This is a genomic window from Paenibacillus sp. PAMC21692, assembly GCF_014303795.1.
Lineage (GTDB): Bacteria > Bacillota > Bacilli > Paenibacillales > Paenibacillaceae > Pristimantibacillus > Pristimantibacillus agaridevorans.
Genome location: NZ_CP060293.1, coordinates 1,852,672 through 1,910,342 on the forward strand (window position 1 = coordinate 1,852,672; position 57,671 = coordinate 1,910,342).

General features: G+C 52.7%; 38 protein-coding genes (2 of these 38 only partly in view). 29 read left to right on the plus strand and 9 right to left on the minus strand.

Annotated features, from left to right (window positions below):
• Window positions 1–751, minus strand: partial view of an AraC family transcriptional regulator gene (locus tag H7F31_RS07505; protein ID WP_187103620.1) — the 5' portion only. The gene continues 146 nt to the left of window position 1, outside the view; the window shows 751 of its 897 coding nt (coding positions 1–751); it begins with the start codon at window positions 749–751; its stop codon lies beyond the left edge, outside the window.
• A gap of 37 nt (window positions 752–788) precedes the next feature.
• On the minus strand, window positions 789–1,655 hold the full coding sequence (locus H7F31_RS07510; protein WP_187103621.1) for an AraC family transcriptional regulator: 867 nt from the start codon (window positions 1,653–1,655) through the stop codon (window positions 789–791).
• A 128-nt stretch (window positions 1,656–1,783) separates the two neighbouring features.
• Between H7F31_RS07510 and H7F31_RS07515 the strand changes: the two genes are divergently transcribed.
• From H7F31_RS07515 to H7F31_RS07530, 4 genes are all read left to right on the plus strand, one after another.
• Window positions 1,784–2,635 carry an amidohydrolase family protein gene (locus tag H7F31_RS07515; RefSeq protein ID WP_187103622.1) on the plus strand — a complete coding sequence of 284 codons (852 nt, stop codon included), beginning with the start codon at window positions 1,784–1,786 and terminating at the stop codon, window positions 2,633–2,635.
• Window positions 2,632–3,579, plus strand: coding sequence for an aldo/keto reductase (locus H7F31_RS07520; RefSeq protein WP_187103623.1), 948 nt, complete (start codon window positions 2,632–2,634; stop codon window positions 3,577–3,579). The genes H7F31_RS07515 and H7F31_RS07520 overlap by 4 nt, the downstream gene beginning before the upstream one ends.
• A 22-nt stretch (window positions 3,580–3,601) precedes the next feature.
• Window positions 3,602–4,624, plus strand: coding sequence for a zinc-binding alcohol dehydrogenase family protein (locus tag H7F31_RS07525; RefSeq protein WP_187103624.1), 1,023 nt, complete (start codon window positions 3,602–3,604; stop codon window positions 4,622–4,624).
• Between the two features lie 61 nt (window positions 4,625–4,685).
• Complete coding sequence (locus H7F31_RS07530) at window positions 4,686–5,294, plus strand: class I SAM-dependent methyltransferase (RefSeq protein WP_187103625.1); 609 nt, start codon at window positions 4,686–4,688, stop codon at window positions 5,292–5,294.
• Between the two features lie 785 nt (window positions 5,295–6,079).
• Here H7F31_RS07530 and H7F31_RS07535 read toward each other — a convergent pair.
• The 3 genes from H7F31_RS07535 to H7F31_RS07545 all read right to left on the minus strand — a co-directional run bounded on the left by H7F31_RS07535 (window position 6,080) and on the right by H7F31_RS07545 (window position 11,219).
• Complete coding sequence (locus H7F31_RS07535; protein WP_315970553.1) at window positions 6,080–7,309, minus strand: IS110 family RNA-guided transposase; 1,230 nt, start codon at window positions 7,307–7,309, stop codon at window positions 6,080–6,082.
• A 451-nt stretch (window positions 7,310–7,760) separates the two neighbouring features.
• On the minus strand, window positions 7,761–10,160 hold the full coding sequence (locus H7F31_RS07540; protein WP_187103626.1) for an MMPL family transporter: 2,400 nt from the start codon (window positions 10,158–10,160) through the stop codon (window positions 7,761–7,763).
• Window positions 10,161–10,604: 444 nt separating this feature from the next.
• Window positions 10,605–11,219, minus strand: coding sequence for a TetR/AcrR family transcriptional regulator (locus H7F31_RS07545; protein WP_187103627.1), 615 nt, complete (start codon window positions 11,217–11,219; stop codon window positions 10,605–10,607).
• Between the two features lie 270 nt (window positions 11,220–11,489).
• Here H7F31_RS07545 and H7F31_RS07550 point away from each other — a divergent pair, with 270 nt between their 5' ends.
• The 3 genes from H7F31_RS07550 (at window position 11,490) to H7F31_RS07560 (ending at window position 14,837) form a co-directional block, all read left to right on the plus strand.
• On the plus strand, window positions 11,490–12,185 hold the full coding sequence (locus H7F31_RS07550; protein WP_187103628.1) for a response regulator transcription factor: 696 nt from the start codon (window positions 11,490–11,492) through the stop codon (window positions 12,183–12,185).
• Window positions 12,175–13,635: a sensor histidine kinase gene (locus H7F31_RS07555; RefSeq protein ID WP_187103629.1), complete on the plus strand. Its 1,461-nt coding sequence runs from the start codon at window positions 12,175–12,177 to the stop codon at window positions 13,633–13,635. The genes H7F31_RS07550 and H7F31_RS07555 overlap by 11 nt, the downstream gene beginning before the upstream one ends.
• A gap of 80 nt (window positions 13,636–13,715) precedes the next feature.
• Window positions 13,716–14,837, plus strand: a complete 1,122-nt coding sequence (locus tag H7F31_RS07560; protein WP_187103630.1) for a TolB family protein — start codon at window positions 13,716–13,718, stop codon at window positions 14,835–14,837.
• Between the two features lie 90 nt (window positions 14,838–14,927).
• On the opposite strand, the gene H7F31_RS07565 is transcribed toward H7F31_RS07560, so the two are convergent.
• Entirely contained in the window at window positions 14,928–15,902 is a 975-nt protein-coding gene (locus tag H7F31_RS07565; protein WP_187103631.1) for a BadF/BadG/BcrA/BcrD ATPase family protein, read from the minus strand.
• A gap of 492 nt (window positions 15,903–16,394) precedes the next feature.
• On the opposite strand from H7F31_RS07565, the gene H7F31_RS07570 reads away from it, so the two are divergent.
• The 10 genes from H7F31_RS07570 to H7F31_RS07615 all read left to right on the plus strand — a co-directional run bounded on the left by H7F31_RS07570 (window position 16,395) and on the right by H7F31_RS07615 (window position 35,407).
• Complete coding sequence (locus H7F31_RS07570; protein ID WP_187103632.1) at window positions 16,395–18,434, plus strand: AraC family transcriptional regulator; 2,040 nt, start codon at window positions 16,395–16,397, stop codon at window positions 18,432–18,434.
• 143 nt (window positions 18,435–18,577) lie between these two features.
• Entirely contained in the window at window positions 18,578–20,098 is a 1,521-nt protein-coding gene (locus tag H7F31_RS07575; protein ID WP_187103633.1) for an extracellular solute-binding protein, read from the plus strand.
• An 87-nt stretch (window positions 20,099–20,185) separates the two neighbouring features.
• A complete protein-coding gene (locus H7F31_RS07580; RefSeq protein ID WP_187103634.1) occupies window positions 20,186–21,106 on the plus strand; it encodes an ABC transporter permease in 921 nt (306 codons plus the stop codon).
• Between the two features lie 16 nt (window positions 21,107–21,122).
• The gene (locus H7F31_RS07585; protein ID WP_187103635.1) at window positions 21,123–21,992 is read left to right on the plus strand and encodes a carbohydrate ABC transporter permease; all 870 of its coding nucleotides are present in this window, start codon (window positions 21,123–21,125) and stop codon (window positions 21,990–21,992) included.
• Window positions 21,993–22,008: 16 nt separating this feature from the next.
• Entirely contained in the window at window positions 22,009–23,094 is a 1,086-nt protein-coding gene (locus tag H7F31_RS07590; protein WP_187103636.1) for a M14 family zinc carboxypeptidase, read from the plus strand.
• Entirely contained in the window at window positions 23,091–27,770 is a 4,680-nt protein-coding gene (locus H7F31_RS07595) for a DUF4962 domain-containing protein (protein ID WP_187103637.1), read from the plus strand. Before H7F31_RS07590 ends, H7F31_RS07595 begins: the two co-directional genes overlap by 4 nt.
• A gap of 37 nt (window positions 27,771–27,807) precedes the next feature.
• Window positions 27,808–28,488 carry an L-serine ammonia-lyase, iron-sulfur-dependent subunit beta gene (gene sdaAB, locus H7F31_RS07600; RefSeq protein WP_187103638.1) on the plus strand — a complete coding sequence of 227 codons (681 nt, stop codon included), beginning with the start codon at window positions 27,808–27,810 and terminating at the stop codon, window positions 28,486–28,488.
• Window positions 28,485–29,357 carry an L-serine ammonia-lyase, iron-sulfur-dependent, subunit alpha gene (sdaAA, locus tag H7F31_RS07605; protein WP_187103639.1) on the plus strand — a complete coding sequence of 291 codons (873 nt, stop codon included), beginning with the start codon at window positions 28,485–28,487 and terminating at the stop codon, window positions 29,355–29,357. The genes sdaAB and sdaAA overlap by 4 nt, the downstream gene beginning before the upstream one ends.
• 151 nt (window positions 29,358–29,508) lie before the next feature.
• Complete coding sequence (locus H7F31_RS07610) at window positions 29,509–29,955, plus strand: OsmC family protein (RefSeq protein WP_087572013.1); 447 nt, start codon at window positions 29,509–29,511, stop codon at window positions 29,953–29,955.
• 316 nt (window positions 29,956–30,271) lie between these two features.
• Window positions 30,272–35,407, plus strand: coding sequence for an S-layer homology domain-containing protein (locus H7F31_RS07615; protein ID WP_187103640.1), 5,136 nt, complete (start codon window positions 30,272–30,274; stop codon window positions 35,405–35,407).
• A gap of 155 nt (window positions 35,408–35,562) precedes the next feature.
• Here the strand turns inward: H7F31_RS07615 and H7F31_RS07620 are convergent, their stop codons facing one another.
• Window positions 35,563–36,342 (minus strand): hypothetical protein, encoded by a 780-nt coding sequence (locus H7F31_RS07620; RefSeq protein ID WP_187103641.1) that lies wholly within the window; start codon window positions 36,340–36,342, stop codon window positions 35,563–35,565.
• A gap of 303 nt (window positions 36,343–36,645) precedes the next feature.
• On the opposite strand from H7F31_RS07620, the gene H7F31_RS07625 reads away from it, so the two are divergent.
• From H7F31_RS07625 to H7F31_RS07665, 9 genes are all read left to right on the plus strand, one after another.
• A complete protein-coding gene (locus H7F31_RS07625) occupies window positions 36,646–37,014 on the plus strand; it encodes a group-specific protein (protein WP_187103642.1) in 369 nt (122 codons plus the stop codon).
• Window positions 37,015–37,770: 756 nt separating this feature from the next.
• The gene (locus tag H7F31_RS07630; RefSeq protein WP_187103643.1) at window positions 37,771–38,661 is read left to right on the plus strand and encodes a carbohydrate ABC transporter permease; all 891 of its coding nucleotides are present in this window, start codon (window positions 37,771–37,773) and stop codon (window positions 38,659–38,661) included.
• A 21-nt stretch (window positions 38,662–38,682) separates the two neighbouring features.
• Window positions 38,683–39,513 (plus strand): carbohydrate ABC transporter permease, encoded by an 831-nt coding sequence (locus H7F31_RS07635; RefSeq protein ID WP_397374667.1) that lies wholly within the window; start codon window positions 38,683–38,685, stop codon window positions 39,511–39,513.
• A gap of 28 nt (window positions 39,514–39,541) precedes the next feature.
• On the plus strand, window positions 39,542–41,317 hold the full coding sequence (locus H7F31_RS07640; protein WP_187103645.1) for a sensor histidine kinase: 1,776 nt from the start codon (window positions 39,542–39,544) through the stop codon (window positions 41,315–41,317).
• The gene (locus H7F31_RS07645) at window positions 41,314–42,933 is read left to right on the plus strand and encodes a helix-turn-helix domain-containing protein (RefSeq protein ID WP_187103646.1); all 1,620 of its coding nucleotides are present in this window, start codon (window positions 41,314–41,316) and stop codon (window positions 42,931–42,933) included. The genes H7F31_RS07640 and H7F31_RS07645 overlap by 4 nt, the downstream gene beginning before the upstream one ends.
• A 78-nt stretch (window positions 42,934–43,011) precedes the next feature.
• Complete coding sequence (locus tag H7F31_RS07650; RefSeq protein ID WP_261800338.1) at window positions 43,012–44,514, plus strand: ABC transporter substrate-binding protein; 1,503 nt, start codon at window positions 43,012–43,014, stop codon at window positions 44,512–44,514.
• 398 nt (window positions 44,515–44,912) lie between these two features.
• Complete coding sequence (locus tag H7F31_RS07655; protein ID WP_187103647.1) at window positions 44,913–46,934, plus strand: alginate lyase family protein; 2,022 nt, start codon at window positions 44,913–44,915, stop codon at window positions 46,932–46,934.
• 40 nt (window positions 46,935–46,974) lie between these two features.
• Window positions 46,975–47,298 (plus strand): cupin domain-containing protein, encoded by a 324-nt coding sequence (locus tag H7F31_RS07660; RefSeq protein ID WP_187103648.1) that lies wholly within the window; start codon window positions 46,975–46,977, stop codon window positions 47,296–47,298.
• A gap of 199 nt (window positions 47,299–47,497) precedes the next feature.
• Window positions 47,498–49,279 carry an OmpL47-type beta-barrel domain-containing protein gene (locus H7F31_RS07665; RefSeq protein ID WP_187103649.1) on the plus strand — a complete coding sequence of 594 codons (1,782 nt, stop codon included), beginning with the start codon at window positions 47,498–47,500 and terminating at the stop codon, window positions 49,277–49,279.
• 98 nt (window positions 49,280–49,377) lie between these two features.
• Here the strand turns inward: H7F31_RS07665 and H7F31_RS07670 are convergent, their stop codons facing one another.
• On the minus strand, window positions 49,378–50,847 hold the full coding sequence (locus H7F31_RS07670) for a DHA2 family efflux MFS transporter permease subunit (protein WP_187105251.1): 1,470 nt from the start codon (window positions 50,845–50,847) through the stop codon (window positions 49,378–49,380).
• Window positions 50,848–51,098: 251 nt separating this feature from the next.
• Here H7F31_RS07670 and H7F31_RS07675 point away from each other — a divergent pair, with 251 nt between their 5' ends.
• From H7F31_RS07675 to H7F31_RS07685, 3 genes are all read left to right on the plus strand, one after another.
• A complete protein-coding gene (locus H7F31_RS07675) occupies window positions 51,099–51,701 on the plus strand; it encodes a TetR/AcrR family transcriptional regulator (protein WP_187103650.1) in 603 nt (200 codons plus the stop codon).
• A 201-nt stretch (window positions 51,702–51,902) separates the two neighbouring features.
• A complete protein-coding gene (locus H7F31_RS07680; protein ID WP_187103651.1) occupies window positions 51,903–53,525 on the plus strand; it encodes a response regulator in 1,623 nt (540 codons plus the stop codon).
• A 3-nt stretch (window positions 53,526–53,528) separates the two neighbouring features.
• Window positions 53,529–55,316 (plus strand): sensor histidine kinase, encoded by a 1,788-nt coding sequence (locus H7F31_RS07685; RefSeq protein WP_187103652.1) that lies wholly within the window; start codon window positions 53,529–53,531, stop codon window positions 55,314–55,316.
• Here the strand turns inward: H7F31_RS07685 and H7F31_RS07690 are convergent.
• A protein-coding gene (locus tag H7F31_RS07690) for a PQQ-binding-like beta-propeller repeat protein (protein ID WP_187103653.1) crosses the window boundary here: on the minus strand, window positions 55,279–57,671 show its 3' portion. It continues 175 nt past the right edge of the window; only the last 2,393 of its 2,568 coding nucleotides appear in the window; its start codon lies off the right edge, out of view; its stop codon occupies window positions 55,279–55,281. The two genes, H7F31_RS07685 and H7F31_RS07690, sit on opposite strands and share 38 nt — an antisense overlap.

The window sequence follows — 57,671 nt, forward strand, 5'->3', positions numbered from 1 at the left end:
GCTTCGCCTGATTAAGCCGATATTCCGTCAGCAATTGCGTCACCGTAAAGCCCGTTGTCGCCTTAAAGAGCTGCAGCAGCTTCGAACGCGACACGGGAAACCGTTCCAGCAAGCCATCGATCGTAATTTGGTCGCGATACGACACCGCCATGCAGGCGACCACCTCCTGAATAAGCCGCTCGTTCGCGCCGCTTGCGAGCTGCTGCTCCGCCGGCGAATGCTGCAGCTCCCCGATCAGCAGCATCACTTCCGTCAGGCGATGCAGCATCGCGAGCTCGCGCAGCGGATCCGGCGAACATAGAAGCTCGGCCAACCCCGCGGCCGCCGAGCGGGCGCGCTCCGATTGCGCCGCCGTCAGAAAGTAGTGGCTGCTTGTCGAGGAGCTCCCCAGCAACTGGCCGAAAGGGCTTATCTTCCATCCGCATAGCTGCCCCATTGTTTCCAGATAGGCTTCGTCTATCGTCAAAATATAGCGGCTAAACGAATCCTCTCCAGAGTAGGGATGATGCACGACGTTGGGTCCGATAATCGTAAGCGTCCCGGCATGGAGCGGGTACAGCTTCTCTTCGGCGATATAAGAGCCGCTGCCGCCGAGGCACAAGTAGATTTCGCAGCCCTCGTGGAAATGCAGTCGCTTGCGGGGCAATTTCCCGGTTCGAAACTCGCAATGAACGGGATGCCGTTTCAGAAAGCTGTTCGTGACCTCGTCTCTTTCGTAAAGCTGCCGCGTCTCGTCTAAGGAGCTGGACACTCGTATCTCCTCCTCGCTTTATCTGATTAATGATCAATCAGGTTTTCATTTGATCCCGATAAGCTTTTGGCGTTAACCCCGTTAACTTCCTGAACTGCTCGTAGAAGTGGCGCATGCCCAGGAAGCCGCAAGCCGCTGCGATATCTTCGATGTTGTCGTCCGTCGACAGCAGCAGATCCTTGGCGCGGACAAGCCGCTTGGCGTTTACGTAGTCGGTCACGGTCATGCCGGTCAGCCCCTTGAAGACGCGGGAAAAGTGGCTGGAGCTGACGTCCGCGCGGCCCGCCAGCTCCGCGAGTCCTCCGCAGCCGACGGGATCGCGGTTCATGTCGCGCAGCGCCTGCCGGATCCAGGCCGGACCGAAGCCGACGGAGGCTGCGGCGGGGGCTGCGTGTACGGCAGGCAGCCGCGCGAGCTCCAGCAAGAGGCGCAGCAGATGGAGCCGGATCGCGTGCCGGTAGCCCGCCTCCTGGCTGGCCATCTCTTCCGCCATTGCGCGGAGCAGAAGCTCGATGCCGGTATGATCGGTCTCCGCCGGGGACAATTTGTAGCGCTTCTGTCCCCTGGCCATGTTGTAGCATTGAAGCGGCTCGTATCGATCGCCGAGCGAGTCGGCCTCCACGAGTGGAGGCGAAAAGAACAACGCGGTCGATACGATTGGCTCTTCGGCGGACGGGAACGCGCGGTGCACGGTGTTGCCGGGAATGAGAAACAGGTCGCCGGGGCCTTTCTCGTAGATGGTGTGGTCGATGAAGAAGGACCCCGTGCCTTCGTGGATGTATACAAGCTCGTAAAGGTCATGCAGATGGTCCGGCCACTCGTTGTCCGAATAGCGGACTCCCTTGTAGACAAGCTCGAATGGAAAGACGGGATCGAGATGGAACGGTTTGCGAACAGGCTGCAAGCGGCATGCCTCCAATCCGGTTATTGCCCTCAATATATCAAAATCGGACATATTATTGCAATGCGCCGACATTTCAATTTCCGATTGGCGTTCGTACAATAGAGGGAGAAGAGAGGAGTGATTGCGGCATGCGCATTGATGCCCATCAGCATTACTGGACGATGTCCCGGGACGACTACGGATGGATCACGCCGGAGCTGCCGGTTCTGTACAGGGATTTCCTGCCACGGGACCTGGAGCCGGAGCTTGCCAAGCATGGGCTGGACGGCACCATCGTCGTTCAAGCGGCACCTACCGTTGAGGAGACGGAATATTTGTTGTCTCTGGCAGACGCTTCGGATAACATTTTCGGCGTAGTGGGCTGGCTGGATCTATTCGATCCCGCTCACAAGGAGCATTACGAGCGGTTCCGGCAGTATCCCAAATTCGTCGGCTTCCGCATCATGATTCAGGATATGCCGGATGCCAGGCGCATACTGGAGCCTCCTTTCGTGGAGGCGCTGCGCTTTTACTCCGAGCTGGACGTACCCGTCGATCTGTTGGTGACAGCCGATCAATTGGACCCTCTGCTAGAACTGCTGGATGCCGTTCCGAACCTGCGGGGCGTCATCGACCATATCGCCAAACCGCATATTGCGGCGGGGACGTTGCAGCCGTGGACGGAGCAGATGGAGCGGGCCGCGTCTCATCCCCGGTTGTACTGCAAGCTGTCCGGCATGGTGACGGAGGCCGATCATCGGAATTGGAGGCCGGAGCACTTCGAGGCGTATATCCGCCACGTTCTGGCCGTCTTTGGCGAGGATCGAGTGATGTTCGGCACGGACTGGCCGGTGTGTCTGCTTGCGGCAAACTATGGCGAGGTCGTCGGTCTGCTGGAGGGAGCTCTGCCGAAAGACTGGGGAGAGCGGTCGCGGTCCAAGCTGTTCGGCGAGAACGCAAGACGATTCTACAAGCTGCAAGAGACGGAGGGATCGCGATGAAATATCGTTTGCTCGGCAAGACCGGCCTCGAAGTGTCGCGGCTTAGTTTCGGCGCTTCTTCCCTGGGCTCCGTGTTCCGTCAGACGGATGACGCGGAAGGAATTCGCGCGGTGCATGCGGCATTGGACGCCGGCATTAATCTGATCGACGTATCGCCGTATTATGGAGCTACGAAGGCCGAGACCGTACTGGGTCAGGCTATTGCGCAGACTTCGCGGGACCGCTTTTACTTGTCCACGAAAGCAGGCAGGTACGGCGAGAACGCGTTCGACTTTTCGGCAGCGCGGATCGAGTCGAGCCTGGAGGAAAGTCTGCTTCGCCTGAATACGGATTACGTCGACATGCTGTTCCTGCATGACATCGAGTTCGTGGAACCGGACATTATTGTGGGCGAAGCCATTCCTGCCTTGCAACGACTGAAGAAGGAAGGCAAAATCCGGTTCGCGGGCATTTGCGGGCTTCCGCTGGCTTTATTCGAGCAAATGCTGCCGCAGGCCGACGTGGATGTCATCATCTCGTATTGCCATTATTCGCTTAACGATACTTCGCTGCTGGGACTGCTGCCGCTGCTGGAGGAGCGCGGCGTCGGATTGGTTAACGCTTCGCCGATCTCAATGGGGCTTTTGAGCACGAGAGGCACTCCGGATTGGCATCCGGCAAGCGCCGAGCTCAAGGAGACTTGCCTGAGAGCGGCGCGGCTCGTGGAGGAACGGGGCGAGGACATCGCGAAGCTGGCGATTCAGTTCTCGACAGCGGAGGAGCGTATCCCCACAACGCTTGTCAGTACGGCCAACCCGGCTAATATCGCGAGAAACGCGGCATGGACGGACGAGCCGATGGATCTCGAGCTGCTCTCCGAGGTGCTTGATGTGCTGAAGCCGGTGCATAACGAGACTTGGAACAGCGGATTGCCGCGCTACAACGAATCGACGGATCGTTTATGACAGAGGGGAAGTAGGGACATAGATGAAGGGAATCGTATGCGAGGAAATGGAGTCGTTCCGCATGAGGGACGATCTGCCCGAGCCGGAGCTGACGGAAGGACATGCCATCGTTGCCATTCAAAGGATCGGCATCTGCGGCACGGATTATCATGCGTTCAAGGGGCAACAGCCCTTCTTCCAGTACCCGCGTATATTGGGGCACGAGCTGTCCGGCGTTATTAAAGCGATCGGCGGGAACGACCGCGGATTGTCGGCAGGCGATCGCGTGGCGATCATTCCGTACTTGCATTGCGGCAAGTGCCGGGCATGCCGAAGCGGTCAGACGAATTGCTGCGCAGAGATGCGCGTCATCGGCGTGCATCAGGATGGCGGAATGAGGGAACGTATCTCCGTGCCGGTGTCCCATCTGCTGAACGTAAATTCTTTGTCGCTGGACGAAGCCGCTCTAGTAGAGCCGCTAGCCATAGGAGCGCACGCGGTCAGGCGAGGCGGCGTCATGCCGTCCGATACGGTGCTCGTGATCGGCTCCGGCCCCATTGGGCTGGGCGTCATGGCTTTCGCCAAACATGCAGGCGCCCGCGTCATCGCGATGGACATCTCGCGGGAGCGGCTGGACTTCTGCGTTTCGTGGGCGGGGGCCGACGAGCGGATCGACGCGCTGGCGCCGAACGCGAAGGAGCAGCTGGCCGCGCTTACGGACGGCGAATATCCCGCCGTTGTATTCGACGCAACGGGCAACGCCAAGTCTATGGAGAAGGCGTTCGAGCTGGTCTCCTATGGCGGCAAGCTGGTCTTCGTCGGTCTTGTAAAAGGCGAGATCGCCTTCTCGGATCCCGATTTCCACAAGCGGGAGTTGACGCTGATGGGCAGCCGCAACGCGACGGCGGCCGACTTTCAGCATGTGCTCGACGTTGTAGGGCAAGGTTATCTGGACATGAGCCGCTTCATTACGCATCGTTCGTCGTTCGAAGGTATGATCGAAGCGTTTGGCGATTGGCTGGGTCCGGCGTCGAAGGTAATCAAGGCCGTGGTTGAGGTTTCGTAGATCATATACAGGGACGTCCTCCCGGATTACAATGGAAGTACAGGGGAGGAGGCGGTCGGAAATGAGCGGCAAAGCAATCTATTGGAATCATAATACGGCCTTCCATGCAGAGTTGGTTAACGATGCAAAGCGCCGAGGCGGACGCGTGCTGGATATCGGATGCGGCGAGGGGCTGCTGTTGGAGCGTCTGGCTCCGCATGTCGCGCTGGCAGTCGGCATTGATCCCGATAATGATGCCGTCGGGCGCGCGCGCAAGCGATTGGGAGCTGGGAGCAACACCGAACTGATTGCCGGCGATTTCATGGCCATGTCCGTCCCGCCGCCCGAGGAGCGATATCAGACGATTACTTGCGTAGCGACGTTGCACCATATGGAGCTTCGGCCCGCGCTGCTTCATATGCGGAGGTTTCTGGCTCCGGGCGGAAGGCTGCTTGTCGTCGGCCTCTCCGCCAACAAGACGGCGACCGACTATATCGTCGCCGGGCTGCACATGATGCCGATCAAGCTGATGGACAAGCTGCAGGGCGGCATGCAGGAGATTGGCGTCAAGCTCGCGGAGCCTCGGGAGTCATTGGACGAAATCAAACGGACGGCAAGCGAGGTATTGCCGGGCGCGAAGGCAAAGCGGCGGTTTTATTACCGTTATACGTTAACTTGGGTGAATATTTAGCATACAGCTCGGAGCTTCGAATAGATCAAAAGAAGGGGCTGTCGTCCCAAAATCCAATTAGTAATTATTCGATTTTCGAGCCCCGCGTCAAGTCGGATTTTTTCAAGAAAAGGACCTCATCTCCCACGTTACAGTGGAATTCGAGGTCCTTTTGCGTGTAAATTGGAACGTTTCCCTATCGTTTGAACACTTTTGGGACAGAATAGCGTCATTTATAAGGCCGTCGATTCATTGTGTGCAATGCTGGAATAAAGCTGCAATCCATCATCGCCAACGTGTTAACGGAAGTGAGGGCCCTTATATGGATCGTTTGGCGTGATATTAAAATCTAACGGAACTCCGCGCCGTTATTCGTGAGAAATCCAGGCGAACCGCGGACTTTTGCCCATCATAAGGGCTGTCAGTTCCATTAGAATCGCGAATTGGTGCTTTTTGAGGAAATAGCGCCTTTCATTTCCGTTACGGTTGCTCCAGTTCATTTTTTACCAGACAGTTGCCGGAGTTTCACCTATGCACAGTTATTCGACAGTCTCCGATTCACCCGTCAGGGTGAGTTTGAACTTGGATATGCGACTCCCAAACTTGTGAACAAAAGGTTGAAAAATGTAACAGACACCAGCGACGCTATTCGTCCGATTTTAAACTACAACCAAATCTAACGGACAAAAACCAGCTAATACTTGTCAAGCATTTAGTATTGGAGTGGGGCAGTTTAATTGGTATACTGATTTCTAGGCACGACTAATAACCTTCATTGGCGTGAAGGTTATGGGTAAATTTGGTTTTTAGTTTCTGTAGGGCTGCTTTTTACTAAGGATGGCGTACACGTGATGGAGAAGCTTGTTGGCGCAAGCGATCACGACCACCTTGTATGGCTTGCCCTCTTTTCTTTTCTTGTCGTAATATTCTCTAATCCTCTTGTTGGTGCTTCCCCGGATCCCGCATTGCACAGCTAAATACAACGATCGGCGAAGTCTCTTTGAACCCCGCTTAGTAATTCGTGAACTTGTGGCGGTAAATTTCCCGGAACTAAAGATTCCAGGGTCTAATCCCGCATACGCCACAAGCTGTTTAGCGCCTTCAAATTGTCCTACATCTCCAACCTCCGCAACAATTGCTGCAGCTAATTTATCCCCGATCCCAGGTATGCTTTTCACCAGTTCTACCTCAGGTAAATCAAATGCGAGTTCATTCATCTGTTTCTCAAGATCACTTAATTGCTCCGTGAACGAAAGCAACAAGGAAACCATACCACTTAAGGCTACGGTCTGAGATTGGCTTCTAGGCTGTGCTCTCCAATCTAACAAGATCTCTCGAAGTCGTCTTGCTTTCTCATCAACCCAACGTCTCGAACGGGATTTTCCAGCGCATGCCTGAATAGTTTCAACAAGATCCCCATCATCGCCCTCTAAACAACGCTCCAACACGCTTAGCGACGTGACAGAGAACAGGGCATAAAAGATCTCCTCATAAGCCGGAAAGACCTGTTCGAGCAATGCTCTCGCGTTTAACTTCGCTTGGACGAACATTCCCGTCACAAACTCATGCTGCCTGGTCACATGCTGCAGCTCTGTAAACGTTTCGTCCCATGTACGATGCGGTAAAACGTCCCCGCGGTAGTACATATCGGCTAGATGCCAAGCATCCGCAGCATCTGTTTTTACCTTCCTAAGTTGAGTTCCTTTCGCACGCTTAGACTGTAACGGATTAACGATGAAATGCGTCCATCCACTACGTTCGAGATAAGCTACAAGCCCCCGATGATAATGTCCTGTCGCTTCAAGAATAACTACAGGGGCAATTGCCATCCTCGCCTGTAACTCCGCTAAGAGCTCCCCTAGCCGCTCGAATCCGCTATCCCCGTGAGAGATGCTCTCCAACTTCCCGTACGGTTCGTTCCTCCTTGTAAAAGCTTGTACTACGCTAGATCCTTTCGCTACATCCACACCTACGACTGGCTGCATAACAACCTCCCTAATAAAATTGCCGGCACTCCACGATGGTTCCAAACCCATAGCTTCGCTTGTGATGCGAGGTCGTTGCCTCTACCAGCTCAAACATGGTCATTGGGGGTAGTGGGAGAACAGTTTTTGTGACGGGGTCTGACCCCTAAAAGACGCACGTTCTCCCGGCTACCGCCATCGTATACCGACCATAAAAAAAGGCCAACCAGTAATAACTGGCTAACCTGATAATACGAAAAGACGCTATTTGGGCGTAATGAAGCCGATTTGAGCGATGATGATGCCAATAGGGTTGACTATGTCCGTTAGATTTTCGAAAACCTAAATAATCGAAGAATAGCGTCATATATGTCCGATAGACGGTGAGTGATTGAACGGTTTGGTTTGAATCACCCGCGAGGGTGGTTTTGTCCAAATACAGGAAAGTATAAGCTTTTCTATACTTGGCCTTCATTTCTCGGAATGAAACTTACTGCGCCGCCAAAGGACGGCGACAGCCGTTTCACTTTGCTTCCTTGGCTTGCAGCTCGGCGATCAGCTTGTCGCCTTCGACGTCGAGGTTCGGCAGCAGGCGGTCGAGCCACTTCGGCAGCCACCAGGCTTTGTCTCCGAAGATGGCCATGACGGCCGGTACCAGCGCCATACGAACAAAGAACGCGTCGATCAAAATGCCAAGCGCAAGCGCGAAGCCGATCTGTTTGATCATAATATCATGCGTCAAGACGAAGCCGGCGAATACGGCAACCATGATGACGGCGGCCGCGACAACGACCCGGCTGGCTTGGTCGTAGCCATGGATGACGCTGTTTCTGCCGCGATGGCCGTGCACGTACGATTCGCGCATGGAGGAGACGAGGAACACCTGATAGTCCATCGCGAGTCCGTACAGAATACCTGTCACGAGAATCGGAATGAAGCTCATAAGCGGTCCGCCGGTATCCACGCCGAACAGATTGCTCGCCCATCCCCATTGGAATACGGCGGTCGTAATGCCGAACGTGGCAAGTACGCTAAGCAAGAAGCCGACCGTCGCTTTGATCGGAACGAGAATGGAACGGAAGACGAGCAGCAGAATGATCAGCGACAGGATCACGATAACGCCGATGTAGGTCGGGAATACTTCCGCAAGCCTGCTGGACATGTCGATGTTAATGGCTGTGAAGCCTGTTACGCCAAGCGTAACGCCGAAATTGCTTGCGATAGCGGAATCAACTTCGCGAAGCTCCTGCACAAGGTCCTTCGTCGCCGTGTCCGTCGGACCTGTCTTCGGAATCAGGCTGAGAATGGCAATGTTGCCTTCCGCGTTCATCCCCATCGGCTGCACGACGGATACGTTTTCGTTTTTCTGAATTTCCTGCACGATGCCCCCGAGTACCTCCGGAGCGATGACGCCTGCGGAATCCTTTGGCTCTGCGACGATGAGCAGAGGGCCGTTAAAGCCTTCTCCGAAACCGGCCGAAATCGCATCGTAGCTCTGGCGGGCGGATGTATCCAGGTTCGCGCTGGCGCCGGACGGAATGCCCAGCTCCATCTTCGCTGCCGGGATCGCCGCTGCGCCCAGCAAGACGATAACCGCAAGGATGACCGGCCAGCGGAACTTCACGATGCCTTTTACCCATGCGTCGGCGACGCCATGTTGTTTGGCTGCCGCTTTGGAGCGGTTCTTCTCGCGTGCCTTATCGGAGCAAATGCGTTCTCCGATCAGACCAAGCAACGCCGGCAACAGCGTAAGAGCGATCAGCACGCTGAGAAGCACCGTAACCGAAGCGACGAGAGCCATCATGCTGAGGAAGGAAATGCCGATAACGAGCAGGCCGCACAAGGCGATGATAACCGTCAGACCGGCGAAAAATACGGCGCTGCCTGCCGTTCCGACCGCACGGCCGGCTGCTTCGCGAGCTGTCAGGCCTTGGTCGAAGATAAGTCGGCGCTGTCTGTTCACGATAAAGAGCGCATAGTCGATGCCGACCGCCAATCCGATCATGAGGGCCAGAACAGGCGTGAACGATGTCATCGTCACAAAGGTGGAGAGGGCGAACGCGCCTCCGACGCCGATCCCTACGCCAAAGAGCGCGGTGATGATCGGCAAGCCGGCTGCGACAAGCGAGCCCAGCGTCATAACGAGAACGACGGCCGCGATCAGAAGTCCGAACACTTCATTAATGCCGATAGGGACCTCGACTGCTTTTAGCGAGTCGCTTGGCAGCGCGGTTATGCCGCTTCCGTCGACGGATTCGGTTACGGCTTCCACCACCGTATCCGTTACGCCCTGCGGCAGCGAGTTCTGTTGCACGGTGAATTGAAATTGGAACAGAGCGATGCTTCCGTCCGTTGCGATCAACACGCCAGGTACAGGCATCCCGTTGATCATGAGCGGCATGTAAGGAGGTAGTTCACCGCCTGCCGCATTAGCCGCATCCGCAGCTCCTGCCGCCGCGCCGGCGTCAGCGCCTTGAGCGGCATTTTGCGCCGCATCAGCCGCGTCGGCTTCTGCGCCTTGAGCGGCTCCTGCCAGGGCGCCGCCTTGCGCGGCTTGCCCTGCGCTCAGGTCCGCGCCGGCTGCGGCCGCCAGCTCGGCGGGATTAATAATGTACTCGAGCTCATACACCTTGCCCACGGTCTCGGTAATCGTCGCGATGCGTTCCGGCGTGTCGAGTCTCTCGCCTTCAGGCGCGGTGAAGAGCACGCTGGCTTGGCCGCCGGATGCTTCCGGCAGCTCTTGCTCCAGCTTGTCGAGCACCTTCTGCGACTCCGTGCCTTCAATCTTCATCTCGGAGCTGACGCTCATGCCGTTGATGCCGAGCATGGCGCCGACGATCCCGATGATCAGAATCCATGCTGCTATAAACGCCCAAGGCTTGCCAAAGGCGGATTTGCCGATACGATACAATAATTTGGACATGCAGTTAGTGTCTCTCCTTTGGTAATGAAGTTTTGCAAGTATTTCGAAGCAAACGATCTCGACATGGTGCAACGGTCTAACGGACATCGGAAGCGCTATTGTCGCTCAAATGACGTCTTGGATCCTGTAACGGACACAGGATACCTTATTCGTCCCGATAACGAGTACAGCTGCCTGGATTCAACGAAATAACGTTCGTGGTGTCCGATACATTTTCGTTATGTTCGAAATTGGGCAAATAGCGTTCATAGTGTCCGTTAACGAGAGTCGAGTCATCCCATCGATGGCATGCACGGGATCACGAGCGCAAATAGCGGCTGATCCTCAGCAGACGAGTCCCTTTCCAATCTGAGCGTATGCCGGTTTCAGAGAAAGGCGGAACGGACCTGTCACAGTTCGTGCTAATCGCTCGCCCGCCGCCGTAATAGCCGCTCTATCCCCGCGTCAGAACCCTTGCCTCAAGTAGCCGAACACCTTTTCGAAGTAGTCGTCGAACGACTCGGCGCCGGGATCGACGTCCGGCGATTCGCCCGGGAGCAACACGCGGAGCGTTCCGTCGAGCAGGGGCACGATGGTCGAACATACGGAGCCGGCCAGCAGATACGTGTAATCGGGTGAATGCGTCTCCCGGAACAGACCTGTCAATAGATTTTGCGCTTCCCGCTGCAAGAGATGCACCGCGCTCAGCGTGTAAGGCTTCAAGGTGGGATAGCTCTTGGAAAGAGTAAAGAGTTGCTTCATCCTGCGAAGGGATTCCTCTGCCAGCTGCATCTTCACGAATTGGTACATGGCGTCGATGGGCGAGGTGGAGTCGGGCATCCGGTTCAGCAGGTCGTAGAATTCGCTGACGTCGTGATACGGCACCGTTGCGGTAGCCACGGCTTCTTCCTTGCAGGAGAAGTAGTTCGCGAACGTGCGGCGGGAGTACCCGGCCCGCTGGACGATATCCTCCACGACGAAACCGTCCATCCCGCGTTCCAGCGCCAGCTGAAATGCGGCTTCCGCCAAAGCGTGCGCCGTCGCTTCTTTTTTGATTTCGCGCAAATTTGATTTGTTCATTCTTTTTAGTCACCTCCGCTCATCAAGCACCCATCTCATTGAAGTCTGCATCCAATATAACATCGAATTTGCTCAATGGGCAATGTTGCACAATGGGCAAATATTTAATATATTGTGAACGTTTCATAACGTTTCATGATCCAGGCATCGTACTCGCCTCTGACACATTGCCGAGATTGCACGTTTATCTGCTTAGATGGATTTTGGTTCCAGCCGGAAACCCCTTATAATAGAAGCAGACGATAACGACATGGGGCAGGTGACAATGCCATGCACGAATCAATCATGGTCATCGAGGACGAAAAAGCGATCGCGGATGCTATCGCCTATGCCTTAAACCGCGAAGGGTATACGGTGGAGGTCATCGATCGCGGGGATCTGGCGGCGAAACGGTTAAGCGAAACTCGGCCCGACGCCATTATTTTGGATGTGATGCTGCCCGGCATGGACGGCTACGACGTGCTAAAGAAGCTGCAGGATAAGGGACAGATCGGCGTCATCATGCTGACGGCCAAGGAAGACATCGTAAACAAGGTGCTAGGGCTGGAGCTCGGGGCTGACGATTATATGACGAAACCCTTCGATATGCGGGAGCTGCTTGCGCGGCTCAAGTCCCTGCTGAGGCGGATGCAGGCCGTCGGCGCGAAGCAGGAGCCGAACGAGTTCCGGCTTGGCGGAGTGAAGGTGCATGTCGCAAGAAGGTCGGTTGTCGCGGGAGAACACAAGCTGGAGCTGACGCCCAAGGAATTTGATCTGATTGCGCTGCTGGCCTCGAATCCAGACAGAGTGTACGCAAGGGAGCAATTGCTGGACCTGGTGTGGGGAATGGACTATTACGGCGGTACGCGTACGGTGGATATCCATGTGCAGAGGCTTCGCAAGAAGCTGGGGCCGGATCATGGCGAGATCATCCAAACCGTGCACGGCATCGGCTACAAGGCGTCCGGAGGATACAGTGAGAATTAGCATCAAGCTGAAGTTCAGTCTGTTCCTCGCCGGTCTCCTGTTGCTCACGGTATTCGTGCTCAGCCTGCTGGTCCTGCAGGGAATCGAGCGGAATCAACGCGCGCAGACGGAGGGGCTCCTCGCGCAGCAAGCCGACACGGCGAACGTCTATTTCATCCAGTCCATCATGGAAGAATCCAGCAAAGTGCCCGAGACCTACCTAAAGACCAAAGGCGCGGAGTTCGGCGAGCAATTGGAGAAGCTGGTCAGCGGGCAACCGGTCGTCTTGTACGATGGGAGCGGCTCCGTAATAAGCAGGAGGACCGCGACTCCTCCATCCGAGAGCGTCAAGCAGACGCTGGCTTATGCGCTGGAGAACAAGACAGCTTACTTGGTGGAGGGGGACTCCATGTATTATTTGACCCCTTTGCGCGTGTTGGGCGAGCAAGTCGGCGTCGTCCAGTTCTATTATTCCCTCGGCGACCATCAAGCCTTTTATGACGAAATCAAGCAGTTGTTCATCTATATCGGAGCCGGCGTATTCGTGCTTAGCTTCTTATTGGCTTATCTGTATTTCAACTCGTTCGCTCGGGGCATCATCAGGCTTAACGATACGGTAGGCCGTATTCGGGAGGGACAGTTCGGGGCCCCGGTCATAAAGCGCAGGGACGAGATCGGAGAGCTTGGCGCCGGCATTGCCGCCATGAGCGAACGTCTTATGCTCACGATGCGGGATAAGGATCAGGAGCGGGAGAAGCTGTCGCTTGCGGTTCGCAAGCTGTCGGAGCTGGACCGCCAGCAGAAGGAATTTATCGGCAACGTTACCCATGAGTTCAAGACGCCGCTGACCTCCATTAAAGCTTACCTTGATCTGCTCGACATGTATCCCGACGACGAGGAACTGCTGACCACGGCCAAAACCCACATTGCCGGCGAGACGCAGAGGCTCTACGAGATGGTGGAGAAAGTGCTGCAAATATCGGCGATGGAGAAGTACGATTTTGAATACAACAAGGAACGGCTCGAGGTTGCCGCAACGATAGGGGCGGTGCTGGACAGCCTGAAGGGGAAGATGGACAAGTTCGGGCTTACGCTTACGACGGACTTGCGCGAAGCTTATATAGAGGCCGACAAGGATTACATGAATATCGTGCTGGCGAACCTGCTGGACAACGCGATCAAATACAACAAGGCAAACGGCTGCATCCGCGTCAGCAACGTCGCCTTGGACAATGAGGTCGTCATCGAAATTTCCGATACGGGAATCGGCATTCCGGAAGGGGTAGCGGATAAAATTTTCGAAGCGTTTTATACAGTGGACAAAAACCGATCAAGGGAGCATGGCGGCGCGGGGCTAGGCCTGTCGCTCGCGAAGCGTTATGCCGAGACGCAGGGAGGGGCCATCTCCATCGCGAAGTCGGATGGCAGCGGCACGACGTTTCGAATCGCGTTCCCGATTCAAACCCGATAAGATTGTTTACAACTTGGAAACAACTCTTCGTTCATTCGCAACAAATGGTTGGTATTGTAAGCATCAAGGAGGCGATCACATTGAACAAAACAAAATTAGCCATCATGGCATGCGTACCCGCATTGCTGCTTACAATAACCGCTTGCAGCGGGGAAGACGGAGGAAACCGCGAGATCATTCGGGAGCCAGGGAAAACTATCACCGTCATTGATAATGGGGGCAAGACTCCAGCGGCCGGACCGGCCATTACGATTGGGGGCATACAGCGATACGAGAAGGTGGATATTTTCGGCTGGGTGGACGAGGACACGGTCATTATATCCAGGGAAAACGAGAAGTTGGCGAAAATGGCACTGTCGGAGCTGTCGGATTCCTACCCGCGCAGTCTGTACAAGTTTAATCTGAAGACGAAAGAACTCGTGCCGCTGAAAGAACAGGAGAACGTCTTTTTGGGAGCGGCCAGCTTGTCGCCGGACAAAAAACAACTGATCTACCAAGAGTACACGCTCGGCGATCCCGTTTTTTATGTCATGAACCTGGAGACCTTGAAGTCGTTCCGTCTATCCGGCGAACCCATCGGCGGGGCTATGAGCGCCAGGTGGACGGACGATGGCAGCGTCATTGGCGCCTCATACGCCGGCGGGGCCTTTACGGCTACCAAGGGCGGAGACATTGCAAAGATGCCGGAGCTGGAAGAAGAAGGAGCATTGTTCCTCGTCGCCAAGCTGGGCAGCAAGGTCTTGTACAACTCCAATGCGAATGAGACGCTAAGAGTGCTGGATCTGGACAACAAAGCGATCAAGGACATGGGACTGGGCGCCGTGAGCAACATCATTCCTTCGCCTGATGGGAAGCAGCTGCTGGTGGAACAATACGAAGGCTCCAAGGTGAAGCTGTTGCTCTGCGATCTGGACGGAGGCAACGCGAAGACGATCGCGGAAGGAGCGGAGCTCGGCGGAATCTCCTGGTCGGCGGATCAGCGGCTGATCGCGTACGGCATGCAAGCCGAGGTGAGCGGCGCGACAGTCAAGGGCCTGTACGTTCATGATTTGCTGTCCGACGAGGTAACCCGGATCGCGGCCGACGTCGAAAACGTGGCGAACACCTCGTGGAGCCCGTCTGGCGACGCGTTGTCTTACTCGGTGTGGAACGGCAGCGGCTACGAAAGCAGCGTCGTCGAGATTCGGACGTCGCACGAATAATAATAAGCGGAAACGGAGTCTCCGAACTTCGTGATCGCCTGGCGAGAGCAGTGGTCGGGGTGCGGCATCTACACCCCGACAACAACATTATTATCGTACATAGGTGCTGCTCCGTAAATTGTGCAGTACCTCTTCGGTGATCGGTCTATTCAATTGGTCCATGGTATATAAAATTGCTCCTGCAACGGGAGGAAGCTTTGGTTTTATAAGGCTATACTTTTTGTTACTGCCGTTAATTAATATGTGGCTTAGGGAATCGAGGAAATAAGAACTGTTGACCACACTCCCTATTAATGTAACATTTACCGTATCGCTTGAAAAAGAAGCGGCGAGGAGTTCGATGCCAACTGTAATTTGACTAATGGCTTTGTCACACACCCTAATAGCGACAGAACTTCCTTGCCCGGCTGCTTCTGTAATCATCGGCGCAAACTGCCCGAATTTTTTGTCGCGTGCTTGCCTGTCCTCACCGAATCCTTCGCTACCAAGCTTATAAAATTCAGCGAGAGAGTGTACGCTCCAATGCTTTAGCATGGATTGAATGAGCTTCTCATCGGTTTGGTTTGTATGCCCGGCTAGAACTTCATAGGCTGCATCATAAGCGATAAATCTAGCAGCGCTAGCCGCATAATGGCGGAAGTCGTAGTTTCTCAAATATTGTCCGCACTCGGTAATGGCTACAATAATGGAGCCTGTTCCGGAGATGACGATAATTCCCGGTTTTGCCAACAATGCCCCATAATGCGCGACTACAGCATCATTAACGTGCCATTTGGGACTGGTTAACCCGGGCATGTCCGTTAAGGGGATAATCCATTCGAGATCCGCTTTAGAATCGTATCCGGCAATCCCCGCCGTAACTCCGATCACCTGATGCCGTTCTTTGTTGGCCAGCGCCAGCGCTTCCGAAATAGCTGCCTGTACATTCTGTGAAGCGGAAACATCCTTATAGATGGATGCAGCCCCTTTTTCGCAATAAGAAAGTACTTTTCCGTTAAGGTCGCAGACCAACACCCTTGTATGAGTTCCGCCCCCGTCAACCCCGATAAGAACGTCATCCGACATGATATTGAACACCTCGTTTTTTCTATTTTTTATTGAATATTATACCAAAAAAATAGGGCGGTTAATGACACGGAAGGGCCATCCTGCGAGGGATGGCTCTTTGCTCGTCTTACAGTGGTATTAGAGGTGTTATTTTGACTTTATAGTATTGATCCGTGATCGAACATCGATGGACATGCAAAAGTGACAGTTATCTAAATAACTGGGTGTTTACGTGCATTTATAAGTACACTAAGATAGATAGAACTTTTGTGAGAGTTGCTGTAAAGGAAGGAGTTAGAATGGGGGGAGCAGATGAAAAAGAATATATTTATTAATTCGTTGTTTGCTAAATTACTTTTGAGCTTCCTATTGGTCATCATTGTCCTTACTGTAATGAACGGAAGCGTTCTGCAGATTTTCAAACACCAGACTAAGCAAAGGATACTGCAATATAATGCAGTGAATTTACAGACGACGGTCACTCAATATGAGCGAAACTGGCAGGAAGCTGTGAAAACGCTAGTGGGAGATTTGTTATCCAATCCGACGGCGGTTCAACTTTACCGCGAGCAAAAATTCGATTATTATTCCGCGCACAAGTTGTACCGCTCGATTAGTGAAATGGTTTTGCTTCAACAGGAGTCTTATCTGGAAAACCTGATCGTAATTTACTCCAAGCATAGGATGGCCGTGGAAATCGGGGGAGTGAAGGATGCAAGAGATATGTTTGCCCATCACATGATCCATCAGCAATATGACTATCCGTCTTGGGAAAGGTATGCTGGGGCTACCCATTTTTTTGATATCCTTCCCGCGGCAAACTTTGACTCCAAACGAGGCGATCAGTTAATCAAAGCGGATAAAAGTTTGGTACCTATGTTAGTTAAAAATCATTTGTATCCGCAGATGTACGGCATTGCTTTTTTTGACACTCAAAAAATGCTCAGTCATTACCAAACCTCGATCAACGATCGACTGATGATTGTCGATGGAAACGGCGAAATTATCTTCTCGAATTTTGATATGTCGACGGAATTGTTTGCCGAGTTGCTGAAGGCCGATGATTATTTAGAAGACGGGGATCGTTATTTTTTTCATCAAAAAGGCGAATTTAGCGGACTGACCTATGTGCATGTTGTGCCAAGCGCTTGGTTGAGTTCGGAAATGAAGCAAATCAATCTCTTTATCGCGGGCATGATTTTTCTGTCTTTATTAATAGGGTTAACCATATCCTTCTGGTTTAGCCGCCGCTTTCATCAACCTGTAAAAAGTATTGTGGAAGCCCTGAAATCAAGAGAGGCGTTGCAATTAAAGGATAGCGGCATCATGGAATTCAGTTTGATCGGAAATCGAGTATTGCAAATTCAGCAAGATTTGCAAACACAGCAGTCACGGCTGGCATCCCACGCTTTTGCGAACAAGGCGAGGCGCATCCATGATGATTTTTCGGCCTTGCAGGATATGCAGTTGATCGACGAGCCGTTTCACATTCTTTTGTTCGAAATTGAATATCGCCAGGAATTCGCCGAACAGATTGCTCAGGATGAAGCTAAACCTATTTACTACATCCGTGAATTTATTGCTTGTCAATTCGATACTTGGGGAGAACGTCATTTGACGTTTCAGGTTGAGTCCAACCAAGTTGTATCTCTGATATTCGCCACGGCGGATAAGCAGGATTACTATGAGAAACTTGAAGGTTTGAAGCATATATTCGATCTGGATCGGGATGCGTATCTCATCACGATCGTTTTAGGAAAACAATATCGCTATTTCAGTGAAGTGAGCTATGCCTATGAGCGGATCCGTCAAATCGCCGCTATGCGTCATCTTGGCCTGGGAACACAGATTTTGCGTGACGAGGAGCAGCAATGGCAAGAAATTCCGTATACCTTTCAGCAGGATCAGGAGCTCCATGTGTTTCTACAAAGCGGCGATATTACCGGAATCCGTAAATGGACGTATAAAATGGTTGCTTATTTGGAACGCCATCAGGCAAACGCCCGACATTACAGGGATTTTTCCTTCAGTCTGGTGCAGCGAGTCAATCGAAGCATGCTGGCGCAAGGGCTGGAATTAGAGGCGTTGTACGGGGTGGAGGAACAATTAAGCGAATGTTATGAGCAAAATGATTATTTGCATTTTTTTTCGAGATGGCTGGATTCGCTGCAATCTATTTGCGAGAAACGGAAGGACGATTTTGATCCGATTTTGCAAGAAGTGTTTCATTATATTCAGGAGAATTACGCTGCAGAATTGACGCTGGAGCGAATGGCAGAGCGGCTTAAGCTGTCTTCGGGTTATTTGTCGGTTTATTTCAAGAGGAAAAGCGGAATGAACTTTTTGGAATATCTGAATCAAGTACGTATTGAGAAAGCGAAGGAACTCTTGCAACTGACGGAGCTGAAGGTGCAGGAGATTGGAGAAAAGGTCGGTTATACGAGCAGCAATTCTTTTTTTCGCATGTTTAAAAAGTGGACGGGCTTGACGCCGGGAGATTACCGTCGACAAATGCATGAGCAAGCGGACGGATCAAGGGAGAATTCCTAAATTTCAATGCGTGTGTCACTTTTTTATTTGAGCCTGATTGATCTGCGAAACGACGATAGAGATAAAAAACTGCCGATTTCATGCAAGCGGACTTGTCGCTAGAGTTGTTAACGAAGGCGATTTTAAAAAAGGAGGAGTAACAATTGGCAACAAACGCGATGAGAAAAAAGAGTTGGGCAGCGGGGCTGTTTTTTCTGGCAGTCGTTTTGGTTGTAACGGCATGCAGTAGCGGCAATGAGAACCGACAGGAGACAAACGCGCCAACGGCAACAAGCGATTCCGGGGGAACAAAAAAAGCGCAGACGGTCAGCGTATTTATGGAAAGCAATCAGGCTTGGCCGTTTCAGGAGAATTGGCCGATATGGGACTGGATTGAAGAAGAGACCGGCATTCGCGTAAAAGCGGATTTGGCGGTAGGAGGTCGGCAGGAGGCTTTAAATTTGGCGGTAGCTTCTCAGACTTTAGCCGATGTTGCATTTGGCAGCACGGATATCAACACCCTTGGTAGAGACGGAGCGTTTCTTAATGTAGCGGAGCATATGGATAAGCTCCCTAACCTGGTCAAGTTTTTTGAGGAGAATCCGCAACTCAAAGAAGCGGTGACGATGCCAGGAGGGGAAATTTACCTGGTTCCGCGGTTTGGCTCGCAAATTACCGATTATCGGATTTGGTTTAACCGCCAGGACATTTTTGAACAGCATCAACTGAAACAACCGACCAACTGGGAAGAATTGTATGAGGTCAGCAAGCAGCTGAAGGAACTGTACCCGGACTCGTATCCGCTTATGTTCCGTCATGGATTAAGCACGTTGGCCGTAATGGCCCCGTCCTTCGGAACAACCAACCGTGTTTACCGCGATCTGGACACGGGAGAAGTGCGATACGGACCAACCGAAGATTCGTTCAAAACTTTGGTCGAATGGATGAACCGATTCGCCGAGGATGAGCTGATTCCTCCGGACTGGCTGTCGATGGACTATAATGCTTGGCTGCGCTATATCAACAACAATCAGGGCTTTATCGCCATTCAGTTTATCGGTCAGAAAGAAATCGTCAACAATCAAGGCACCGCAGGATATTGGGAGTATTTGATTCCGATAGCGGGATCTGAGAGCAAACCCTATATCCCCAACCATTTTTCGCTTAGCGGCTTTGGGATCAATGCGCAGGCAAGCAACTTAGAAGGCGCTTTGCAGTTAATCGATTTTATGTATTCGGATGAAGGCATGCAGTTGTTAAGCTGGGGCAAGGAAGGCGTTACTTACGAGCTTGCCGACGGTCAAAAGACTTTTGTTGACGGGATCGCACAATTTACCGATTTGCGAGTGGATTACGGCATTATGACCGACGGTTCTTTTATCCGCTTTGATCCGGATGCGCTGCTGGCGTTAGTGGACGAAAAGGAGAAGGACAGCTATATGCTGAGCGAGCAATATGAGGATCCGGCGATGCATTTGCCGCCTAACTTTACGTTGGAGGAAGAAGAGCTGCTTGCTCAATATTTGCCCAACTTGCAAAAGCATCTCGATGAAAACATCAGTCGGTTTATTATTGGAAGCAGGCCCTTGAGCGAATGGGATCAGTATGTGCAGGAAATGCAGAAGCTGAATCTACAGGAAGTTGTAGACATCTATGAACGGGCTTGGAACCGGCAAAGCAGCTAAGTTTCCGTTCTGTTCGCCATGCGGGTTGCGAGGCAAATTATCGGGCAATCCGCAATGGCCGAAGCGTGAAAGTCGAGGAGCGATATCATGACAGAAATAAGGCATCTTGCTGTGGTAAGACGAGTAATCCGTGATAAATATTTATTGTTGCTGGTGGCGCCGACCTTATTGTATTTGCTGTTATTTAAGTATATTCCGATGTTTGGCATCGTTGTTGCTTTTAAGCGCTACAACTTAAGCAAGGGAGTTTGGGGCAGTGATTGGGTGGGGCTGCGTTATTTTCAACAGTTTTTCAGCAATCCGGATGCCTATGAAATAATTCGAAATACGTTTCTGCTCGGAGGATACAAGCTGTTGTTCGGATTTCCGGCTCCGATTATTCTTGCATTGCTTTTAAATGAAGTCAGAAAAAAAGCATTCAAACGTTTCGTGCAAACGGTGAGTTATTTGCCGCATTTTATTTCAACCGTTGTTGTAAGCGGAATGGTCGTTATGTTTCTTTCCCCGACAAGCGGGCCCGTCAATCAATTGCTGCAAGCGTTCGGTCTCAAGCCGATCAATTTTCTGATGCAGGCGGAATGGTTTCGAACCATTTATGTCGCCTCGGATGTATGGCAAGGCATCGGATGGGGCTCCATTATTTATTTAGCGGCGTTAACTACGATTGATCCCCAATTGTATGAGGCTGCTGAAATTGACGGCGCAAACCGCTGGAAGCAAACATGGCATGTTACGTTGCCGGGGCTTGTGCCAGCCATTGTGATTTTGCTCATTCTAAACGTTGGCAGCATATTGGAAATCGGCTTTGAGAAGGTTTTTTTGCTTTACAATCCAACTACGTATGAAACAGCGGATATTATTTCCACCTATGTATACCGGATGGGCATTATAGGCGGTAATTTCAGCTACGGAACGGCAGTGGATATTTGCATGGGGCTGGTCAGTCTGGTATTTGTGCTCGTTGCAAATTCGATTAGCCGCCGATTGACCGAAAATAGTTTATGGTAATGAAGGGGAACCAGGTATGAAAATATACAGATTCAACCCGTACACCATGGTGCGAACGTTTTTACTGGTGCTTGTTGTTGCCGTGACATTGTTGCCGTTTCTGTACATGATCAATGTTTCGCTGAGCGGAACCGGCTATGTCCTGCGAGGCGAAGTATCGCTGTGGCCCAAAGGTTTTAATCTGGACAGCTATGTGCAAGTGCTGAACGACAAGCGCATAGCGATCGGATACAAAAACACGCTGATTTACGTGGTGGCCGGAACGGCTTTGTCGCTGTTGCTTACAGCGATGGCCGGCTATGCGCTATCGCGCCGCCATATGGTCTTTAACAAGCCGATCATGGTTTTGCTGCTGGTGACGATGCTGTTTAATGGCGGCATGATCCCGACCTTCCTTGTGGTGCGCAGCTACGGCCTTGTCGATACGATGTGGGCGATGCTTTTGCCTGGCGCGATCAGCGTATGGTATCTCATTCTGATGCGCACATTTTTTCAGGCCATTCCTAATGAAATGATCGAATCCGGGAAAATGGACGGGCTAAATGACATCGGCATTTTCATCCGCCTTGTTTTGCCCGTATCGCTGCCGTCTCTGGCTACGATCGGCTTGTTTTACGGAGTGGGAATATGGAACAATTTCTTCTCTGCCTTGTTGTATTTGCGCAGCGAATCTTTGTTTCCGTTGCAAGTGTTCCTGCGGAACATCGTTATGTTGGGCCTGGACTTGGGGGACAACATCACTAGGGGAAGCGATGCGGAGGCCGTATTGCCCGAGGCATTGAAGTATGCCACTATTATCGTTTCGACATTGCCGATTATGCTGGTATACCCGTTTGTTCAGAAGTATTTTGTCAGCGGCATTATGATTGGTTCAATCAAAGGGTAACGAGGGAGGCGTATTTATGTCGTCTATAAACGGAAAGCTGCCTAAAAGCGCTATAGAGCCCAAAGAGCCGCCATCGTGGTGGCGGACCGACACCGAGAACATTGAGCATTATGTGCAGCAGCGCGTTCGCCGCGGCGAGACGGCGCAATTGGCTGTCTCTTCCGGGGGAAGCGCCATTTATCGAGTTTCTTATGGTCAAGGCGAACCGGAGCTGCGCGGCCACGCAAATTTTAATTCTGCGATCGGGTCCGGGTCGGAGGACGCGTACATTCGCAAGCGGGAACGGCGCTTTCCGGTATTGATGATATTGGCGGGCATCCATGGACATGAAGTGGAAGGCATGATTGCCGCTCTGCAGCTAATGGAAATTATTGAGCAAGGACGCGATTTGCTCGGCCGGGATTGCCGGGAATTGCAGCGAAGGCTTGAAGCGCTGCGCATCGTTATCTTCCCGCTGCTCAATCCGGATGGGCGTCGCCGGGTGCCGCATGCGGGCTGGTGCGGATGGCCGCAAGCCGAGATGACCAAATACGGGCAAGGCACGCGTCAGGACGGAACATCTTATACCTGGCGTCCTTCCAAAGGGGTACATCCTATGAAAGGGGATGTTGGCTTGCTAGGCGCTTATTTCGATGATGCCGGTATCAATCTGATGCATGATGAGTGGCCGGCGCCGATGAGCGCTGTTACGCAGGCGCTCCTTAGCGCTGTTGCGGCGGAAGGTCCGGATTTGCTGCTAAACTTGCATAGCTACCAGTTGGCTTCCCCGGCGTTTATGCCGCTAAACTATGTGCCGGTGTTTACGCAGCAAGCGCAGCAGACGTTTGCCCGCGATTTTGCGTATCCTGCGATGTTGAGGCGGGGTGCCCGTCCGGCAAGCGTGCCGCCGGTCCAGGCAGAAGGCGAATCGCCGGACAGTGTGGCGCCCTTTAACTTGACGAGCATGTGTTATCACGTAGGCGCCACATTGCCTTGCACGTTTGAATCGCCGCATGGCATAGCGGAAAATCCGCATACCTATGAGCAGCTTCACGATCTTCATCTGGGGCTATTGGAAGGCGCGGTCGATTATCTATTGCGAAACAGGAGGGAATGGGAATGAATGGGCATCGCTTTCAGCGGCAAGGATTCGCGGTTGTCGTTGCGTTTGCAATCCTCTTTACTTTGCTTGTTTCTCCATTGGCAGAAGCATCGAGCGCAAGTTCGCAGCAACAAACGTCATGGACTTGGCCCGATGGTTCGGGCGTTGTTGTTCCTTTTCGCCCTGCCGATCAACTGGTAACGACACAAAATCCGCCGGATTTCAGTTGGCCGTACATTCGGGATGCGGACAAATATGAGTTGCAGGTTAGCGAACATGAGAGTTTTGCGATTGTCAATTACGAACAAGAGCTGGATGTAAATTATTATAACTTCCCATTTACTTTCCGTAACGGAACATGGCATTGGCGAGTGCGTTACGAAAAAGACGGCGTTTATTCCGTCTGGACGGAGCCGCGTCAATTTCGAATTACCCAAGATGCCGTACCGTTCCCGGTATTGCCTGTAGATCAATTGCGTCAATTGGTTCCGACCGGACATCCGCGTGTATGGGCGACGGCAGACACCTTGGAGGCGTTTCGATCATTGGCTGACAGCACCGGGGCGGCCGTTTATGAGAACAAGCTGGCTAACGCGAATACTTACATGAATTTGCCGCTGCCGCCGGAGCCAACGGCGGCTACCCGAAACGACGGCACTCGCGATGCGAATCGGATGCTTGACACCGCTTTTATTTATTTGATAACCGGGGAAGAAGAGTACGGTCAGAGCGCGCGGGCTCAGCTGCTTAATATTGCATCGTGGGATCCATACGGCGCAACTGGCTATTCGAGCACGGATCAAGTGCATCGGGTAATTAGCTTTCGATCGGCGATGGTGTATGACTGGATTTACGATATACTTTCGCCAGCCGACAAAACGACAATTCTTAATATGCTGAAAGTTCGGGGAAATATTATGTTTGCCGACCTGGTTGAAGACGGAACGCCGATTATTGATTTTCCCTACAACGCGCATGGCTGGACTTCATACGGTTTTCTTGGCGTAATGGCCGTTTCGCTTTTGCATGATTTGCCGGAGGCGCAAGCCTGGTTTGACGCTGTCGTTCCTTCCTATATCAATTTATTGCCGACCTGGGGAGGAGAAGAAGGAGGTTGGGCGCAAGGTACAGGTTATTGGCGCGTATCAAGCATTTTTAACAAAGATTTTATGGATGTTTTGTTGTCGGCAACCGGATTTAATTTGTACGAAAAAGCGTATTCGCGGAACGAAGGGCGTTTTCCGCTCTATATGTTTCCGCATGGCTCGCCGCGCGGGACATTTGGGGACGACAGCGAAGCCAAGCCCGGAGGTTACAATGTCTCTCTGTTGAACCGCTTGGCAGATATGCAGGATGACCCGGTGCTGCAATGGGGAGCACGGGCAGTAGGCACTCCGCCGCTTGGCGATATGTATGATTATTTTTTTGGAAGCGACGATTTGGAAGCGGTTCCGCCCATCACCTGGCCCAAGGCGGCGAAGTTTGATGATACCGGCTGGGTGTCTTTGCATTCCGAATTATATGATCCAGAACGGATTTCGTTATATTTCAAATCGAGTCCTTATGGCAGCTTTAATCATAGCCATGCCGATCAGAACAGCTTTATTATTGACGCATATGGAGAATCGCTTGCTGTGGATAGCGGGTATTATGATGAATACAATACCTCTCATCATGGCGGGTTTACGAGGCAAACCTTGGCGCATAACGCCATCACGTTCGATGGCAAGCAAGGCCAGCCCGTACACGATATTGATGCGGATGGCCGTATTACGGGCTTTGTCACCCATCCTGCATTTGATGCAACAAGCGGAGACGCAACTGCCGCGTACAAAGGAACGTTAGAAAAGGCGAAACGCCACATTGTGTATGTGCGGCCGGATCATTTTGTCGTCATTGATCAGTTGGAAACAAACGATAGCAACGGTACCCAATTCGAATTCAACTTTCACGCCGACGATCGGCTTACGCTTGATCCTGACGGCAAAGGAGCGCTGGCGACCAAAGGGAAAGCCGGACTCCAACTGCGCTTTCATTCGCCCGGCGAATTGACTGCAACCGTCACTGATCGTTTTCTTAATCATGCCGGCGTCGAGGTGCGGCCCGGCGGACGTTTTGCCGCAAAGCCGGATCAGCAGCATGCCATGTTCGCAACAGAAGAAATTACGGCCACAACGCTTGTTTCGAGCCTGCAGCCTTATCGGCTGGACAGTCCCGCACCTACCGTTCAGTCATCCGTACATGGAAATTACGTACAGCTTGATTTTGAAGAAGGAACGACGGTTTACGTTCGTTTGACGGAGACAGGAATTGTGGACGCCGGAGACGTGGACTTTGACGGGGTTGCTGCGTCTGTTCGGGATGACGGAAGCGTGCTGTTAGTGGAAGGAACAAGTTTGCACCATGAGGGAATCGAATTGATCGCCAGTGACAAGCCGGTAACAGTTGCTTACGACGCCAACGATTTGTCTATTTCGGTTGCGGAAGCCGCTACAGTCGAATTATACGCTCCCGATTCCGTAAGCTTACGGAATACGGACGGCAGTGCGTTGCCGAACAGAAACCGGAACAAGGCGCTTAATCAATACGGCGTGTATTGGAAACGGAATGACAACAAGTTGAAAGTGACGATAGAAAACGGAGATCATCAGTTCAAGCTGAGCACGGACCAGCTATCCCGTCCGCTGCCCGACCGCTCGCTGGAGGTGGTCGTCAACGGGATAAGCCGCAATATTGAACTCAAGTCGGCCAAAGATTTGTACGGGCGAACGGTCTCCTGGGGGATGATTGATGTCGATGCAGGCTTTTATCGGCTGGTCGATGCACCGGATACCTTGATTTTTGAAAGCTTTGGAAGGCCGGAATTGGTTTATTTGCAGGAAGGTGCCGCAATTATGCTGCTTGGAGAATCCATGGGAGCGCTTGAGCTGGAAACGGAAAGTTTTGGTGCGCCGCTGGAAACGGTCGTTTACGAAAACTATGATCTGTTAAGGGATCATACGGCTGTTTGGAAAGAAGCGGAGACCTTTACGGCAACAAGCGGCGGAGATGCTTCCATCTATACGACGCGGCCTTTTCTGTCGGGCGGAGCAGGCATGGGCAATTGGCTTATGCCCGGCCAGCGGATTCGTTGGAAGTTGGAGGTACCGCAAAATGGCGTCTACGATTTGGTGCTTAAATATGTAGCCGGTTACGATCTCAAGCCGGGAGAAAAAACTTCCCGTTATGCCGAGATTGACGGAGAGCGTTATTATTTTGAAGCGGAGCCGACCGCCGATTACGGAACGGCGCCGGAGAGCTGGCGAGGGTTGAGGGTTCGCCTGAACAAAGAGTTGACGGCGGGGCCGATTGAATTGGAATTAACTCATACGTTCGGGCAAATGAATTTGGATTGGATCGGCTTGGCGCCTTCTTCATCGGATGTCATACCGCCGTCAACGCCAGGCAATGTTCTAGTGGAATCCGCCGAAAATGAAGAAGCCACCATAAGCTGGGACAGTGCGAGCGACAACGTAGCGGTTTCTCATTATGTGATCATGCTGGATGGAACCGTACATGGGCAAGTGACGGCTGATACCGGAGTTTACACCATAACCGGTCTGGATCCGGGAAGACGCTATGCTGTCGCCATCTATGCGGTTGACACAAGCGGCAATCGTTCGGTGGCTACAAATATTGAAATTGTCACGGAAGATACAATTCCGCCTGTATGGGGAGCCGGCGCCGTGCTTGAAACGGATCTATTATTGCCGACGATGGCGAGACTGAACTGGTCCGGTGCCGAGGACGGCGATATGGCCTCCTTGTCTTACCATGTTTATCAACATACCGGATCAGCGGGAAAACAACTGATCGCCACAGTTTCGAATTCCGTTTACGATGTAATGAATTTGACGCCATCCACCAGCTATACGTTTTCCGTGGAGGCCATGGACGGAAGTGACAATATTTCGACGGGAGGCCCATCGCTCAACTTTGATACGCCTGCAACAAATCCGTATAATGGCATTTTCGATTTCTATGATGATTGGCCGATAGGGCCTTTCTCCGGTGGCGCCTATGGTTATACAGTCGCAACGGGAACAGGAGCCGAGATAACGGTCGAGAATGTGGGGCAATCGTACGTCGGAAACCGTGCTCTGCGATTGTACGATGGCCGCTACAACCCGGCGAATGAATATGAAGCGCTCCCCCAAATTGTGAGCAGCGGACGGGCAACGCTTAGCGGAATCGTGACGATGGAAACAAAATTCAAGTTTTTGCAAGCGAATCACGCATCAGGCAATTACAATATCGATTTCCTGAGCGGCACACAGGCTGCAGCCAAATTTACGGGACTGTCGAACGGCGGTTTTGCGTATTGGGATACGGTGAATGGCGGGACGGTATTCCGGGCCATTCCGTCTTCTGGCACCTTGTTTAAATTACCGGTCGATGAATGGGTTACGGTCCGTATGGACGTAGATACAACTGCGCACACTTACGATTTGACCGTACAGGCGGAATCTCTCAAAAAATATGAAGGAGCGGTCGACGCTCCGGGCATACTGGATCGGCAGCAAGGGGTTTATCAGGTCAAGGACATCCCTTTTCTCGACAATAATAGTTTTGCTTCGGTTAACGGATTCCGGATGAATGCGACCCGCTATACCGGAACGTATTTATTTGACTATGTGTTTATGTATGAGCAGCCATAGATGTGAGCCAGCAGGCAAAGAGAGGGAATAGGGGATTATGCGTTTCAAGGACGTCTTCTCGATTATCGGTCCCAGCATGGTAGGACCCTCCAGCTCGCATACCGCCGGCGCGGTGCGCATTGGGCGCACGGCCCGGCAACTGTTCGGCAGGCAACCTGCCGAAGTGGAAATTGTTTTGTACAAATCATTCTCCTCTACTTATCGCGGCCATGGTACAGATTGCGCCTTGGCCGCGGGGTTGCTGAACTACGGTACGGATGACGCCAGAATTCGAAACGCGGTGCAGTTGGCTGAAGAAGCAGGACTGTCTATCGCTTTCCATGATGGGGGGGATGTGGCTGCTCATCCTAATTCCGTGTTGATCAAGCTGCGGGATGAGAGGCAAGAGGATGTTATCAAAGCCTCCTCCATAGGCGGAGGCAATATCGAAATTACCGGAATCAACGAATTTGACGTAAAAGCGACGATGGAGTTTCCCACTTTGGTGGTGTTTCATGAGGATCGGCCAGGCGTGCTTGGCGAAGTGACCGGTTTGCTTGGTGATTTCCAGGTCAACATTGGCTATATGGAAGTGGACCGAAAAAGCAGAAGAGGAGAAGCATTAAGCGTAATTGAACTGGATGACAGAATACAGGATGGAATGCTTTACGAATTGAGGCAACTATCTGCAATCCGGAGGGTGGCTGTCATCCATTTGACGACCGGGGGGAGCATATGAAGTTTGCCAGTTTGACGGAACTGATCGAATGTTGCCGGGGAGATGCGTTATCTATCGCTGAGTTAATGCTTGTCGAGCAGGCGAAGGAATCGGGTTGCAGCGAGTCCGAAGTGTTCGCCCGCATGGCGGCATATTACGGCATTATGAAGGAAGCCGTTCGTGAAGGCGTAGAGCGGCCTGTCCCATCGCGAAGCGGGCTCACGGGAGGCGATGCCGCCCGCGTTCATGAGTATGGTGCGAGAGGGGAGTCTTCGCTTGGAGCTGAGGCGTGCAAGGCGATGAGTTATGCGCTTGCCGTATCCGAGGTGAATGCGTCCATGGGACGCATCATTGCTACGCCAACAGCAGGATCCTGTGGCATTATTCCCGGCGTATTCGTCAGCTCGCAGGAGCGCTGGGGTTGGCACGACGATCAGCTGATTAAAGGTTTGTTTACGGCTGGTGCGATTGGGTACGTTATTGCCAACAATTCGTTTATCTCCGGGGCGGAGGGAGGATGCCAAGCAGAGGTTGGATCGGCGATCGGAATGGCTGCCGGAGCACTGACGGAGATGCGGGGCGGTACGCCCGAGCAGGCTGTCCATGCCGTTGGACTGGCGCTGAAAAACTCGCTTGGCTTGATTTGCGATCCCGTTGCGGGGTTGGTCGAAATCCCATGTATCGTGCGCAACGGTTTTGGCGCAGTGACTGCGCTGGCCGCCGCGGATATGGCGCTTGCGGGTATAAGAAGCGTTATTCCAACCGATGAGGTGGTCCAGGTCATGCACGAGATTGGGACGAAGATGCCGGAGCAGCACCGGGAGACAGCCAAAGGCGGGTTGGCGCAGACCCCCACAGGCAAACGAATTATGCGTGAGCTAACTTTGTGAATCAAGGGCTTAGTTCGCAGCACTACTACAGGAGAAGGCGAAATTGATTGACAGTAATCAAAATCAATCCTATAATACTCACAATACCTATTTGATAAGTAGGATTTAAGCATTTAGGAAATAAACCTGATCATCAAAGGAGAAATAGGACATGGCTGCTGTTCAAACATTCAAAGCAACTGCAAATTTACTAGATGGAGTTAAAGTTAAAACAAGCGTCAGACAGTTCGAGCTCATAATCGATGAACCTAAGAGTCTGGGAGGGACGGATACCGGGATGAATCCGGTAGAAGCTCTGCTTGCCTCGCTGGGCGCATGCCAATCTATCGTTGCTAGAGTCTATGCACCTAAGTTTGGTGTCAAGCTCGATGATTTTCAAGTAGACGTTGAAGGGGAAATTGACCTCGATGGATTTTTTGATAGATCCTCGGTCCGTCCGGGCTACTCCGACATCCGATATACCTTCCGGATTAAAACAGATTCACCGAAAGAAAAGGTTGATGAGTTCGTACAATTTTTGGAGAGTAAATGCCCGGTTGGAGATACGATTGCAAATCCGGTCAATCTTAAACTAAATAGCGTCATTATTGAAAATTAAGAAACCGCGCTAGAACGCGGTTGTGGGCTGTGACAGGTTGCCGAGGGCAGGCGGTCACAGCCCTTTTTGGCTTTTCGGTTTAACTATTCGGGTGGTGTTCCGCTAACTGTAACTTTAGTGAGCACGATGCCTTCGGGATTGCGCTGTTATTGGCGAACACAAGCCTATTTTACAATGTCTTATCTTTCAGTTTACATTCCGCGACATTAAATCGAATTTCTATATATTACAATTGATTTTGAACTAATTGGTATTGGCGTCTGATGTCGTCCATGCACAATTAATTCAAAACATATATATAACAGGAGTGAAAAAGTTGGAAGCTAATCAAAGCATGAAAAGAGCTTTATCGTTAGTATTAGGTTTGTTGATTGTTTTTTCAACGGCAGGTACGGCTTTTGCCAACACAACTGAAGTGCCAAGGTTTAATCCCGAAACGGACAGGCAGAGCATGTACTTTATCGATTCAGTAGCAGCATTAGTTGACTGGGAAGACTGGACAGATGAGGATATTGCAATCGTAAATGGAGCGGACCCTGCAGCTATTGGATTTACTGGGGAATATGCGGATAAAGAAGTCATTATTTATTCGGAGTCTTCAGACGGCATTGATGTTGCCAATACAGGAATTATACTTCGCAATACAGACAACTATAAAGAAAACAAGGTGTTGCGTGGCAATAAGGCACTCAAAGTCACCAATAAAGATGACATTGTGATCATGTTCAAAGTAGGTAAAAAAGATAACCAAAACTTTAATAATTATGGACATAAAGGTGTTCAGATCCCTGATCTGCCAAGACCGTATGATTGGCAATCCAAAGCCTCGGATCTTGGTTTTCATATGTGGTCCGATGGATCCGGCAGAGAAATTTCATTTACGGTAACGGACACGCAAGAGCTTCGAGGCGGAACCGTTTCCGAAGAGTTGTCTTGGAATGGTTGGTCGGATGAAGAAGGATATACGATCATGCAAATGAGCATGGAGGATTTTACGGAGTATCAGACTGATACCTTTATCAGTGAAGGCGAAGAGGGTCTGAATGGTTTGAGACCAACAGACGATCTTAATGAAGCCCTTGCCTCAGGCGTTATTGATAAAGCAGAATTTGACTACCTGATGAGGGATGTTGAATATAAAATTCATCAAATGAAGCTGGAAGGCAACGGCACTCCTTCAACGGTTTATATCGATGACATACGTCTTGTTAACGGCCCCGTCGGAGAAGATGTATTAGCGCCTGTACTTGATGAATTTTCGGCGCAACAAGCTAACGAAGAGCCTATTATTAGTTCCTATAATAGCGCAACAAACACAATAGCCGTAAAAGCATTTTTGATGGATAATAATTACTTCAATGAGAGACATGTATTCTCAGATATTGATACAAGTCATATGCAGGTTTTTATTGACGATAAACAAGTGGACAGCGATAACATCGTCATGAACCACGAGATCACGACCAAACAATATAACGAGACGCGTTTCAATGCCCAATTCAAAACGATTAATGTTCCCGATAAAATTAACGTTGACCACCTCGTATCCACATTGGAGATTTCCGGTCCTGAGGTTACGCCCGGCGTTCATAAAGTAACGCTTGCTGTTCCTGATCTTAACAAAAATGTGGCGTTTTTTGATGTTTTTGTCTGGGTTGAAAAATCAGCAGGAGCAGATGCGGAGTACATGGGTCTGAAGGATTCTTCATATAAATTAACCGATCCCATTCACTTTCAAGACGGGCAATACACCGTTAGCCTTGCAACCTATTTTGATATTCAAGCGGACCGAATTGATTTCTCAATGGAATATGATGCAAATTCATTTTCTGAAGACCTTATAACCGTGACAAAATCACCAGCTTTGGGAGATTCGGCTTTCCATTATAATGTCGACGGCGGAATCATTACGTTGAGCTTTGACAGTGTTGATATCCATGCCGACGAAGTATTGGCGGATATTACATTCAATGTTTCGAAATCAAACATTAAATATACAACAGGTAAATATGATACGGCATTAAATGATGTCAAAGAAACAAATTTTTATATCAAAAATGCAGTATCTTCGGTAGAGAAGGAAGGCAATATCCAAACGTACTACTCTTTTGATAAAGCTGCAAAAAATCACAACCCGAATACATTAGAAATCATTCGCGCTACGCAAGGAGAATTGCTGATTGTAAAAACAGAGGGAATTGCAGATGGAAACTATCGGTTAGTTAATAAATTACCGACTGAAACCAGCTATGATATAACAATTTCTAATGGCAATGTTACATTTAATGATCAGGCTGCAGCAAGAACGATAACGGATCTTGCCGAAACCAATACGCCAGAAAAGGCAAGCCCTACGGCTTCCATTCAAATTACTACTCCAGACGGTATAGAACTCACCAATACGTATGACGTCATTACAGTACCCAAATTGAATGGCGACTATATGGGCACAAAGCCATATGGGTTTATTGGTACTCACAAAGTGGATACACTCGATCGGACGAAGAGAGGCACCAGCTTCTCAATCCAATACTATACGCACTCGGATTCTGACTATACAAACGTTGAGTATATGCTGGCAAAGGATTATACCGAGGGTAACTGGAGCAAGGCCAGTACTTGGGCAGCCGATGTTTCGTATTTCTATATGAATGCCGCTAATAACAAAAGAGGTCCGTACCACGAGATTAAGGCAAATTCGGTAACGATTACAGGATTGCAACCAGGTGAAGAGTATGTATATCGTGTATTAAATGCCGATAAGACCGATTCTTCTGATGAGCATCGCTTTATTACAGAAAGCGCGAGTGATGAGTTTTCATTTATTTTGCTAGGTGATTCACAGGTTGGAGGTACAGATTCTGCCGTATATGATGAAACGTTTGGTCAAAGCTTACGTGAATCGATCGAAAAAGCAAAGGAGCTTGGCGGAAAGCCTGCTGACTTCATCATGCATATAGGGGATCTTATCGAGAATGGGACTAGTTTCCAAGAGCTTGATATCATGGTCGATATTATGGATACAATGGATTACACCTACAATTGGATGTTCGCACCGGGTAATCACGATACGACAGGAAACTGGTCAGGTGAGATGTTCAGTACGTTATTCGATTATGGACAGAATAGTTACGGAAGCAGATATAATGCCGATGAACACAACATCGATTTCACAAAGTTTGAAAGAACCAACTGGGACGGTTACGGTGTACTGCATGGAAATGTTGCGGTGGCACACATGAATTCGGATATGACCGATTACTATTATTACGGTGAGAATGTAACGACAGATCATTACTTGGAAGAGCAATTTAAAGCGATCGAACAATTTTTTGAAGAGGCAGAGAGCCAGGGCGCCACTTGGAAAATCATCAATTTCCATCAGCCGGTTTATGGTGGTACATTATCAAGATCGATGTGGAAAGTGAAGCATACCGATTATTTAACACCGGAAAACCTTGAGCGATTAAAGGTTGACTTTATTGTAGGCGGTCACGACCATAGCGTATCAAGAACGAAGAGAATCAATGACTATGGTACCTTCCAGATCAATGCGGGTATTTCCGGTCGTAAAAATTATGATACAGATACGACGCAGGGAATATGGGATTCTGCCTATGATTTATCTTTGACCGCGGAAGATGAACTGAACTACAACATCGTTGAAATTGAAGATGACAAAATGACAATTACCGTATTTGAGACAGGAACGGGTCATATCCTTGATAAGATTCAAGTCACTAAAGCGGCGGATCGAAATATTGTTGAAAATCTGCTGCCGCCAATGAGCGTATCTGTCAACCGAATTCCTTCGGAAGCCATAGCTGTTACAATTGTTTCTGCAAGTACGGCAACAGAGCTCAAAGTGCTGCCAGGACGTAAAACAGTAAGAGACTTTGACGATGCAGGCAAGGATATCACAAGCAGCAAAGCCTTTGCCGCATTTGATAATGGTGTGTATTCCATATATGCTTCAGATGTAGAAGGCCGGGAGACTATTCGTTATGTTACCATTGAGCATTCGCAGAATAATGGACAAGCTGCGCCAACCGGATTGACTTTGGAAAAGGGCGCAACATCTGCAACAGCTCAAAATGGCGCGATTGCAGGAACGACGGATGAGATGGAATATAGATTGTCAACAGCGGAATCCTGGACCCGAGCAAGTAATGAGGTTACTAGTGGTTTGGGAGCCGGCATCTATTATGTTAGATATGCATCCGAAACTGCTTTAGGTGGAATTATTGCCGAAATAGAAGTACCTGTTATTCAAGAGCCTGGAAGTCCAGGTGTCATTCCGACAGCACCGCCACTGCCTCCGGTTCAGGAGGACTCAGGACGGCTGGTAGTAGAAGAGGAACAATTAAGTGCTTCGAATGTCTCCGACAACCAAGTCAAGCTTGAACTTGAAGGAGATTTGGAAGAGCTGGTATTGCCGGGTAATACGGCGGAATTGCTAGCCAATAAGGCGTTAACTGTACAAGCCGATAATGTAGTTCTGACGATTCCGTCGGAGGTATTGAAGGCGCTGAGCGATCTCGTTGATTCGGAAGAGCTTGGCGACAGCGAGATAACGTTGAAAATCGACAAGGTGCTGGAAGACGATATTGCAAGTCTATTAGACAAGGCGAGCGAGCAATCGGGGGCAGCGGTTAAAGCTGCTGGAGAAATTTTCGAATTCACGTTCACATTGACGACCAAGGATAACAAAACGGTTTCCTTGAGCCAATTCGATGAGCCGATAAAAATTTCGCTGCTCGTGAGCCCGAACGCCGACAAAGACATCATAGGTATCTACTATATTGCGGATGATGGTATGCTTGATTATAGGGGCGGCACAATGGAAGACGGCAAGCTTGCAGCATTTGTCGATCACTTCAGTAAATACGCTGTTCTTGAGTATGACAAGCAGTTTACTGACGTACCAAGCAGGCACTGGGCTGCTTCTGTTATCCGGGAGCTTGCGGCGAAACATCTGGTAGAGGGAGTATCTAAAGATGCTTTCCAACCGGAACGTAAGGTTAACAGGGCTGAATTTACTGCCATGCTGGTACGACTGTTGGGCATTGAAGGCAAGGCAACAAATAGCTTCACGGATGTGTCCTCCAGTGCATGGTATGCAAACGATGTAGCGATCGCAGCTGAGCATGGGATCGTAAACGGCGTAGGCGGTTCGAAATTTGCACCGGAAGCACTTATTTCCCGTCAGGAAATGGCAGCTATGATCGTGAGATCGTATGAAGTTGCTACCGGCAAGAAACCATCGGAGGGAGCCGCATCTGAATTTGCGGATATCGCAGCAACGCCGGAATGGGCGCAGTCAGCGATTAACACGGCCCACTCGCTTGGCCTTGTTAATGGAAAATCGGCTACTTCCTTCGAACCGTTGCAGAACGGCACCCGTGCCGAGAGTGCGATGCTTATCTTCAACCTGTTAAACGCAATCGAATAGAAGGATTAACGTTTTAGCAGAACTGAATATAGAACAAGGACCGCCAATATGCTGCTTGGCGGTCTTTTGGTCGTTATATCCGTTTTCTGGATAAAGGAGCTCGGCAAAAGCGATGGGATCGGCCATATATCTAATGCGCTCTTCCTATGACACGTCTAGATCTTCTGAATTTTCGCAGGGTTGTTGATTTTGTACGGAACGGGGTGCTTCGTCAGCTTTTTGGGCACCAGCTTCGCCTCAAACGTGATGGTGTCGCCGACGGCCAACTCCAACTTTTTTAACGTTGCGCTATGGCTCGACCAAGCGCTGCCTAGCTCAAGTAGAGGTTCTGCAATCGATACCGCCTCGTAGATAATGACCTCGTCGTCATTGTCCGAGAAGTGGTTGGGAACGGTCGTGAACTCTTGTACCGTTGCAGTCACGCTTACTTTGCCATCCGGGAGCTCGATCTTCTCCTTCTTGCTTTTCTTGGCCGGAGCGTCCGGCTTAGGCGTAGCCGGCAGGGATGAAGGCTCGCTTGCTTGCGCGTTGTCTGCGGCATCAGTATCCCAAGGCGGCGCATCGGCCGTAGCGGTGTCAACTGCCTCGGCTTCGGCCTGAACGGCAACTTCGGAATCGGCTTGCAAGGCGGCTTCTTCCGCACTCTCGACTGCGGCGGGGGCTTTGCCCCCGAAGCTTGCCGCCTGCATTTCCTTCAGGTAGGAGGGATGTATACTGTGCAGTTGGCCATTCTCGAAACGGATGACAGCCGTTACTTTATCGGCGTACCCGACAATTTCGCAGGATAGGCTTTTGCCGTCCCGCTTGTATGCGAGAACTTTCATCTTGGCGGCCTTCTCCGAGATGAGCCCCCATTCCTTGCCCTTCTCCAGTAGTTCGCTTTCATTGTCGAACGTCGTATAGGCGCTCGGCTCAATCGTGAAGACATGTTCCATGGCTTGTCCGCCTTTCCCATAGTGATGACATGATTTTACCATTTTTCATACCAAAAGGGGTAATGACGAAATCTGCCGGGTAAGATGAGAAACGATTTGTTTGAATCGGCATGAATCCTGGTTCGCTTTATAGTTTGCGAAAATTCACAGAAGAGTTGACATCTCCAACTGTAATCATTATAATTACAGTAACAACCAATAAATAATTGGTTTTACAGGAAAGAATTTTTTTTGAGTGAAGTGTACACGCTGTTGTTACAGTTAGGTGATGACAAATACAATGGGGATAGGCGGTGCATGGAGATGAACATAAACGTCAGCGATTGGGTGCATGGAAGAACGGGCGATGGCGAGATGGTATACGGCTTTGTGGAGTCGATGGATGTGCTGCAAGGACTTGTCGCGCTGCACGTGGTCAAGTCGGATAACGAAGAACGGGTAGGGCGGCCCGTTAGGGTAAGATTGGCTACGATCAAGCCCGTTTCCGATTCCGCTTCGACGGATCTTAGGCACGCCGACGAACTGATCGATCTGGCCTTGGCGACGTGGGACGAGGAGTGGTTCATGGAACTGACGACATCGAATTCGGGAAAAGAGCGTAAGCGGCAGAAACACGAGGCGATTATTCAAACGGCTCCTCCGGTCAATCGATTGGGCAAGTTTATTCGGTAAAAACGTGGGCGCGAGCGGGTGCGAGTGAGTGTGTGTATGTGCTTGTGCGAGCGGAAAACAATCAACGGGGGAGCATGGAAGATTTCATCGGCGGCCTGCTCTTACCTTCAAACATATAGATAACGGGGCTGTTCTCATCGTCGACCGTGACGTTGGGAGCGGCCCTGTTGTGGTTGATGGAGCATTCAATTCTTCTCAATTGCAGCTATTCGGCTTGCAGAGGCGGGTGCCGAGACGGAAGTATACGCACTGTGCCCGATCCGCCGAATGTAGCTGAAAAATCAGCTACAATGCGCCACGGAGGGGCCCAAACCGCCGAATGTAGCTGAAAAATCAGCTACAATGCGCCACGGAGGGGCCCAAACCGCCGAATGTAGCTGAAAAATCAGCTACAATGCGCCACGGAGGGGCCCAAACCGCCGAATGTAGCTGAAAAATCAGCTACAATCAATGCGCCGCGGAGGGGCCCAAACCGCCGAATGTAGCTGAAAAATCAGCTACAATGCGCCGCGATCCCCCCTCCCTGCTCATGCTCTCAACTAACGATCATGAGCATCTCGACAATCTTATCGTGCCTTGTACAGTCGTTTCGTCCCCCCAATACAGTGAATTGCTCCGTCACTCCCGGCGGGGCTTTTTTCTTAGAATAAAGGAAAGTAAATGTAATGAAACTTACTGGGCCGCCCAAGGAGGGAGACAGAAGTTTCACCTTGCAATGATTCTAAAGTTGGAGCCACGAAACGGAGGAGACGCAGCATGCACAAAAACCGGCTAGGAGCTTACCTGTTCAGCTTTCCCAGCTTTTTCCTGACCATGGCGCTCGGGATCTATCCCGTCGTCTGGGCGCTTCGATACATGTTCTACGATTACCAGGGGTTCGGCCAGCCGAAGTTCATCGGCCTCGACAACTTCGTGCGGGTGGCCAGAGATACGGAGTTCTGGCAGTCCGTCGCCAACACGTTCGTGTACGCGGGCGGCAAGCTGATCATCACGCTTCCGCTTTCGCTTATCCTCGCCGTCATTCTCAACCGCAAGCTGAGGGGACGCCACGCGTTCCGGGCGATCATCTTCCTGCCCACGATCTTCAGCGCGTCGGTTATGTCGATCGTCTTTTATATTATTTTCAACTCGTACAACGGCATTATTAATCAATACTTGATGAAGCTGCACCTCGTGTCGGCCCCGGTCGATTGGCTGGGCGCTTCGAAAGCCATGCTGACCATCGTCATCATCGCCGTGTGGGGCGCCGTCGGCAACTATATGCTCTTGTTCATCGCGGGCCTGCAAAGCATTCCGGAGGATGTCTACGAAGCGGCTTCGCTCGACGGCGTGAATCCGGCGCAAAGGCTCTGGTACATCACCATTCCGATGCTGGGGCCGGTGCTTCAGATGATCGTCATGCTCGCCATCACGACTTCGCTCAAAGGTTACGAGAGCATCATGGTACTGACGGAGGGCGGACCGTTCGGCAAGACGGAAGTGATGTACCTGTACTTGTACAAGCTGTTCTTCCCGCTGACGACCGCGGGCACATCCGTGCAAAATATCGGCTACGGCAGCGCGGTAGGCTTCACGACGGCCGTCATCGTCGGCCTGATCACCTGGCTGTACTTCTGGATGTCGCGTAAGCTGAACAACATCTACTAAGGAGGGACCATCATGACCATTATGCGCAAATTCGCCCTAAGGCTGCCCGTCTGGACGCTGCTCGCCATTGTGTCCGCAGCGATGTTGTTCCCCGTCGCCGTCGCGATCCTCGGTTCGTTCAAATCCAATCTGGAGCTGACGACGGGAGCCACGTTTTTCCCGGAATCCTGGCAATTCCGCAACTACCTGCAAGCTTGGACGGGCGCGGACTTCGCGAGCTTCACGTTCAATAGTATTTTCGTGGCGGTGTTCGTGACGATCGGCACGCTGCTCGTGGCCTCCATGGCCGCCTATGCGGTGGACCGTGTGGCGTTTAAAGGCAAGAAGATCTTCATCTTCCTGCAATCGTTCACGCTGTTCATCTCCATCGGCGCGGTCGTGCTTCGTCCGCAATTCGACCTCATGGTGGGCATCGGTTTGCAGAAATCATTATGGGGTGTCATAATCATTCTCATTAGCGCCCACGCCACCGCGTTCTTCATGATTATCGGCTTCTTCCGAGGCATCCCGAAGGATCTGGACGAGGCGGCGCTGATCGACGGCTGCAACTTCTACTCCATCTTCTGGCGCATCATCTTGCCGCTGCTGAGACCGGCGCTTGCCGTCGTGACGCTGTTCACCTTCCGCGGTGCGTGGAACGAATATATTTTGCCGTTAGTGTTCTCCTTGTCCCGCCCGGACATGCAGACGCTGCCGGTCGGTCTCGCGAATCTCCGGTACGGCGCCGGAGCCGCGGTCGAGAACCAGCTGATGCTGGCCGGAGCGTGCATCTCGCTGCTGCCTCTGCTGATCGTGTATTTGTTCGCCAACCGTTCCTTCATGCAGGTTACGGTGGGCTCCGTCAAAGGTTAATCCTTTCTGGAATGAGGCGATGTGCAAGATGAAACAATTGTTTCGCCGAATATCGTTAAAGAGAAGACTGTGGGTATCCTTCGTGATGCTCACAGTCGTTTGCATATCCGTCACGGGAGCTTACGTTTCCGTGTTTTTTGCATCCGAGATGAAGACGCAGGCGGCGACGACGAGCCAGAACACGCTGAACAAGACGGCGCAGGTGTTCGACGAACGTCTGCGCAATATCGTCGTATCCATCTCCACGCTCATGATGGGCGAGCCGTTCCAGCGCACGATGCGGGACGTGCAGGCGGGGAACGGCGGGGAGTATTACAACCGGCTGTCCCAGCTGCAGACGCCGTTCGCCCAGATGATGCTGGCGGAGCAATCCATCGATTCCGTGCTCATCCACACGCCGATCGGCGAATTCTACCCCACCGAGAATTGGCGCGTAGGGGAGATGCCGTTTCAAGACACGACCGTGGCCAAAGCGATCGGGGATTACGAAGGACGGCCCTGGAACACGATATGGGTGCGCGGCCATTCCGACGAGTTGTTCTCCCGCGGCAGGGAGGTGATCTCGCTTGTCATCAAACCGTTGTTCGATACGCTGCTTTCGGGCGTGTACGTCGTGGTGAACATTCGCGAGGACCATCTGCTGGATCTAATCAAGGCCAATCTGCAGGAAGGAAGCCTGAAGCAGAAGCTGATCGACCGCGGGGGCACGGGCATATTCTCCTCTACGGAGACGGAAGGCGGACAAGCGCGGCCGCTTCAAGATTATATTGGAAGCAGCGATCGGGGACACTTTGAATACGAAACTGCGTCGGACGGCATCTACCTGGTCAACTACTCGGGGCTCGGCATGAATCCCGACTGGGTGCTGATCGGTTATCAATCCAAGAAGCAGTTGCTCGCGCCCGTCGCCCAGATGCGCTGGACGATCCTGACGATTATGGGCGTCTGCGTCCTGCTCGCGCTCGTCCTCTCCAGCATGCTGTCGGAGCTTCTGCTGAAGCCGTTGTTCAAGCTGCGCAATCTGATGTTCAAGGTCGAGCAGAGCAAGCTGGACGTGCGCTTCGAGAGTCCTTTCGAGGACGAGATCAGCCAGGTGGGGCATAAGTTCAACCGCATGATGGACCAGATCGGCGAGCTGATCGAGGAGGTCAAGACGTCGGAGCAGGAGAAGCGGTATTCCGAGATCAAGGCGCTGCAGGCGCAGATCGATCCGCATTTTCTCTACAACACGCTGAACACGATCTATTGGAAAAGCGAGATGGAGGAGCAGCAGGCCGTCAGCGAGATGATCGTGTCCTTGTCGCTGCTGTTCCGGCTAGGGCTGAATAACGGCAAGGAAATCACGACGCTCCGCCAGGAGTTGAACCACGTCGAGCAGTACCTGAAGCTGCAGACGATGTGTTATCCCGAGCTATTCACTTACGAGTTCCATTGCGAGAACGAAGACCTTCTGGAGGTGCCCGTGCTGAAAATCATGCTGCAGCCGCTGGTCGAGAACAGCATTCTGCACGCCTTCCAAGCGCTGGACCGGCCGGGCCGCCTCGACATTGCGGCAGCCGCGAACGAGGGAATGCTGACGCTTGCCGTCTCAGACAACGGCAGCGGCATGAGCCCCGAAGTATTGGAGCGGCTCCGGGCGGGCATGGACGGCGGCGGCTCCTCCGGGGGCTACGCTTTGTCCAACATCAGGGCCAGACTGTCGCTTTATTACGGCCATTTGGCCGACATGCAGCTGGAGAGCTCGCCGGGCGAGGGAACCACAGTGAAGCTAGTCATTCCGATGCAAGAGGTGAGAGAAGCATGAGCAACATGAGTATGTGTATTATAGACGACGTGAGAACGGTCATCGACGGCATTCTGAAGAAGGTGGATTGGGCGGCGCACGGCATCGACATCGCCGGAACGGCCGTGAACGGCAAGGAAGGGCTGCAGCTCATTCGGGAGCGGCAGCCGGACATCATATTGACGGACATCCGGATGCCGCTGGCGAGCGGCCTCGATATGGTGCGGGAGCTGCAAGAGAGCGGCACGACCGCCAAGGTCATCTTCTTCAGCGGGTATTCGGAATTCGAATACGCGCGGGAATCGATGCGGCTCGGCGCCTTCGACTACGTGCTGAAGCCGTTCACGGTGAAGCAGATCGAGGAAGTGGTGCTCCGCGCCAAAGCGCAGATCGAGGAGGAACGGGCGAAGCGGATGGACCGCCTGGCGCTGGAGCGGAAGCTGCGGGAGAGCCTGCCCTATCTGCGGCAGGAATACTTCCGGCTGCTGATCCGCCACGAGGAGCAGCCGGCGCGGGCGGCGGACAAGTGGGAGTTCCTCGGCATCGACATGGAGCCGCGGGGCTTTATCGCGATGGCTGTCCAGATCGACGGGCTGCCGGAGGAGAACTCGCCGATGCCGGTGCGCGAGGTGGAGCTCAGCCGCTTCGCGGTGCAGAATATTCTGGAGGAGACGCTCAAGAAACACGTCAAAGGCGTGTTGTTCCGAGAACAATCGGGCCCGTTCGTCATCCTGGTCAACGACGGCGACGACCCCGACGTGCTGGCGCTGGCGGAGGCTTGCCGCAATAACGTCAGCCTGTACGCGAAGCGGGACATCTCCATCGGCATCGGGGGCCACGCGGACACGATCGGCGAGATCGCCATGTCCTACGCGCAGGCGAGGACGGCGCTGAGCTATCAGTTTTATTTTGGCAGCGGGAGCATGATCGCATATAAGGACATCGAACGCCAGGTCGGCATGACGCCGCATTATTCGCCGGAGAAGGAGACGGAGCTGCTCTATTGCCTTCGGTCCGGCAACCGCGAAGGAACGGAGCGCCTTCTGGGGGATATGTTCGAGGAATGTCTGCGTTACCCGGCGCCGCCCGATCCCGATAATCTGACCAACCTGTTCTACGGGCTCGCGTTCGCGATGTACCGGGTGCTTGCCGAGAAGGCCGATCCGGAGCAGAGAAGATGGCTGGACGAGCGGCTCGTGGCGCTCAAGAAAGGAAAGTACGCCTCGACGTCGGAGCTGATGGACGGGGTGCGGGAGCTTGGGCTGACGGGCTGCGACTGGATGCAGAAACGGCAGAAGAACGACGCCGGCCAGTTGATCCACCAGGCCATCCAGTACGCGAGCGAACGTCTGGGAACGGATCTGTCGGTACAGGAATGCGCGGCCGCCGTTCACTTGAGTCCCAGCTATTTCTCCAACTTGTTCAAGAAGGAGACGGGCATGACCTTCATGCAGCACGTCACGGGCGCGCGGATGGAGAAGGCCAAGAAGCTGCTGCTGGAGGGCATGCAGGTGCAGGACGTGACGTTCGAGCTGGGCTACCGGGACCGTCCGTACTTCAGCGAGCTATTCAAGAAACACGCGGGCATGACCCCTACGGAATTCAGGAGCAAATATGAAGGCGGAGGGACGGAGTAAGCTCGGACAGGGGGAACAGGAGAGTCATTTTACCCTACATGAATCGTTATTTTGCCCTTCTTGGAGGAGGAGCCGGAGGTGCTACAATCAGGACAGGCAAGCAAGATGCCGGTCGAAGCGCTTCGGGCGGCCCGCGAGCCAGATAAAGGGGAGGTAAGGCAGATGAAGAGAATATTCGGTGGAAAGTATGCGCTTACGTTAAGCGGTTTGACGATTCTTGCCCTGCTTGCGTCGGCTTGTTCTTCGGGGACAGGCGGCAACGCGAACGTGAACGGGGGCAACCAAGGCGAGCAAGGCGGAGCCTCCGGAGAGAAGACGAAGATTACCTACTGGACGATGGATCGCCATGATATGGATTACATGCAGACGAAGGTAGATGAATATAACGCGACCAACACGGACAACATCGTGGTCGAGATGAAAGTCATGGCGGACAACTACAACCAGGCGGTCGACGTGGCGTTCTCCAGTAACCAGGCACCGGACGTGCTGAAGGTCAACGACTTCCCGACTTACGTGAACAAAGGATATCTGGCTCCGCTTGAAGAGCTGCTCGGCGCGGAATTCCTGGTGCAATTCGACGGCTTGCTGGTGGAGAACGTCTATAAGATGGACGGAGTCGTCTATACGCTTCCGAACACCGGCCAATTCTGGAGACTGCTCTACAACGTGGATCTGATGGAGCAAGCAGGTTATTCCGAGCCTCCGAAGACGCTGGACGAGATGGTCGACGCTGCCAAAAAAATCACGGAAGCCGGCAAATCGCAAGGCATCTACGGCTTCGCGAGCAACTTCAAGAGCGGCTCCGGCTTCACTCGTCCTGCTTACGCGTCGGGAACGCTGGACTCCGCGACGAGCCACGAGGGCTACAACTACCAGACGGGCGAGTTCGACTTCGAAATGTACCGCGACGTCGTCGAAGCGCTTCGCCAGATCAAGGCGGACGGCAGCATGATCCCGGGCGCGGAATCGCTCGATATCGATCCGCTTCGCGCGCAATTCGCCCAAGGCAAGATCGGCATGTACGTCAATCATTCCGGCGAGCCTGCGGTATACACCTCCCAATTCCCGACGGACATTAATTGGGCGGCCGCGGAAGTGCCGACCTCGGACGGCGTCGTAGACGGCGTGTCGTGGGTCAATGCTGGCGGTTACCTCGGCATCAGCTCCAAGTCTCCGAACAAGGAAGCCGCGGCCAAGTTCGTGGAATACGTGTACGGCAAAGAACTGCGTGTCGAATATCAGGAAAAGGGACTGGGACTATCCGTTCTGCCGTTCGTCAACGAAGCTTCGGGACAACCCGAGCTGAAGGGCATCGACGGCTTCCTGCCGACCAAATACGACGGCATCTATCCGGCGACTCCGAGCTCCATCACGGAGACGAAGCTGGAAGGCAAGAAGGCGGCGGACGTCTTCACGGAATACATTCTGACGGGAAGCTCGTCGCTCGACAGCATCATCGCCGACTTGAACGAACGTTACAAGAAGGCGCTCGCAACGACTCGCGCCGACGGCTTGACCAATATTCAGGCGGATCCTTCGTTTAACGCAAGCAGCCTGCAAGGCTCGCTGGCGAAGTGAAGAAAGGTTTGTTGAATGCCGGAAGGCCGCCCCTGGCGGCCTTCTTGGTTATAGGAGGCCGTAGGCGTTAAAAACGCCGATGGATCTTCCAGCAGTAACAAAGCATGGTTGCACGATGGAATGGGAAGGGAAGCCAATCGTACGACTAATCCTGAAATAACGGGAAAAGCTCCCTCTAATCTTAACGAATCGAGTTGTTTGTTCGACTTAAAGGGAAAAGTGCCGTCTAATCGTATAGGATTTGCATAAATGCAGCTATCCGGCCGGAATTAAAGGGAGGAAATCCCTCTAAAGCTCGGGGGATGGTGAGGATGGGTTTAATAGAGGGAGGAAATCCCTCTAAATTCCAGGGGGTCGCGAGCAGGGGTAAGGTTCGGCACGGAGAGGAGTGAGAAGCGGTGGAAAGTTATCTTTATTACGCCCCCAAACAAAGAAGTGAATGGGGCAACCGGTTCCGGGAATTATTTCCGGAGAAAGCCGAAGAGGCGATGAGGGAAGCCGACGACAGGGTCAAGGATAACATGATCTCATGGAAAGGCATGTCGATCGACATGGGCGACCCCATAGACTGGCTGCATAATCCGACCGGCGACAAGGAGTTCACCTGGGGTATCAATCGGTTCAAGCATCTTCGCTCGCTTGGCATCGCGTATGCTTGTACAGGGGACGAAGCCTATGCGTCCAAGGCGTGGGAACACGTCTCCGGCTGGATCGCGACGCAGCCTTGCCCGTGGGGACTTCCGCCGGAGGAAGCGACGTACTTTCAGCGTCCAGGCCCGTGGAGGCTCTTGGAGACAGGGCTTCGCCTGCGGCAATGGATATACGCGTACCACTTCTTCCGCGGCTCGGACAGTTGGTCGGGAAATGCGGAAGTATTGTTTCTGGAATCCGTAAAGGAGCATGCCCGGTTCCTGACGGCCTATCCGGCGAGCATCGAAATCAATCATTCCATCATGCATATGATCGGGCTGCTAAGCGTCGGATTATCGTTCCCGTCCTGTGAGGAGAGCGAAGGCTGGACGGCCTTCGCCGTCGGCCGGCTCGAGGAATGCCTCCGGGAACAAGTGCTGCCGGATGGCGTTCATGCGGAGTTGACGCCGCATTATCACATGGTGTCGCTGGAGTTGTTCGTCGACTGCGCCGTCATGCTGCGCAAGCGCGGCCTGGCGTTCTCGGAAGAGTACGAGCGCGTGCTGGCCGGCATGGCGGACTTCTCGCGGCGAATGACGCGACAGGACGGCAGCATGGCGCCTTTCGCGGATTCCTACGCGAACCAGCCGCCGGATCTGAACGCGGCGGCATTGTATTACGACCGTCCCGAGTGGCTGTTGCACGATCAGTTGCACGAGCAATTCTGGACGGTGGGTCCGGAGGCAATAGAGCGGCTGCTTGCGAGAGCGGAGGAAGCTGCGCCTGGAGGCGAGTCGCTGGGAAGATTGGGAGAGGAAGCAGGGCCTGGAGGTAACTCGGGAGTCAGGCTGGGAGTGGAGGCGGCGGTGATCGGCCGCGAGCAGGAGGTCCTGACGCCTGCATTGCCCTTCGCGTTCCCGTCGGCCGGTTATTACGGCCTGGGCAACGGCGAACAGCAGCTGATCTTCGACGCCGCGGCGCTTGGCGGGCCGCATGGCCACGCAGACGCCCTGTCCTTCGAATGGTGCGCGTTCGGCGAGGCGCTGATGGTTGATCCCGGCACGTACACGTATGTAGAGAATCCATGGCGTCGCCACTTCAAGAGCACCGCGGCGCATAATACGGTGCTTGTGGATGGACAGGATCAAACGCCGTATTTGCGCACCCAGCGCTGGGGAACGCCGGAAGCTTCCGTTCAGTTGATCCATTGGGATGCGGAGAGGCAGTCGATCTGCGCCGAGCATGACGGATATGCAGGTCGCGGCGTTACGCATCGGCGCGCCGTCTGGTTCCTGGAGAGCGGGGAATGGATCATCATCGACCGTCTGTCCGGCACGGGCGAGCATGTGTACCAGCATCGCCTGCATAGCCGTCTGCAACAATGGAGCATAGAGAAAACGGGAGGCGCCGGGGAGCGAGAATCGGGCTCGGCAAGCTTCTCGCTTCACGGCAGTTGCTTAGTTGGCCGGGCGGACTTCGACCTTGTCTGCGATCTGCTCCTGTTCGGCCCCGCCTCCATGGAGGTGGACGTCGAGGATGGCTGGGAGTCGATCCGACCGCTGGAGCTGGAGCCGCTTAAGGTAGTCCAGGCGCTTCTGACGTCGGATCACGGAGGCTGGTTCGCGACGGTGATGAAACCAAGATTAGGCGATGCCGACGGCAAATCGCTTGGGATCGATGCGAGTTCGAATTCGGAGGGCGGCTGGAGCGCGGAGCTGGATGAGGAAGGCCGTCCCGTCGTTACGCTGATGCGGAACGGACGGTTGTCGAGCTTCAGGCTGCCGGAGTAAGATGAATAGGTGGAACGAATAATCGGAGGAGGGAGCAAGTGTGGACAATACCAAAGTATGGGAGCCTGCCGAGCCAGGCGTGAAACGGCATATTTTCGAGCCTGGGCAGGACATCATGATGATGGAGGTACACTTTGAGGAAGGCGCGGAGGGTTACTTGCACCGCCATGTGCACGAGCAGTTTTCTTACTGTCTCGAGGGACAGCTGGAATTTACGATCGACGGGGAAAAGTCGGTGATCTCGGCCGGAGAGACGATCCGGATCCCGAGCAACGCCGAGCATGGGTGCCGGGCGCTCAAGCCGAGCAAGCTTTTGGACGCGTTTACGCCGCTTCGGCTGGATTTGCTGGGAAGACAATCATAACGGTTTATTCCGAAACATAGAAAAGTTGGAAGAGCGGCTCCAGACCAGCATGGGTCAGGGGCCGCTCTATTTTCGTTGCGCTTCTAAATCGTTCAAGCGATGTGGAGTAATGAGGATTAACTTACATAAATTAGTCATTCGTGATATTCTTTATTGAGAACGTTATTTTAACTAATTTATGTGAAGGAGAGGGTTTGACATGTTTCGTGCAACTGAATTAAGAGGGGGAAAGTCAATCATTATTTGGGCCATGATGGTCTTGATTATCGTCATGTCCTGGAATGTTGGAAACGTGCAAGCAACAGATGATAATGTTGTAATGCGTTCGCTGCAAGGAACAATTGTAGATGAAGCCGGTGTGCCGGTCGAAGGAGCGACATTGCAAATCGGAATCTATAACGCTTCGCAAGGCTTCCGATTCGTCGGATCGGGCAGCACGGATACGCAAGGCAAATACAGCATCGACTACGAAAAGACGCTCGGCGATGCCGTATCCGCGATACTAAAGGTTCGCGGCTTCGTCGTTGTATACGAAGTGCTCGCCGACACGCTCGACGTCGAATTGCCGGAGGAGACGTCGACGATTACGGGCACGATCACGTTCGGAGACGAATACGCGACGCCGGTCGGCAACTACCCCGTCAATCTCGGCGTCTATCTGGGCCGGGGCGAGGGGCGAATCAACATCGGCGACGCGTTGACGGACGCGGATGGACGTTATGCATTCTCGTTCATTCCGGGAAACTTCAACTCTATGCGAGGAGAAAATTACTTCGTCATAACGTACAACGGGAATCAGGAAGAAACGCTGCAGTTGCATCAAGGCGGCCATGCCGTAAGGGATCGCACGGTGTACGATCAACCCCCAAGCTATTTCAATGGAAGACTTGAAGTGGACGTCACGGATGCGGCTACGAACGAACCTATAGAAGACGCCGTGGTCGAACTTGTGGGCACGAATATTCCGTTGGTTCAATCGGGCCATTATTTCTTCTCCAATGTGCTTCGAGGCGGTCCGTATACCGTTCGCGCTTCTGCCCCGGGGTATGAGACGACGGAGGATCCGATCGAGATCAACGGGTTTGTGTATCGGCTATCGGTCAAGATGACCGCAAGTAGCGTAGGCAACCCGCCGGTCGTCACGGCCGTTGCCGAGAGGGAGCCGGATCGGAACGGCTGGTATAATCGTGACGTGCTTGTCTCGTTCCACGCGGAAGACGAGGAGGGGGAGTTAACGGTTGATCCGCCGGTACTCGTAACCGCCGAAGGAAGCAGCCAGACGATTACGGGCAAGGCGACCAATGCAGCCGGATTGACGGGAACAGGCTCCATTATCATCAGCCTGGATAAATCGGCTCCTTCGACGGAAGCTCTGACGAGCGGAGACGCGAGCGGCGGACAATGGTTCAGAAGCGATGTAGAAGTGTCGCTGTCCGCGATCGATTCTTTGTCCGGGGTGGAAGGGACGGAGTATAGCCTGAATCATGGACGTACTTGGAAAGCTTATCAAGGGCCGATCACGTTTACGAATGAAGGCGAGCATCGTCTGCAATACCGCAGTACGGACTTGGCCGGCAACAAGGAAGCCATCAAGCAGCTTGTCGTAAAGATCGACCGGACGCCGCCCGTCCTGCTGGTTGTGTCCAATCCGCCTTTGTTAACGAACGCGAACGGCAGAATGACGCCCGTCCGAACAGTTGTCATGGGCGCGGATTTCTACTCGGGCGTGGAGTCCATCGAACTTACGTCCATTAAGATTCATGAGAATGGCGGCAATGGAACTCTCCCTACGCCGGACGATATCCAGAAGGCGGAATACGGTACGTTCGATACCTCCTTTGAGCTTCGCGCCGAGGCTCCCGCACCAGGATTGACCCGCCATTATACGATTACTTATACCGCCACCGACAGAGCGGGCAATGTGACAACCGCGAAGACGGTCGTGAGCGTGGCGAAGCTGTGGTCGTTGCCGTGGCAGTAAGAAGCAGCCGGAACAGAGCAAAGAGAGTGTAGAAAAGGCGCCCTCGTCCCTGCCAAAGCAGAGATAAGGGCGCCTTATACATTCTAACGTGCCGGAGCTTAGTTCACAGCTTCCTTGGTCAAACGAACGCCTTTCGCGCCAGGCTCGGGAGCCGGAGTAGTCCGCTTGATGAAGAAGGACAGCAGCAGCCCGACGACTCCAATGCCGATAATGACGAGGTAAGCATCGTTGATGCCCTCGATGGCGGCAGCCGTAGCCAGATTTTCCGGAGACATGCCCGATGCGGCGAGCTCGCCGGCATGCGTCTTCGCGCGATCCGACATGATCGTCACAAGCAAAGCCGTGCCGACTGCGCCGGCGACCTGTCTCACCGTATTGGAAATGGCCGTGCCGTGCGCGTTCAAGCTTCTCGGCAGCTGGTTGAGGCCGGCGGTTTGGATCGGCATCAGCAGAAGCGCCATGCCGATGCGTCGTCCCGTGGACATCAGGACAAGATAAGAGTAGCTGGTGTGATCCGTCAAATTGATGAAGCCGATCGTGGTCCCGATCGTAATGACAAGGCCGATGACGGATAGCCACTTGGCTCCGAACCGGTCGAACAGCTTGCCGGTGACCGGCATCAGAAAGCCCATAACCAGCGCGCCGGGAAGGAGCAGCAGGCCCGACTCCAGAGCGGTATAGCCGCGCGCGCTCTGCAGGTACAAGGGCAGCAGCATCATGTCGGCGTACATAACCATCGTGACGGCGATACCGATAATGGTGGTCAAAGAGAACATTTTGTACTTGAAGGCACGCAGATCCAGCAGCGGATTGCCGGAGACCAATTGCCGCCATATAAATAAAGTAAGCGCGATGAGTCCGGCAACGATCGTAAGGATGACTTCCGCGCTCGACCAGCCCTTGCTTCCAGCGCTGCTGAAGCCGTACAGGATTCCGCCGAAGCCGATGGTGGAGAGGAGGACGCTGACCATATCGAAGCGCGTTGCCATTCTATCCGAGACGTTGGTGAGATAGAAGTAACCGCACGCGATTACGATAAGGGCTAGAGGAATCATGCCATAGAACATCGTCTCCCAAGAGAAGTGCTCCATAATATAGCCGGCTGTCGTCGGTCCGACGGCCGGCGCGAAGATGATGGCGAATCCGACCATGCCCATGGCCGCGCCGCGTCTCTCCGGCGGGAAGAGCGTCAGAATAACGTTCATCAGGAGCGGCATAATGATACCGGCGCCTGCCGCCTGAATCATGCGTCCCGCCAGCAGCACTTCAAAGCCGGGGGCTAGAGCGGATACGACCGTACCGATCAGGAAGATGATCATGGATGTCTGGAATAATTGCCTTGTCGTAAATCGCTGCATGAAGTAGGCCGTGATGGGAATCAATACGCCGTTGACCAGCAAGTAACCTGTGGTCAGCCATTGAGCGGTTGCCGCGGTTATGTCGAAGTCGATCATGAGCTCTGGCGTCGCCACGCTCATAATGGTTTGATTAAGAGTAGCCAGAAAGGCGCCTAATATCATGACGAACAGTATGGGACCCTTCTTGACGGCGGTGCCGCCGCTTTCCATATTTTTGCTCACCTTTCTCCATCCTCTCATCTCTTTGTCTCTTTATAGACTAAATTTACAATGTGTTGTATAGTTTACATTGCATAAAATAGATTATAGTCCCCGGTCAATCCAAAGAGCAACCGACAGCTTGAGACGCTAGTGTAGCTTAATTTACACATGACTCCAATCTGTCGCCGACCGCCGAAATATTAGACGAAAAAAAGCAAAATTGTAGTTTTAAGGATGGCAAGGCGAAAGGATGGGCAAAAATGGAACGAAAGCAGACCAAAGCGGATCCCCGAATTCTTCGAACGCGGCAATTGATTCGAAACGCGTTTGTGGAGCTCCTGCAGGAGATGGAGGTCGAAAAGCTGTCGGTCAATAAGATTGCCGAACGCGCTACCATTAATCGTGTAACCTTCTATCTGCACTATCGCGACATTCCGGATATGATGGAGAAGATCGCGGATGAGATGGTCCAGGAGATCGAGGGTATTCTGGACAAGCCGACAGTGTGCGACCCGGAGGCGGAACCCGACTCGGACAGCGCGGTCTTGCTCAGCTTGCTGGAGCATATCGCGAGCAATGCCGACTTCTACAAAATCGTACTCGCCTCCAAGCGGACGACGATTTTCTCCGATCGGCTGCTTAAGCTGCTGAAGGAGTTGATTACCGTTATCGCGGAAAGAAGGGGCAACGAGCATTACCGTACAAAGGTGGGCATACAGAAGGACATCGCGATCTGGTACAACTCCTCCGCCTTAATCGGCACGATCGTGTCTTGGCTTCGCAACGATATGCCTTACACGCCGCATTATCTCGCGGAACAATTCGCGCTGCTGAGAAGGCATGCCTACCCGAGCGGCAATTAGACATAATCATGCCCATGCTCAATCAGACCCCAACGGGTTCCCGCCGCAGCGGAAATCTGTTGGGGTCTCTCGTTCTATTATGAGCGAGTCTGACGAGCCTCGTTGAAAGCGGTCACATCCGTCATGCGAAGGATAAGAAAGATCATCGACACGAATTCAGGTCCATTTTATACTGATCATTATAAGGAAGGAGTGATCCCTGTGTACAAGATTCTAGTCGTTGACGACGAGCCGAACGTGAGCATCGGAATCCGGGATTTCCTGTTGGCATCGGATCTTCGCATCTTGAGCGTGGAGACGGCCCTGAACGGGTTCGAGGCTGTCGATTATTTGCGGATGGACCAATTCGATTTGGTATTGACCGATATTCAGATGAGCAGGATGAGCGGAATCGAGCTTATGGAGACGATTTATCTGGAGCAGCCCAATCTGCCCGTCATCGTGATCTCCGCGCACGAAGAGTTCGACTTCGCGAAGAAATCGCTTCGACTGGGAGCAAGGGATTATCTGGTGAAGCCTGTAGAGGAGGAGGAGCTTCTTCGCGTCGTGCAAAGCGTGTTGAGCGAGAAGGAGGAAATCGGCAGGCAATCGCTGGAGCGATCCATTCAGGAACATGGGCAACACTCATCCGAGCTGGCGAGGCGTCGCGAAATATTAATGGAGCTGTTAACGGAGAGAGGTTTGTCGAAGCAAGAGCATGACGAGCTTGTAACCGAGCTGGGGAAAGAGCTAAAGGGACCTTACTTTGGCGTGATCTCCGTGCGCCTCGACTTTAGCCAGGGAGGCTTCAGCCAACGGGAGGTCACTTATCAGGAACGTAAGCTTCTCAAGTTCGCGGCATTAAATCTTTTCGAAGAGAGCTTGACGGAATGGAACGGATTGACGTTAAACGGCTTCGGCAATGAGCTGATCGGCATTATTCAATTAAGCGAACAGCCTTTGAATGGACAATACCACGCCTTGCAATCCCAGCTTCATCTTATCGGGCAATTGGTTTCGGTGAATTTCAAACAATACTTAAACGTCGATGCGACGATCGGCATGAGCAGCTTGCGTGCCGACAAGACCCTTCTGTCCCGGTTAATGGAAGAAGCGCAGATGACGGCGGAGTGGAGGAAACTTCATCCCGAGCAGCAAGTTTTCTATTACGAGGATGTTGCCGCCCAGGACAGCCTGAATATGGTGGGATGGATGGAGAAGGTGGAGGATTGCGTGCAACTGCTTAAGGGCGGCGATGAGGCACAGCTGGAGGGACATGTTCGGGAACTGGTTTCCTTGCTTAAGGAGCTTGGACATACAGATGAACTAAAGGCCAGCTACTTCGGCATGCTGGTCTATCGGATCTATGGCCTGCTGCTGGAATATGGACGCGGCAACGGCGCATCGCAGCGCCGGTTCGATCCCGATGTCTATTTCAGGGAAATGCCGGCAGAAGCCAAGGTCGATGAGCTTGCCTCTTATATCGAAGCAGCCTGCCGATCGCTCCGCGATCTGGCGCGTGAGAGGGATCGGACCATTCTCGATCAAATCATGTCCTATATTCAAATGCAATTTCGCAATCCCGCGCTCAAGATTCAGGATATCGCCGGAGAGATCCACTTCAGCGCGGCTTATCTTCGTTATTTGTTCAAGAGGGAAACCAAAAGGAGCGTGTGGGATTATGTAACGGAGCTTCGCATCGAGGAAGCCAAATTTTTGCTTGCAACGACGGATAAGAAGCGGTACGAGATTGCAAGCGAAGTCGGCTATGAGTCGCCGGAGCACTTCAGCCGAATATTCAAGCGTTACACGGGCGTCAGTCCGGCGGAATATCGCAAAGGATAGGGAGTGATCGGACTGAAGCTGAAATTTAAAGTAACGTTGGCGTTTGCCCTGTTTATCATCGGCCCTTTTCTAATCGTCGGGTGGATATCCGCTTATAAGGCGGAGGAATCGATGCAGGATGAGCTGGGACGAACCATGCTGCAATTGGCGAAGCAGAATCATACGACGATAACCAAATCGATGTCCGCAGTAAATGACAAGACGATTACGTTCCTCGGCAACCATCTGTTCAATCGCACCGTACTTAACCCGTTCTGGCTAAATATCGAGACGTTTAGCCAGATCAATCAGGCGGACGAAATTTTGGAGCGCTGGTCCTCGGACGGGACGAGCTATACCCTGTACATGATGAATAGAGAAGAAAAGCGTACCCATGTCGACCTGTCGGACAAAAACAGCGGTTTTAAATATTTCGATTTCGATCATTCCGACCTGCCCGAATGGGTCCAGCATGCCGACAATAAGCGCGGAGCAGGCGTGTTTCGGTTGATTCCATCCTCGGAAGGAGCCGCGACGGTGAGTTTTATCCGAAGCATTTTAAATGCCCAGAATTATAATGACGTCATCGGATATCTGGTCGTCTCCCATTTGGAGGTGCATTTCACCAGGGATCTTTTATCTGTCCAGCTTCCGGAGAACTCCGGTATTTTTTTATTTAACGACGCGAACGAATTGCTCATGCAAGCCGGATCGGCGGCGTTTGACGAGGCGGGCATAACGGAACTGGCAAGCAGAGAAACTTCGGGATATCGCTTCGTCAATCAGGGAGGAGAGCGTTGGTTGTCCGCGTACGCTTATGAACCCGATTTTCATACCCGGCTTGTTTATCACGTACCGCTAAATTCGTTATCCAGCAGCTGGAAGGGGTTTCAGTGGTTTATTATGATCGTATCCGCGATCTATTTGGTTCTTGTTCTGTTATTCGTTTTGTATTTGCTTCGGATGATCGTCAGACCCCTGCATCGCCTGGTTACAATTACGAAGATCTATGAGCCCGGCGTCCCGTTAGCCTCGGACAATAGCCGGGATCTGCTACGTTCGGACGAGTTCGGCATTTTGTACGGCGCGTTCTTGAGGATGACCAGGAGATTGGACCATTCCTTCGAGGAGAACTATGCCATGAAGATCAAGCAGAAGGAAACCGAGCTGGCGACGCTTCATTCGCAGATTACGCCGCACTTGTTATACAATACCCTCGACTCCATCTATTGGTATGCGCTTCGCAAGGGGAACAAGGATGTAGGCGGCATGATCAAAGACTTGTCCAAGTTATTGCGGATCGGCCTTAGCAAAGGAAGAACGATGATTCCGATCGGAGAGGAGACCGAGCATGTGCAGGCGTATTGCCGTCTTCAGATGAAGCGGTATCCGGACAACTTCGAGGTGCATTGGGATATAGACGAAGACGCCAAGAAGTATACGACGCCTAAGGTCATCCTCCAGCCGCTTGTCGAAAATGCGATCTTCCACGCCGTCAGCAGCATGGATGGCGAAGGCGAGATCCGGATTGCGATACGATGCGCGGATTCCGAGATCGAGATGACGGTGGAGGATAACGGCTTCCTTCCCGTAGACATGGAGAGATTGGAGCAGATTACGAGAGGCGAGATCACGGATAAAGGTTATGGCATCCGGAATGTTCATCAACGCATCCAGCTCCATTTTGGCGAGGCGTTCGGTTTGAGGTACGTCCGCGGCGATAGAGGCGGCGTCAAGGCGCTGATCACTCTGCCGCGGCAAGAGTATATAAAGGTCATTCCCGACTATCGGCCAATCGATCCGCCACGCTAAAGAATCCATTGTCGGAGCCCATGTATAGCGTACCGTCCAGAACGGTCAGTTGCGCTCTTGTCCTCCAATGCTCCATTACGTCATAGCCGCCGTGGCGTGTTCCTGCGATCCGGTACAGCGCCTCTCCATTGTGCGGATCGAACACCAGGACGCCCGCGTCGCTCGCGGCGAGCAGTTGCCCATCGAACCATTGCAGCCAGACTCTAGAAGTCAGCTTGCTTGACCAGTATTGGTGTCCGTCGCTGAGACGCAGGCGCCGAAGCTTGCCTTCACTCCAGGCATAGACTGCGTCGCCAACGACAATTGCCCGTTCGAGCGTGCCGTCCATCGTCCATAACGTTTTGCTGGATCCCAGATCGAGCCATTCCGAGGTGACGTCGCTGTCATATCCAAGCTTGGCACCATCTTTGGTTGACAGACGAATGGCATAACGATCGTTTACGATCTCGTAACCGATATCGTCTCTTCTTGGCAGAGTGCTTAGCGGATCCCCTGTATTCGTATCCACCAAAGTCCAGGCTAAGGGGCTCATCACCCAAAGCTGATCCATGTGGTCGTCTAGCGCTCTCGCCTCGTAGTAGAAATGATCCGCCCATTCCGATAACGGTGCTGCTATGCCTTCCATCCGCCAAACCTCTTTGCCATTCTTCGGCTCGTAGGCTGCAATCTCGTTGCCAACAGGCACTCCGCTATCCATGCCGTACTCAATGATCAGCTTGCCGCCGGCGATCAGTGACGGTATGATTCGGCCTGGGCGGTCGAGCTCCCGGCTCCACAGCTTGCGGCCGTCCCGCAGCGCGTACGCTTCAATAAACGATCGGTACGTGTTCGGACTATAGAAATCTCCGGTTGTATAAATCATTGCCACGACTTTGCCGGCCATGCCATAACTGACATCAAACGTATCATCGGGGAGGTTGTGCTTCAGTGTCCACTTATTGCTTCCGTTGGAAGTGTCCAGCACATCGAGACGTCCCAGCCGCTCCTGTTCGGCGTTATTCTTTGGCGGCATATGAACAGCCATATAGCGGCGATCCGAGGAGAGGATAAAGCGGTCCGTATGGAAACCGAGATCCCTTTGCCAAAGCTTGCGTCCGGTAGCAGGATCAAGCGCAAATAGATTGGAGTCGTAATGCATGCCGCTAAATCCGCCGTCCTCCCCCGAAATCAGCAATGCCCGATCCGTTCGCCCGATGAAAAAATTATAGGCAAGATCGCTCGTTGTCCGCCATCTTAGCGACTGTTCCTTCGTAAACGGTTGGCCTTCCGCGCGGGGCGAGAATGTATAATCGACGACCTTGCCCTGCGGTGACCAGTCGATGAGCAGCTCGGCGGTTGCGGATTCGTAGCGCCAGCGCTCCAGCGTCTCCATCGGTTCGCCTGTCGATTTTACGTTTCCGGAACGTTCTACCGCTTGAGGCAAGCCAAGAAGCTTCTCCAGTTCGGCTTGCGGAGCGCCTTCCCGAACAAAATAGTAGGCTACGGTTCGGGCAGACAGATAGGACGGTTGAGGCGAACCAAACAGGTCATTTACCTGGCCGTCATGAATAAATGTACCCTCATCCTTTATCCAAAGAACACGGGGCTCCGCCTTAAGATCTTTTTCTTCGACAATGACGGCACGCCAATTGCCGCTGCCGCCGACAACAAGCAGTCGTTCTCCGGCATCCATCCGCCGCGCCACGGCATCGTCTGCAGGCTGCCAATAAATCGGAGTACCATCGGCGGCGACGCTCCATTGCTCGGGCGCCTGTTGGCTTAGTGACGACGCCTCCGGCGTAAGCATCCATACCGGTACCCAAGCATCATACCAGCCCTCTCCCTCCCGGATATCTACAAGCTGGGCAAAATGCTCCGTCAGTGCGGCCAACTGATAGCCGCACCCCGGAACTGCCCGATAGACGACGGTATTGTCGGCCCCTTGGGGCAGACGGGTCGCATCGATTTCCGCATGTACTTGTACCGTATCGCCGATCCGAAATCCTTGCTCGCGGGCCATTCGGTTATCGGTTGAGCCGGATGGATGACCCAGTTGCGCAGCGGTCAACAAAGATTGCAAGTTGCCGTCGTTGTCATGATAATGATAGGTTGCATCCAAAAGCTTGCCTTGCTCGCTCCAATACAATAGCAGCTGCCCGTTTACTTTTCCGCTGAGCAACCCGCGCAGGTCAAGATAGCCTTGGCTGTCATCCCAACTGTAGGTATAACCTTGGGTCGCTTGATCGTACCGCCACACCTCGACATCTACCAGATCTTTGCCAATCCAGTAGACTCCCTTGCCGATATAGGAGGGCTGGCCGTAAACCGAGCGCGCCTGGTTTTTTGTTGTCGCTCCGTCCAGCTGTTCGCGTATTG

Coding starts and splice junctions, on each gene's coding strand:
- H7F31_RS07515 (WP_187103622.1), top strand. CDS start 1,784: ATGCGCATTGATGCCCATCAGCATTACTGGACGATGTCCCGGGACGAC.
- H7F31_RS07520 (WP_187103623.1), top strand. CDS start 2,632: ATGAAATATCGTTTGCTCGGCAAGACCGGCCTCGAAGTGTCGCGGCTT.
- H7F31_RS07525 (WP_187103624.1), top strand. CDS start 3,602: ATGAAGGGAATCGTATGCGAGGAAATGGAGTCGTTCCGCATGAGGGAC.
- H7F31_RS07530 (WP_187103625.1), top strand. CDS start 4,686: ATGAGCGGCAAAGCAATCTATTGGAATCATAATACGGCCTTCCATGCA.
- H7F31_RS07535 (WP_315970553.1), bottom strand. CDS start 7,309: ATGGGTTTGGAACCATCGTGGAGTGCCGGCAATTTTATTAGGGAGGTT.
- H7F31_RS07540 (WP_187103626.1), bottom strand. CDS start 10,160: ATGTCCAAATTATTGTATCGTATCGGCAAATCCGCCTTTGGCAAGCCT.
- H7F31_RS07545 (WP_187103627.1), bottom strand. CDS start 11,219: ATGAACAAATCAAATTTGCGCGAAATCAAAAAAGAAGCGACGGCGCAC.
- H7F31_RS07550 (WP_187103628.1), top strand. CDS start 11,490: ATGCACGAATCAATCATGGTCATCGAGGACGAAAAAGCGATCGCGGAT.
- H7F31_RS07565 (WP_187103631.1), bottom strand. CDS start 15,902: ATGTCGGATGACGTTCTTATCGGGGTTGACGGGGGCGGAACTCATACA.
- H7F31_RS07580 (WP_187103634.1), top strand. CDS start 20,186: ATGACAGAAATAAGGCATCTTGCTGTGGTAAGACGAGTAATCCGTGAT.
- H7F31_RS07585 (WP_187103635.1), top strand. CDS start 21,123: ATGAAAATATACAGATTCAACCCGTACACCATGGTGCGAACGTTTTTA.
- H7F31_RS07590 (WP_187103636.1), top strand. CDS start 22,009: ATGTCGTCTATAAACGGAAAGCTGCCTAAAAGCGCTATAGAGCCCAAA.
- H7F31_RS07595 (WP_187103637.1), top strand. CDS start 23,091: ATGAATGGGCATCGCTTTCAGCGGCAAGGATTCGCGGTTGTCGTTGCG.
- sdaAB (WP_187103638.1), top strand. CDS start 27,808: ATGCGTTTCAAGGACGTCTTCTCGATTATCGGTCCCAGCATGGTAGGA.
- sdaAA (WP_187103639.1), top strand. CDS start 28,485: ATGAAGTTTGCCAGTTTGACGGAACTGATCGAATGTTGCCGGGGAGAT.
- H7F31_RS07610 (WP_087572013.1), top strand. CDS start 29,509: ATGGCTGCTGTTCAAACATTCAAAGCAACTGCAAATTTACTAGATGGA.
- H7F31_RS07620 (WP_187103641.1), bottom strand. CDS start 36,342: ATGGAACATGTCTTCACGATTGAGCCGAGCGCCTATACGACGTTCGAC.
- H7F31_RS07625 (WP_187103642.1), top strand. CDS start 36,646: ATGAACATAAACGTCAGCGATTGGGTGCATGGAAGAACGGGCGATGGC.
- H7F31_RS07630 (WP_187103643.1), top strand. CDS start 37,771: ATGCACAAAAACCGGCTAGGAGCTTACCTGTTCAGCTTTCCCAGCTTT.
- H7F31_RS07635 (WP_397374667.1), top strand. CDS start 38,683: ATGCGCAAATTCGCCCTAAGGCTGCCCGTCTGGACGCTGCTCGCCATT.
- H7F31_RS07640 (WP_187103645.1), top strand. CDS start 39,542: ATGAAACAATTGTTTCGCCGAATATCGTTAAAGAGAAGACTGTGGGTA.
- H7F31_RS07645 (WP_187103646.1), top strand. CDS start 41,314: ATGAGCAACATGAGTATGTGTATTATAGACGACGTGAGAACGGTCATC.
- H7F31_RS07665 (WP_187103649.1), top strand. CDS start 47,498: ATGTTTCGTGCAACTGAATTAAGAGGGGGAAAGTCAATCATTATTTGG.
- H7F31_RS07670 (WP_187105251.1), bottom strand. CDS start 50,847: ATGGAAAGCGGCGGCACCGCCGTCAAGAAGGGTCCCATACTGTTCGTC.
- H7F31_RS07675 (WP_187103650.1), top strand. CDS start 51,099: ATGGAACGAAAGCAGACCAAAGCGGATCCCCGAATTCTTCGAACGCGG.